General features: G+C 63.9%; 54 protein-coding genes and 1 riboswitch (1 of these 55 only partly in view). Of the genes, 29 read left to right on the forward strand and 25 right to left on the reverse strand.

Translation table 11 applies throughout. From position 1 onward, the window contains the following. Positions 1–362: 362 nt before the first annotated feature. Positions 363–1,205, reverse strand: coding sequence for an inositol oxygenase family protein (locus BLQ85_RS22320; RefSeq protein ID WP_074580167.1), 843 nt, complete (start codon positions 1,203–1,205; stop codon positions 363–365). A 99-nt stretch (positions 1,206–1,304) separates the two neighbouring features. Here BLQ85_RS22320 and BLQ85_RS22325 point away from each other — a divergent pair, with 99 nt between their 5' ends. Next, positions 1,305–2,132, forward strand: coding sequence for an alpha/beta hydrolase (locus tag BLQ85_RS22325; RefSeq protein ID WP_074580168.1), 828 nt, complete (start codon positions 1,305–1,307; stop codon positions 2,130–2,132). Between the two features lie 10 nt (positions 2,133–2,142). Here BLQ85_RS22325 and BLQ85_RS22330 read toward each other — a convergent pair whose 3' ends face one another. The 3 genes from BLQ85_RS22330 to BLQ85_RS22340 form a co-directional block, all read right to left on the reverse strand. Continuing rightward, on the reverse strand, positions 2,143–3,351 hold the full coding sequence (locus tag BLQ85_RS22330) for a Fic family protein (protein ID WP_074580169.1): 1,209 nt from the start codon (positions 3,349–3,351) through the stop codon (positions 2,143–2,145). 108 nt (positions 3,352–3,459) lie between these two features. Continuing rightward, positions 3,460–3,678, reverse strand: a complete 219-nt coding sequence (locus tag BLQ85_RS22335) for a hypothetical protein (protein WP_074580234.1) — start codon at positions 3,676–3,678, stop codon at positions 3,460–3,462. 184 nt (positions 3,679–3,862) lie between these two features. Next, positions 3,863–4,132 carry a hypothetical protein gene (locus BLQ85_RS22340; protein WP_371327334.1) on the reverse strand — a complete coding sequence of 90 codons (270 nt, stop codon included), beginning with the start codon at positions 4,130–4,132 and terminating at the stop codon, positions 3,863–3,865. A gap of 246 nt (positions 4,133–4,378) precedes the next feature. Here BLQ85_RS22340 and BLQ85_RS22345 point away from each other — a divergent pair, with 246 nt between their 5' ends. Then, entirely contained in the window at positions 4,379–4,735 is a 357-nt protein-coding gene (locus tag BLQ85_RS22345; RefSeq protein ID WP_074580170.1) for a hypothetical protein, read from the forward strand. 48 nt (positions 4,736–4,783) lie between these two features. Here the strand turns inward: BLQ85_RS22345 and BLQ85_RS22350 are convergent, their stop codons facing one another. The 6 genes from BLQ85_RS22350 to dnaA form a co-directional block, all read right to left on the reverse strand. Then, positions 4,784–5,767 (reverse strand): HNH endonuclease, encoded by a 984-nt coding sequence (locus tag BLQ85_RS22350; protein WP_074580171.1) that lies wholly within the window; start codon positions 5,765–5,767, stop codon positions 4,784–4,786. Positions 5,768–5,906: 139 nt separating this feature from the next. Next, the gene (locus BLQ85_RS22355) at positions 5,907–6,536 is read right to left on the reverse strand and encodes a 3'-5' exonuclease (protein ID WP_074580172.1); all 630 of its coding nucleotides are present in this window, start codon (positions 6,534–6,536) and stop codon (positions 5,907–5,909) included. A gap of 129 nt (positions 6,537–6,665) precedes the next feature. Continuing rightward, the gene (locus tag BLQ85_RS22360; protein WP_074580173.1) at positions 6,666–6,947 is read right to left on the reverse strand and encodes a DUF3297 family protein; all 282 of its coding nucleotides are present in this window, start codon (positions 6,945–6,947) and stop codon (positions 6,666–6,668) included. Positions 6,948–6,975: 28 nt separating this feature from the next. Next, a complete protein-coding gene (gene gyrB, locus BLQ85_RS22365; protein WP_074580174.1) occupies positions 6,976–9,603 on the reverse strand; it encodes a DNA topoisomerase (ATP-hydrolyzing) subunit B in 2,628 nt (875 codons plus the stop codon). Positions 9,604–9,751: 148 nt separating this feature from the next. Continuing rightward, on the reverse strand, positions 9,752–10,858 hold the full coding sequence (gene dnaN, locus BLQ85_RS22370; protein WP_074580175.1) for a DNA polymerase III subunit beta: 1,107 nt from the start codon (positions 10,856–10,858) through the stop codon (positions 9,752–9,754). Positions 10,859–11,166: 308 nt separating this feature from the next. Further along, on the reverse strand, positions 11,167–12,561 hold the full coding sequence (gene dnaA, locus BLQ85_RS22375; RefSeq protein WP_074580176.1) for a chromosomal replication initiator protein DnaA: 1,395 nt from the start codon (positions 12,559–12,561) through the stop codon (positions 11,167–11,169). 414 nt (positions 12,562–12,975) lie between these two features. Between dnaA and rpmH the strand changes: the two genes are divergently transcribed. The 7 genes from rpmH to BLQ85_RS22410 all read left to right on the forward strand — a co-directional run bounded on the left by rpmH (position 12,976) and on the right by BLQ85_RS22410 (position 18,897). Further along, positions 12,976–13,110, forward strand: coding sequence for a 50S ribosomal protein L34 (gene rpmH / locus BLQ85_RS22380; protein WP_007862708.1), 135 nt, complete (start codon positions 12,976–12,978; stop codon positions 13,108–13,110). 53 nt (positions 13,111–13,163) lie between these two features. Beyond that, positions 13,164–13,583: a ribonuclease P protein component gene (locus tag BLQ85_RS22385; RefSeq protein WP_074580177.1), complete on the forward strand. Its 420-nt coding sequence runs from the start codon at positions 13,164–13,166 to the stop codon at positions 13,581–13,583. After that, positions 13,580–13,900, forward strand: a complete 321-nt coding sequence (gene yidD, locus BLQ85_RS22390; protein WP_074580178.1) for a membrane protein insertion efficiency factor YidD — start codon at positions 13,580–13,582, stop codon at positions 13,898–13,900. Before BLQ85_RS22385 ends, yidD begins: the two co-directional genes overlap by 4 nt. Beyond that, positions 13,897–15,615, forward strand: a complete 1,719-nt coding sequence (gene yidC, locus BLQ85_RS22395; protein WP_074580179.1) for a membrane protein insertase YidC — start codon at positions 13,897–13,899, stop codon at positions 15,613–15,615. Before yidD ends, yidC begins: the two co-directional genes overlap by 4 nt. Before the next feature lie 120 nt (positions 15,616–15,735). Then, positions 15,736–17,148 (forward strand): tRNA uridine-5-carboxymethylaminomethyl(34) synthesis GTPase MnmE, encoded by a 1,413-nt coding sequence (gene mnmE, locus BLQ85_RS22400; RefSeq protein WP_074580180.1) that lies wholly within the window; start codon positions 15,736–15,738, stop codon positions 17,146–17,148. A gap of 187 nt (positions 17,149–17,335) precedes the next feature. Then, complete coding sequence (locus BLQ85_RS22405; protein ID WP_007862691.1) at positions 17,336–17,827, forward strand: Crp/Fnr family transcriptional regulator; 492 nt, start codon at positions 17,336–17,338, stop codon at positions 17,825–17,827. Positions 17,828–18,081: 254 nt separating this feature from the next. Beyond that, positions 18,082–18,897 (forward strand): hypothetical protein, encoded by an 816-nt coding sequence (locus BLQ85_RS22410; protein WP_074580181.1) that lies wholly within the window; start codon positions 18,082–18,084, stop codon positions 18,895–18,897. A gap of 24 nt (positions 18,898–18,921) precedes the next feature. On the opposite strand, the gene BLQ85_RS22415 is transcribed toward BLQ85_RS22410, so the two are convergent. Both BLQ85_RS22415 and BLQ85_RS22420 read right to left on the reverse strand, forming a co-directional pair. Continuing rightward, positions 18,922–19,494 carry an adenine phosphoribosyltransferase gene (locus BLQ85_RS22415; RefSeq protein WP_074580182.1) on the reverse strand — a complete coding sequence of 191 codons (573 nt, stop codon included), beginning with the start codon at positions 19,492–19,494 and terminating at the stop codon, positions 18,922–18,924. 67 nt (positions 19,495–19,561) lie between these two features. Beyond that, positions 19,562–21,592: a monovalent cation:proton antiporter family protein gene (locus BLQ85_RS22420; protein ID WP_074580183.1), complete on the reverse strand. Its 2,031-nt coding sequence runs from the start codon at positions 21,590–21,592 to the stop codon at positions 19,562–19,564. A gap of 65 nt (positions 21,593–21,657) precedes the next feature. Between BLQ85_RS22420 and BLQ85_RS22425 the strand changes: the two genes are divergently transcribed. The 4 genes from BLQ85_RS22425 to BLQ85_RS22440 are packed head-to-tail and all read left to right on the forward strand — an operon-like array spanning position 21,658 to position 24,838. Beyond that, on the forward strand, positions 21,658–22,650 hold the full coding sequence (locus BLQ85_RS22425) for a KpsF/GutQ family sugar-phosphate isomerase (protein ID WP_074580184.1): 993 nt from the start codon (positions 21,658–21,660) through the stop codon (positions 22,648–22,650). Positions 22,651–22,681: 31 nt separating this feature from the next. Next, positions 22,682–23,284 carry a KdsC family phosphatase gene (locus BLQ85_RS22430; RefSeq protein WP_083336961.1) on the forward strand — a complete coding sequence of 201 codons (603 nt, stop codon included), beginning with the start codon at positions 22,682–22,684 and terminating at the stop codon, positions 23,282–23,284. Further along, positions 23,281–24,036 (forward strand): LPS export ABC transporter periplasmic protein LptC, encoded by a 756-nt coding sequence (gene lptC, locus BLQ85_RS22435; RefSeq protein ID WP_074580186.1) that lies wholly within the window; start codon positions 23,281–23,283, stop codon positions 24,034–24,036. The genes BLQ85_RS22430 and lptC overlap by 4 nt, the downstream gene beginning before the upstream one ends. Before the next feature lie 25 nt (positions 24,037–24,061). Beyond that, positions 24,062–24,838 carry an SDR family oxidoreductase gene (locus tag BLQ85_RS22440; RefSeq protein ID WP_074580187.1) on the forward strand — a complete coding sequence of 259 codons (777 nt, stop codon included), beginning with the start codon at positions 24,062–24,064 and terminating at the stop codon, positions 24,836–24,838. Between the two features lie 119 nt (positions 24,839–24,957). Here BLQ85_RS22440 and BLQ85_RS22445 read toward each other — a convergent pair whose 3' ends face one another. From BLQ85_RS22445 to BLQ85_RS22455, 3 genes are all read right to left on the reverse strand, one after another. Further along, on the reverse strand, positions 24,958–25,410 hold the full coding sequence (locus tag BLQ85_RS22445; protein ID WP_074580188.1) for an RNA recognition motif domain-containing protein: 453 nt from the start codon (positions 25,408–25,410) through the stop codon (positions 24,958–24,960). A 589-nt stretch (positions 25,411–25,999) separates the two neighbouring features. Continuing rightward, a complete protein-coding gene (locus tag BLQ85_RS22450) occupies positions 26,000–26,248 on the reverse strand; it encodes a zf-HC2 domain-containing protein (protein ID WP_074580189.1) in 249 nt (82 codons plus the stop codon). A gap of 18 nt (positions 26,249–26,266) precedes the next feature. After that, positions 26,267–26,833, reverse strand: a complete 567-nt coding sequence (locus BLQ85_RS22455; RefSeq protein ID WP_074580190.1) for a sigma-70 family RNA polymerase sigma factor — start codon at positions 26,831–26,833, stop codon at positions 26,267–26,269. 193 nt (positions 26,834–27,026) lie between these two features. Here BLQ85_RS22455 and BLQ85_RS22460 point away from each other — a divergent pair, with 193 nt between their 5' ends. After that, positions 27,027–27,485 (forward strand): GNAT family N-acetyltransferase, encoded by a 459-nt coding sequence (locus BLQ85_RS22460; protein ID WP_254806504.1) that lies wholly within the window; start codon positions 27,027–27,029, stop codon positions 27,483–27,485. 63 nt (positions 27,486–27,548) lie between these two features. Beyond that, positions 27,549–28,841, forward strand: a complete 1,293-nt coding sequence (locus BLQ85_RS22465; protein ID WP_074580191.1) for an acyl-CoA thioester hydrolase/BAAT C-terminal domain-containing protein — start codon at positions 27,549–27,551, stop codon at positions 28,839–28,841. A gap of 94 nt (positions 28,842–28,935) precedes the next feature. Here the strand turns inward: BLQ85_RS22465 and BLQ85_RS22470 are convergent, their stop codons facing one another. After that, the gene (locus tag BLQ85_RS22470) at positions 28,936–30,138 is read right to left on the reverse strand and encodes an ammonium transporter (protein WP_074580192.1); all 1,203 of its coding nucleotides are present in this window, start codon (positions 30,136–30,138) and stop codon (positions 28,936–28,938) included. Between the two features lie 161 nt (positions 30,139–30,299). After that, positions 30,300–30,477, forward strand: a riboswitch (yybP-ykoY riboswitch). 5 nt (positions 30,478–30,482) lie between these two features. Between BLQ85_RS22470 and BLQ85_RS22475 the strand changes: the two genes are divergently transcribed. The 9 genes from BLQ85_RS22475 (at position 30,483) to otnI (ending at position 40,380) form a co-directional block, all read left to right on the forward strand. Then, entirely contained in the window at positions 30,483–31,040 is a 558-nt protein-coding gene (locus tag BLQ85_RS22475; RefSeq protein WP_074580193.1) for a TMEM165/GDT1 family protein, read from the forward strand. Positions 31,041–31,177: 137 nt separating this feature from the next. After that, complete coding sequence (locus BLQ85_RS22480) at positions 31,178–32,338, forward strand: homoserine O-succinyltransferase MetX (RefSeq protein ID WP_074580237.1); 1,161 nt, start codon at positions 31,178–31,180, stop codon at positions 32,336–32,338. Next, positions 32,335–32,943 carry a methionine biosynthesis protein MetW gene (metW, locus tag BLQ85_RS22485; protein ID WP_074580194.1) on the forward strand — a complete coding sequence of 203 codons (609 nt, stop codon included), beginning with the start codon at positions 32,335–32,337 and terminating at the stop codon, positions 32,941–32,943. The genes BLQ85_RS22480 and metW overlap by 4 nt, the downstream gene beginning before the upstream one ends. Before the next feature lie 308 nt (positions 32,944–33,251). Continuing rightward, the gene (locus BLQ85_RS22490; RefSeq protein ID WP_074580195.1) at positions 33,252–34,196 is read left to right on the forward strand and encodes a chromate resistance protein ChrB domain-containing protein; all 945 of its coding nucleotides are present in this window, start codon (positions 33,252–33,254) and stop codon (positions 34,194–34,196) included. Continuing rightward, positions 34,193–35,542: a chromate efflux transporter gene (gene chrA, locus BLQ85_RS22495; protein ID WP_074580196.1), complete on the forward strand. Its 1,350-nt coding sequence runs from the start codon at positions 34,193–34,195 to the stop codon at positions 35,540–35,542. Before BLQ85_RS22490 ends, chrA begins: the two co-directional genes overlap by 4 nt. A gap of 9 nt (positions 35,543–35,551) precedes the next feature. Then, the gene (locus tag BLQ85_RS22500; RefSeq protein WP_074580197.1) at positions 35,552–36,460 is read left to right on the forward strand and encodes a Fe-Mn family superoxide dismutase; all 909 of its coding nucleotides are present in this window, start codon (positions 35,552–35,554) and stop codon (positions 36,458–36,460) included. Between the two features lie 63 nt (positions 36,461–36,523). After that, a complete protein-coding gene (locus tag BLQ85_RS22505) occupies positions 36,524–37,561 on the forward strand; it encodes a Cj0069 family protein (protein ID WP_074580238.1) in 1,038 nt (345 codons plus the stop codon). Positions 37,562–37,654: 93 nt separating this feature from the next. Then, on the forward strand, positions 37,655–39,541 hold the full coding sequence (locus tag BLQ85_RS22510) for a SulP family inorganic anion transporter (RefSeq protein ID WP_074580198.1): 1,887 nt from the start codon (positions 37,655–37,657) through the stop codon (positions 39,539–39,541). 5 nt (positions 39,542–39,546) lie between these two features. Beyond that, positions 39,547–40,380 carry a 2-oxo-tetronate isomerase gene (gene otnI / locus BLQ85_RS22515; protein ID WP_074580199.1) on the forward strand — a complete coding sequence of 278 codons (834 nt, stop codon included), beginning with the start codon at positions 39,547–39,549 and terminating at the stop codon, positions 40,378–40,380. A gap of 27 nt (positions 40,381–40,407) precedes the next feature. On the opposite strand, the gene alkB is transcribed toward otnI, so the two are convergent. The 4 genes from alkB to BLQ85_RS22535 form a co-directional block, all read right to left on the reverse strand. Beyond that, complete coding sequence (gene alkB, locus BLQ85_RS22520; RefSeq protein ID WP_074580200.1) at positions 40,408–41,061, reverse strand: DNA oxidative demethylase AlkB; 654 nt, start codon at positions 41,059–41,061, stop codon at positions 40,408–40,410. A gap of 36 nt (positions 41,062–41,097) precedes the next feature. Then, complete coding sequence (locus BLQ85_RS22525) at positions 41,098–41,823, reverse strand: 2OG-Fe(II) oxygenase (RefSeq protein ID WP_074580201.1); 726 nt, start codon at positions 41,821–41,823, stop codon at positions 41,098–41,100. 100 nt (positions 41,824–41,923) lie between these two features. Continuing rightward, positions 41,924–42,340, reverse strand: a complete 417-nt coding sequence (cueR, locus tag BLQ85_RS22530; protein WP_074580202.1) for a Cu(I)-responsive transcriptional regulator — start codon at positions 42,338–42,340, stop codon at positions 41,924–41,926. Then, positions 42,333–44,774, reverse strand: a complete 2,442-nt coding sequence (locus tag BLQ85_RS22535) for a heavy metal translocating P-type ATPase (RefSeq protein ID WP_074580203.1) — start codon at positions 44,772–44,774, stop codon at positions 42,333–42,335. Before BLQ85_RS22535 ends, cueR begins: the two co-directional genes overlap by 8 nt. A 153-nt stretch (positions 44,775–44,927) precedes the next feature. On the opposite strand from BLQ85_RS22535, the gene BLQ85_RS22540 reads away from it, so the two are divergent. Then, a complete protein-coding gene (locus BLQ85_RS22540; protein ID WP_074580204.1) occupies positions 44,928–45,116 on the forward strand; it encodes a heavy-metal-associated domain-containing protein in 189 nt (62 codons plus the stop codon). Between the two features lie 72 nt (positions 45,117–45,188). Then, complete coding sequence (gene asd / locus BLQ85_RS22545; protein WP_074580205.1) at positions 45,189–46,037, forward strand: archaetidylserine decarboxylase; 849 nt, start codon at positions 45,189–45,191, stop codon at positions 46,035–46,037. On the opposite strand, the gene BLQ85_RS22550 is transcribed toward asd, so the two are convergent. Next, entirely contained in the window at positions 46,034–46,900 is an 867-nt protein-coding gene (locus tag BLQ85_RS22550; RefSeq protein WP_074580206.1) for a DUF72 domain-containing protein, read from the reverse strand. The genes asd and BLQ85_RS22550 overlap by 4 nt on opposite strands. Positions 46,901–47,374: 474 nt before the next feature. Between BLQ85_RS22550 and BLQ85_RS22555 the strand changes: the two genes are divergently transcribed. Further along, a complete protein-coding gene (locus tag BLQ85_RS22555; RefSeq protein WP_074580207.1) occupies positions 47,375–48,850 on the forward strand; it encodes a M20 family metallopeptidase in 1,476 nt (491 codons plus the stop codon). A 76-nt stretch (positions 48,851–48,926) separates the two neighbouring features. Next, positions 48,927–49,853, forward strand: a complete 927-nt coding sequence (locus tag BLQ85_RS22560) for an alpha/beta hydrolase (protein ID WP_074580208.1) — start codon at positions 48,927–48,929, stop codon at positions 49,851–49,853. 21 nt (positions 49,854–49,874) lie between these two features. Here the strand turns inward: BLQ85_RS22560 and BLQ85_RS22565 are convergent, their stop codons facing one another. The 4 genes from BLQ85_RS22565 to BLQ85_RS22580 all read right to left on the reverse strand — a co-directional run bounded on the left by BLQ85_RS22565 (position 49,875) and on the right by BLQ85_RS22580 (position 53,445). Next, positions 49,875–50,342: a YidB family protein gene (locus BLQ85_RS22565; RefSeq protein ID WP_074580209.1), complete on the reverse strand. Its 468-nt coding sequence runs from the start codon at positions 50,340–50,342 to the stop codon at positions 49,875–49,877. Between the two features lie 65 nt (positions 50,343–50,407). Then, positions 50,408–51,577 (reverse strand): MFS transporter, encoded by a 1,170-nt coding sequence (locus tag BLQ85_RS22570; RefSeq protein WP_074580210.1) that lies wholly within the window; start codon positions 51,575–51,577, stop codon positions 50,408–50,410. Further along, positions 51,574–52,329 carry a 16S rRNA (uracil(1498)-N(3))-methyltransferase gene (locus BLQ85_RS22575; RefSeq protein ID WP_074580211.1) on the reverse strand — a complete coding sequence of 252 codons (756 nt, stop codon included), beginning with the start codon at positions 52,327–52,329 and terminating at the stop codon, positions 51,574–51,576. The genes BLQ85_RS22570 and BLQ85_RS22575 overlap by 4 nt, the downstream gene beginning before the upstream one ends. Before the next feature lie 9 nt (positions 52,330–52,338). After that, on the reverse strand, positions 52,339–53,445 hold the full coding sequence (locus BLQ85_RS22580) for an aminoglycoside phosphotransferase family protein (RefSeq protein WP_074580212.1): 1,107 nt from the start codon (positions 53,443–53,445) through the stop codon (positions 52,339–52,341). A gap of 117 nt (positions 53,446–53,562) precedes the next feature. On the opposite strand from BLQ85_RS22580, the gene BLQ85_RS22585 reads away from it, so the two are divergent. Next, a protein-coding gene (locus BLQ85_RS22585) for an LPS-assembly protein LptD (protein WP_074580213.1) crosses the window boundary here: on the forward strand, positions 53,563–55,710 show its 5' portion. The gene runs 309 nt beyond the window's last position; the window shows 2,148 of its 2,457 coding nt (coding positions 1–2,148); the start codon lies at positions 53,563–53,565; the stop codon falls past the right edge of the window.

Here is a 55,710-nt window from a genome sequence, read left to right on the forward strand (position 1 = left end):
GGGGAAGTCCGAAATACCAAACAACCGAACTCCAAATACAAACAAGGACACGCCATGGCGTGTCCTTGTGGTTTTAGGTATTGGTATTTTTTTCCCACCCCCTTGTGTATGCGCCGAGGAGCGGAGGTTCAGGCGGATAAGGGATCGCGTTGTTTGAGCGAAGTGAAACGTAGCGAGTTTAGCGAGACCCCGCCTGAACCGAGCACCGCAGGTTGCCCCGGAGCGAAGCGCAGGGGACGCAGACACCAGGGTCGCCTTTTCTTTTGCTTACTTTTCTTTTGGCGAAGCAAAAGAAAAGTGAGTAGCTGCCGGGCTACCCCCGGCCAGCAAACCTCAGCAGAGTCCACCCTGCTGGAAGCAAACTACAACCTCAACTGCGCCGGCAAATATTTAGCCATGAGCTCGTCGTAATAAGGCTTCAACTCCGCAAGAACCGGCGGCCGCTCATTCTTGGAATACAGGTCGTAGGGATTAAACCTCTGCACCCACGCCAGGTGCGCCCTGTCCTGCGCATCGGTGAGGTGCCCATACTCCCCTTCCCTATGCCACGCATAAAACGAGTGGTAGCGGATCATGTACAGCGCCGGCAGCGGCAAATACGGCTTCATGAGCTGGTACAAATATTCGTCATGGCCCCATGACATGTGCACCGCGTCCAGCCCGCAGCCGGGCGTGTAGATGCCGTTCTCGCTGTTGTAGCGGGCATCGCTGCTGTCGGGGTTCAGCGCGAAGTATTCGGGGTACACAATGCGCTCCGAGAAACGGCAGCCCACCGGGAAGGTGTCGCCCACCACCGCCCATTGCGGTTCACCGAACAGGCACAACACCTTGCCCAGGTCGTGGATAAAACCCGTCAGCACAAACCAGTCGGGGTGGCCGTCGGCGCGTATGGCTTCAGCGGTCTGCAGCAGGTGGCTGATCTGCGGCAGTTCGATGTCGGGGTCGGATTCGTCGACCAGGGTGTTGAGGAATTCCAGCGCCGCCCAGGGTGTCATCTCGCGCTGCCCAAAACCCAGCCACTGGGCCTTCTTGGCCCGCACAAAATCCAGCGTCTGATGCTGGTGGTTGTTGCGGTAGAAGTTGCGCACCCTGTCCATGCCGGGCTGGTCGTAGTCGCGGTAGGCGGCACGCTCGGGCTCGCTGGCCAGCAGGGCGGTTTGTTGTAAAGCGGGGCTGGCGGCGTGGGGTGTGGCGGCGTTCATCATCAGCCGATTGTAGAAAGCGCCGCCACTGCGTGCAAACCCGCTGGCGCGCCGGGCCGCAGCGGCTATATTGGGCCGCACCCCCGTGCACCGAAAGCGCCTATGCCACGCACAACCCTCTTGCGCACACTTGCTGCCGGCCTGTTGCTGGGCCTGTGCACCGTCCTGGCCGGCCAGCCGGCTTTTGCGCAAAGCGCCGCACCGCGTGTGGTCGACATCCCCACCCGACCCGGCGTCACCCAGCGCTTTGTCTACATCGCGCCCTCGGGCGCACCCAAGGCCTCCGTCATCCTGATGGCCGGCGGCCACGGCGGCTTGCAGATCAATGAGGCGGGAAGCTTTGGCAGGGGCGAGGGCAACTTCCTCGTGCGCACGCGCCAGCTGTTTGCCGACGCCGGCCTGGCCGTCGCCGTCATTGACGCGCCCTCCGACAAACAGTCGCCACCCTATCTCTCGGGCAACCGGCAAATGCCCGAGCACCGCGCCGATGTGCTGGCCGCCATTGCCTGGCTCAAACAGCAATCACCGGCCCCCGTGTGGCTGGTCGGTACCAGCCGCGGCACCCAGTCGGCCGCCTACATCGCCACCGAGGCCACGCCCGCCCAGGGCGGCCCCGACGGCCTGGTGCTGACATCCAGCATCCTGCTGGACCCCAAGGGCCGCGCCGTGCCCAAAATGCCGCTAGAAAAACTCGCCGTCCCCGTGCTCGTGGTGCACCACGAAAACGACGGCTGCAAGGTCTGCCCCTACAGCGAGATACCAGCCATGATGGAAAAACTGGGCAAGACACCCAAAGCCGAACTCATCAGCATCAGCGGCGGCCAAAACCGCGGCGACCCCTGCGAGGCCATGGCCTACCACGGCTTTAACGGGCTGGAGGCCGATGTGGTCGGCCGGATCACTCGCTGGGTGATTGCGGCCAAGCCCTAAGCGGCGCTCTCTAAGTGGTGGCCTCAGCCTCCGGCCACAGGTTGGGGAAATAAAACCGCAAGGCATGCTGCGGCACCCCAAAACGCAGCTTGCCATGCGGTGAGTCGGTGGCCAGCAGGCCGCGCTTGAGCAAGGCCGTGACCTGGGCCGTGGCAAGGCGTTCACCAAGCCCCAGCAAAGCCTTGAACTCGCTTCGCTCCAGTTCGGCTTGCGTGAGCAGCAAATAGTGCAAAGCCCGCAGGGCCTCACTGCGCACCCCCTGCCTCACCACGCTTTCCTCGAAGGCCAGACAGGCCGCAATGCGGTCCTTCATCCCTGCCATGTCCAGCAGGCCCGCCATAAAGCGCACCTGGTCCAGGCACAGGGCCAGCACATAGCCAATCCAGGCCATCAGCGCCCGCTCCGACAGGTTGCCGCGCCCATCGAGCGCGCCTGCGCGCGGCTCATCGGCCGCGGCCAGGTGGGCGTAATAGGCCTCGTGGCTGCGCGCAAAACCGCGCAAGGGCGACCACAAGCCGTTGGTCAGCCCCTGCGCACCCAGGGCAAGGTGCGTGTGCAGCCGCGCCACGCGGCCGTTGCCGTCCCGAAACGGGTGGACCCAGGCCAAACGGTGATGCGAGGCGGCGATCGCGACAATCTGCAGCTCGCCGCGCCGCACACCGCCATAAAAACCGCCCCATCGCGCCAGCATGGCGCCAATGGCCGCATGGGCCGGCGCCGCATGCACGCCCACACTGACCTCCCGGTCGCGTAGCGCGCCCGGCATCAATACATCGCCTTCGGGCAGCACCCGGTCGGCGTCGGGTAGGCGGGCGAACAAATCCTGGTGAATGTCCTTCACCATTTGCGCGGACCACACTTGCTGGCCCGACCAGCCGCTCCAGCCGGTCTCAATGGCGCGCTCGGTTTCCATGTGCGCCAGCGCCAGGCGTTGCCGCCGCGCCTTGTCCGCGTCACGCGAATAGTCATTGCGCAAGGCGCTCTCGATTTCAAACGGCAGCGTGTGCTGCCCTTCTATCTTGTTGCTGTAGTAGGAGTTCATGGCCCGCAGCAACTGGCGAAGATCGGCCGGCGAACCTTGGCCTGCCAAGCTGCGTGCCTCTTTTTGCAGGTCATGGGCCTGTTCCAGCAGCGGCGCGAGCTGGTGCTCCCCCGGAAGCAGGGGCTCCATCTGCGCGGGATCGTCATAGAGCTGGAATTTTTGCGACTTGGTGGTCATTCCTAAGTCTATGACAATAAAGGATTTTTCGCAATTTCTGCGAGTATTTTTGCGACTTTGTTTGCGACTTCAGCACGCTCGCCATCGCCGGCATCCACCCGCCTGGCTTTAAGCGGGCTTGTCCTGCACCGTGTCATCAGGGCTGCTGCCCACAGCCGCATGGTTAAGCGCCAGGCTCACACCCGCGCGTTTTTCCGCTTTCTGCATGGTGTCCATCACGTCCGGGTCAGGCGCCACACCCCAGGCCATGGCGGTGGTCAGCACCACCAGCGAGGGAATCGCGCGCAAATAACGCGGGCGGAACAAAAAGTCGGCAAGCTTCTTCATGGCAGGCACTCCGGTCATAGCAACATCAGCAACGATAAAAACAACAAGCCTCGATGCTGCGCCGCCAGGCTTAGCGCCGTGCGTCTGCCGTGTTGCGCTATGTATCAATTTGCGCCAAGCCCCGTCCGGCGCGGCCCGGCGGCCTGCGTCTTTACTTGCCTGCCTGCCTGGCTGGCGGGGCCGGTTAGGCCCTGCCGCGGCGCGACTGCAGCTGGTTGCTGCCGCCCACATGCGACTCACGGTCGCTGCGGCTGTTGGCCGTGCGCTGGCCTTCGTTGCGCTGGGTGGGCTTTTGTTCGCCTACCTGGTTGAAGTCATTCTCGACCTTGCCGCCGTGGCCTGACGGGGCGGCCTTGGGGCTGGGGTTGTTGTCCTGCGCTACGGTCGGGTCGGCATCCGTGCCGGTGATGCCCACACTGCGCTGGACATTGGGTTTGCCTGGTTTCATGGCCATGATGCACGTCTCCTTGTGAAGGGTGGTTGATCAACCCATTCTGGAAACCCCCACAGCCCGCCCCTGTCAGACGAAGCCCTGTGCCCCCGCACGACAAGGCGAGGAGAAGGCGAAGCAGGCAGCTCAGCCCCCGGCCGCCTCATCCCAGAACATGGCCTCAATCTTGTGCCCATCATCTCCCTAGACCACATGAGAGACTTAAAGGATGATCGGAAAATCTAAAACAAGCTAACGGAGATCGTTGCCATGGAAATTTCTATAAGCATTGCTGGTGTACTCACACTATGGGTTGTACGTGAAATTGCCGGCTTTATTCTTAAGACAAAACTAGAGCCACATAAGCAGACCGTAAACCGACTGATGAATAAGAAACTCCTTTTCGTCGTCGTAGATGTACTTATTCTTTGCTACTCTTTCTGGTACGCATTCTTTCTTCTTAATAGCATTGAAGTTGCTACGAAAAGAGACGTGCTCATTGGCTTTGGACTTTCCCTATTTGTCACGGTTCAGGTAATGAACCTATTCGACGATTTGGTGCAGTGGGCACGACGCTACAAAGAATTGAGTCAAGAGCACGCTGAAAAGCTCCCAATTCTCGGGTGAGCAAAAATGGAGCTTTTTCTTCCCAACTCTTAGAACAGATGACGCGTCTTACTTATGAGGGAAGAATTTCGAGCGAAGTAAGACTTCATCACGGTGATATTCCAAGTAACTTCGCTGGCCAGAAGAAAAAGTCCCCACGTTCCTCTTTTCACTCGGCGATAGACCCATGCGTGTCAGTGACTCTAGATGAGCTACAGGAGAAATTATCAAATCTCCGTTCCCCTCGAACCCAATAAACCCCTGATCAAAGAGATGGTCCATTGTTGGCGTAAGTAACAGCCCATTCTCGCCGTCCAACCGCTCTTCATTAGAGGAATCGCGCCAAGGTTTGCAATGGCTGGCTCGCAAATGAGCTTCTTTTGTGACTCCAGTTATCCGGCACGCTCTCTCCAACTGCATCACACGTTGTTTAAAAAGACCTTGACCACGGCGCGCCATCACAACAGTTTCTTTCTCTGTCTCGGTTATCTTGCTGTTGCTTTGAACCTGGGCAATTAAATACTCTTCCCACTGGATCTGAATAACAGATGGCTGGACTGGAGCAGGTTCGGTCGCCCGGAACCCCATAACCAAAGTTCGCGCTTCAGCCCCAAGAAGGTTAACAAGCGCGGCAGCAAAGGCATCCGGCAAATAGGTTAGGTAAACACCTTGCATGCCTATGCCGTCTGGGCGCAGTGGTGCGTAAACCTTTTGAAGCAAGGGAGCCAGCACACTCATGTGATCGGAAGGCCGAACCCGCGAACGCAGCTCGACGAACGATACGTTGACTCGCCAACCAACCTTTTCCCAATATGTACCGGTGGTTCCGAACTCGGCCGGCTTAGGCGACTCCTGCGCATTGGATGTCGCAATACCAATGGCGGCAATCACGGTCCCAGCAAAAGAGAAGATCACATCGCCAGGAGATACCTCGCGCATGAAATCGTAGAAAGGATTTCGAGCTTGGTTTGCTTTGCGTTTAGGCGACCAGAGATAGCCGCCCTCTACTTCTTGGCGGTAGGTCTGATTTTGATTTACCCACCAGTAACGCAATTTATTCCCGCCATCCCGATTTGGACGCCAGCTACGCTGACCCTCCTGCTCTTGAAGCGACTCAATAAGAGCAGATTAGTCCATGGTATCCACAGCTATACAAACCCACAAGCGATCAGAAGCCCCAAGAGCACCACTTTCACGCTTCTGCGAACTTAGCCATCAACGCCACCACCCCCGGCTTGGCACAACGCTGCAGCGCCAGCAACAAACCATGGTCAGGCTTGGCCACCCGATGCCGGCTGCGCAAGTCATCCTGGATCTGCCCCAACAAGGAAGCCGCCATCTCGGCATCGGCCATGGCCCGGTGGGCGCGGCCGGCTTTGGGGAGGCGGTGGTAGTCGATCAGCACGCCTAATTTGTGGCTGGGGGCCTGGGGGTACAGCCTTCTGGCGACCAGCATGGTGCAGGCAAAGGGCTGGCTTGTCATTGTTGTTGTCTTCTCCCCTGCCAGGCTGAGTTCGGCTTCCCAGAAGCGGCGGTCAAAAGACGCGTTGTGGGCCACCATGGGGGCGCTGCCGACAAAACGGCTGGCCTCCCTCATCACGGTATCGGCCGCGGGCGCGGCGGCGACCATGGCGTTGCTGATGCCTGTCAGGCTTTCGATAAAGGACGGGATGTAGCGGCCGGCATTCATGAGGCTCTGGAAGCGGTCCACGACTTTGCCGCTGGCTTGATCGACCAGCACGATGGCGATTTCGGTCGCGCGGTCGCCCATGGCCGGTGACAGGCCTGTGGTTTCGAAGTCGATGACGGCAATGCAGCTCATGGTTTGTTGTTGCTGTCGTTGTTCACGCAAAGAAAAACACCATGAAGATCACCTGCGGGAGGTTCACTTTCATGGTGTTGATCGTGGCCAGGTTTGTCATGCTTGCACCGGCCCGGGCCAAGCAGTGGCCTATTTGTAAAACGACTCCACCTTGCCCTTGAGCTTGATCATCAGCGGGTTGCCCTTGCGGTCCACCTTATTGCCGACGGGAACCTTGATCCAGCCTTCGCTGATGCAGTACTCGGCGACGTCAAAACGTTCCTTGTCGTTAAAGCGTATGCCTACGTCGTGCTCAAAGATGGCCCTGACGAAATGCGGGCTGCGCTCGTCGGTGGAGAGGTGGTCGGGCAGCGCCGGGCGTTCTGTTGTTGCTGCTGCAGTAGCCGTGGTGGTCGTGGTTTCTTCGGTCATGGAATCAGAAAGCTGGGTTGGTCGTGTATCAAACGTCGATATTCGCGGCGCGCAAGGCATTCTGCTCGATGAACTCGCGGCGCGGCTCGACTTCGTCGCCCATCAGCATGGTGAAGACGCGGTCGGCTTCGATGGCGTCGTCGATCTGCACTTTGAGCAGGCGGCGCACGGTCGGGTCCATGGTGGTTTCCCACAACTGGGCGGGGTTCATCTCGCCCAGGCCTTTGTAGCGCTGGCGGGCGGTGGCGTTTTCGGCCTGGCCGATCAACCAGGCCATGGCCTGGCGGAAGTCGCTGATTCTTTCTTCCTTCTGGCGTTCGCCTTCGCCGCGCATGACCTTGGCGCCTTCGCTGCTGATCAGGCCCCTGAAGGTGGCGGCCGCTTCAGCCAGGGTGGCGTAGTCGGCGCCGTGCACAAAGTCTTGTGTGATGACGCTGCTCTTGACGTTGCCGTGGTGGCGGCGGCTGATGCGCAGGATCGGTTTGTCGTTGCGGGTGTCGAACTCGCCGGCCACTTCGGCGGGGGTGCCGGTGGTGTTGAGTTCGCGCAGCTTGGCCTGCAGGGCCACGGCTGACACTTCCGCATCGGCCACGGTGTCCAGGTTCAGGCTCACGCCGTCGGCAATCGCACGCAGGGCCTCGGCATCCATAAAGCCGCGCAGGCGGGCAATGACGGACTCGGCCAGCTGGTGCTTACGCGCGAGCTCGGCCAGGGTGTCGCCGGTGAGTATGGATTTTTCGTCGGGGCCGACCTGCACGCTGGCATCCTTGAGCGCAATGCGCAGCAAAAAGCCGTCCAGGGCCGCGGTGTCCTTGAGGTACTGCTCTTCCTTGCCGGCCTTGACTTTGTAGAGCGGCGGCTGGGCGATGTAGATGTGGCCGCGCTCGACGAGCTCGGGCATCTGGCGGTAGAAGAAGGTCAGCAGCAGGGTGCGAATGTGGGCGCCGTCAACGTCGGCGTCGGTCATGATGATGATGCGGTGGTAGCGCAGCTTGGCGACGTTGAAGTCGTCGGTGCCGGCCGTGCCACCCACGCCGCCGGCCTTGCCTATGCCGGTGCCCAGGGCGGTGATCAGCGTCAAAATTTCGTTGCTGGTCAGCAGCTTTTCATAGCGGGCTTTTTCGACGTTGAGGATCTTGCCGCGCAGCGGCAGGATGGCCTGGAATTTACGGTCGCGGCCCTGCTTGGCGGAGCCGCCGGCGGAGTCACCCTCGACCAGGTAGATCTCGCACATGGCGGGGTCTTTTTCCTGGCAGTCGGCCAGCTTGCCGGGCAGGCCCATGCCGTCGAGCACACCTTTGCGGCGTGTCATGTCGCGGGCCTTGCGCGCGGCTTCGCGGGCACGGGCGGCTTCAATGATCTTGCCGACGATGATTTTGGCGTCGTTGGGGCGCTCCTGCAGGTAGTCGTGCAGCAAACGGCTCACGATGTCTTCGACCGGGCCGCGCACTTCGCTGGAAACCAGTTTGTCCTTGGTCTGGCTGCTGAACTTGGGCTCAGGCACCTTGACGCTGAGCACGCAGCACAGGCCTTCGCGCATGTCGTCGCCGGTGACTTCAACTTTGGCTTTTTTGGCGAGCTCGCTGTCGTCGATGTATTTGTTGATGACGCGGGTCATGGCGGCGCGCAGGCCTGTCAGGTGGGTTCCGCCGTCACGCTGGGGAATGTTGTTGGTGAAGCACAGCACCTGCTCGCTGTAGCCGCTGTTCCACTGCATGGCGACTTCAACGCCGATGTTAGTGCCCTGGTCGCTCTGGCGGTCGCCCATGGCGGCGAAGACGTTGGGGTGCAGGACGGTCTTGCCCTTGTTGATGAACTCGACAAAACCCTTGACGCCGCCGGCGCCGGCGAAGTCGTCTTCCTTGCCGGTGCGCTCGTCTTTGAGGCGAATGCGCACGCCGTTGTTGAGGAAGCTCAGTTCGCGCAGACGCTTGCTGAGGATTTCATAGTGGAAGTCATTGTTCTCTTTGAAGATCTCGGTGTCGGGCAAGAAGTGGACTTCGGTGCCGCGTTTGTCGGTGTCGTCCATCACCTTCATCGGCGAGACTTCGACGCCGTCGACGGTCTCGACGATGCGGTTCTGCACAAAGCCGCGCGAGAACTCCATGACATGGACCTTGCCGTCGCGGCGGATGGTCAGGCGCAGCATCTTGCTGAGTGCGTTGACGCAGCTCACGCCCACGCCGTGCAAGCCGCCGGAGACCTTGTAGCTGTTCTGGTTGAACTTGCCGCCGGCGTGCAGCTCGGTCAGGGCGATTTCAGCGGCCGAGCGTTTGGGCTCGTGCTTGTCGTCCATCTTGATGCCGGTGGGGATGCCGCGGCCGTTGTCGGTGACGCTGACGGAGTTGTCGGTGTGGATGGTGACGACGATGTCGTCGCAGTGGCCGGCCAGGGCTTCGTCGATGGAGTTGTCGACCACCTCGAAGACCAGGTGGTGCAGGCCGGTGCCGTCGGAGGTGTCGCCGATGTACATGCCGGGGCGCTTGCGCACGGCTTCCAGGCCTTCGAGGATCTGGATGGAGCCTTCACCATAGGCTTCGGACGCGCCGGCCTGGTTGGTGTCGATTTTGGGCTGGAAATTGGAGCTTTCCTCGGTGGCCGCGCCTTCGGACACATGCACCTGTTCGGCTTCGTTCACTTTGTTTTCTTCAGTCATATCCGGCTTCTTTTCCGATCTTTTCACGAGCTATTTCGTGAGCTGTTTCGCGATCTCTTTTCGAATTGCTTCGATTTCTTCAATCTCTTGAATGACCAAACCCGCGTAGGGTCGCGGGTCTGATGGGTGTTGGCGTATGTTCAGCGCGCTAGATGCGCATGGGCATCACCACGTATTTGAAGGCCGAATCGTCGGGGATGGTCAGCAGCGCGGAGCTGTTGGAATCGGCCAGTTCGATCTTGACCATGTCCTGGTCCATATTGGCCAGCGCGTCTATCAGGTAGGTCACGTTGAAGCCGATCTCGATGGCGTCGCCGCCGTAGTCGATGTCGAGCTCGTCGACGGCTTCTTCCTGCTCGGCATTGTTGGAGGCCACGCGCAGGGTGCCGGGCTCGATGTTCAGGCGCACGCCCTTGAACTTCTCGCTGGTCAGGATGGCGGTGCGCTGCAGGCTGGCCAGCAGGGGCACGCGGCCCAGGGTGATGATGTTTTTGTGGTTCTTGGGGATCACGCGGTTGTAGTCGGGGAACTTGCCTTCGACCAGCTTGGTGACGAACTCCATGCCTTCAAAGCTGAACTTGGCCTGGTTGCCAGCGAACTGCATCTCGATGGCGCCTTCCTTGTCGCTGAGCAGGCGCTGCATTTCGAGCACGGTCTTGCGCGGCAGGATCACTTCCTGCTTGGGCACTTCAACATCGAGCATGGCCGAGGAGAAGGCTAGGCGGTGGCCGTCGGTGGCGACCAGGCTCAGCTGCTTGCCTTCAGCGACAAACAGGATGCCGTTGAGGTAGTAACGGATGTCGTGCACGGCCATGGCGAAGGAGACCTGGTTGAGCAGCTCCTTGAGCACTTTTTGCGGCACCGAGAAGCCGGGGCCGAAGTTGGCGGCTTCCTGGACCAGGGGGAAGTCTTCGGCGGGCAGGGTTTGCAGCGTGAAGCGGCTTTTGCCGCCCTTGAGGATCAGCTTGTTCTGCGAGGACTCGAGCGAGACGGTCTGGTCGCTGGGCATGGAACGCAGGATGTCGATGAGCTTGCGGGCACCCACGGTGGTGGTGAAGTTGCCGCTGTCGCCGTCGAGCTCGGCCGTGGTGCGGATCTGGATCTCAAGATCGCTGGTGGTCAGCTGCACCTGTGCGCCGGTTTTGCGGATCAGCACGTTGGCCAGAATCGGCAAGGTGTGCCTGCGCTCCACGATGCCGGCGACCGATTGCAGTACCGACAAAACTTTATCCTGGGTTGCTTTCAGAACGATCATGACTTCCTCTGTATATATCTTTAATTCTTTAATTCAAATTAGTAGTAGTAGATAAGGGGGGAGCCCATCTGTGGATAGTGCCATTTTCCCCTTTTTGATCAACCACTTGGCGTTTGTTTAACCATGTGCCCAGATGCCGTGGAAGCTCACTGCCGGATATGAACAACTTTCGATTGTCATCTGCTTCTGTGGATAAACCATGGGTTGTTCAAAAGTTGTCCCCAAACTTGTTGTGAAGGCCTTTGAGCCGGGGATTGGGCCCCAAAAACTGAGCGCTAAAGGATTCATTTCCCATATAGAGAGTGCTTTCAGCCTTTCAGGGTCTGTTCCAGCACATGCAGCTGCTGGTTGAGTTCGGTCATCTGCTGGCGCTCCGCGGACATCTTGCGCACCGCGTGCAGCACCGTGGTGTGGTCGCGCCCGCCGAAGAGCTCGCCGATCTCGGGCAGGCTCTTCTGGGTCAGTTCCTTGGCCAAATACATGGCGATCTGGCGCGGCCGGGCAATGCTGGCGGGCCGCTTCTTGGAATACATGTCGGCGACCTTGATCTTGTAATAGTCGGCGACGGTCTTCTGGATGTTCTCGACGCTGATCTGCCGGTTCTGGATGGAAAGCAGGTCGCGCAAGGCCTCCCGGGCCAGCTGGATGGAGATTTCCTTGAGGTTGAAGCGCGAATAGGCCAGGATCTTGCGCAGCGCGCCTTCGAGCTCGCGCACGTTGGAGCGCACGTTCTTGGCGACAAAGAAGGCGACCTCCTCGGGCATGGAGGCGCCTTCGGCCTCGGCCTTACGGATCAGGATGGCCACGCGCATTTCGAGTTCTGGCGGCTCGATGGCGACCGTGAGGCCGGAATCAAAGCGCGAGACCAGGCGTTCGTGGATGTCCGTCAAACCCTTGGGGTAAGTGTCGCTGGTCATCACGATGTGCGACTTTTTGGTCAGCAAGGCCTCAAAAGCGTTGAAAAACTCTTCCTGGGTGCGGTCCTTGTTGGCGAAGAACTGGACGTCGTCGATCAGCAGCAAATCCAGGGAGTGGTACCGCTCCTTGAATTCATCAAAAGTCTTGCGCTGGTAAGCTTTAACCACATCTGAAACAAATTGTTCAGCATGGATGTAGAGAACTTTGGCCGCGGGGTTGTCCACCAGCAGTTTGTTGCCGATGGCGTGCATCAAATGGGTCTTGCCCAGACCGACGCCGCCGTAGATAAAAAGCGGGTTGTAAAGCTGGCCCAGGCTGCTGGATACATGTAGGGCGGCAGCCCGGCCCATGCGGTTGGCCGTGCCTTCAATCAGGGTGTCGAAGGTCAGCGCGCTGTTGAGCCGGTTTTTGAAAGGCGCGCCGGCGGCTTCTTCGGGAACGCCCAGGCCGACGGGCTCGGGGATATTCGAGCCTTCAAAGCTGCGGATCAAGGAATTCGATTTGACGGGCGCTTCGCGAGGAGCAAGCGCTAACTCAAGGGCTATGGCCTGGCCGGAAATTTTCTCGAGCAGGGCCGAAATACGGCCGGCATACTGGGCACGCACCCAGTCCAGTTTGAAGCGGTTGCCCACCAGAACGGTGACTTTGGAGAGGTCGGCCGCAACGTCAACCACCAGCGGACGGATCCAGGTGTTGAACTGCTGCTCGGGCAATTCCTGCGCCAAATGGTCGACGCAGCTTTGCCACAAGCCCTGGCTCAGGTTTTGGACGGATGCCTCACTCATGCTGGTTTTTGCCGGGTTGCCGGCCTGGCAGAAGGGGCCGGGCGGCGTGTCGCTGCTTGTGGATATTGTTAATTTTGAGCACCGGCAATTGTAGTCCGGGCGGGGAGTTATCCACAAAATAAATGCTCAGTGTTTCAACCTATTTTCGGGCCGTCCGGATGGGTTCTGGCGGCCTCGCGGCGGCGCCCGGGAAGTGGTTGGGCAGGTGGCCGGGCGCTTCTCAGCCTTTACCGCCAATGAGTGGGCTAACTTGTTGCCAGCGTTGGGAAATCTGCGATAATCATGGGTTTCCCTGATTCGCAGCGGGTTTTCGCCTGTTTGCAGACTTGCAGAGTTGGTTGTGTTGTACGGCCACCAAGATCATTCGAATCGCCCAGGGGAAGCTTTGTAGCTGACCGGCTAGTAGGACTTATCATGAAACGCACATACCAACCTTCCAAAGTCAAACGCGCCCGCACGCACGGCTTTCTGACGCGCATGAAAACGCGCGGCGGCCGCGCAGTGATCGCCGCGCGCCGCGCCAAGGGCCGCAAACGCCTGGCTGTCTAAGCCTGTCGTTTTTGCTGGCCATCCGCAGTTTTCCGAACTGAGGCCTGGCGCTCGTGCAGCGGCTTCAAACCCGTTCCCAGTTCCAGGCAGTCCTTGCCGGCGCCATCGTTGCAAAAACAACGCACTTCGCATTGCACCGCAATGCGCTGGACGCCAGGCCGGTGCAAACCGAGTCCGGCGGCCCTGTTGATGCCCTTGCGGCAAGGTCGCTGTTCCCCGTCCAGGACACCTGGCTCGGGGCCATGGTTCCAAAACGCTGGGCCAAACGGGCTGTCACGCGCAACGCCATCAAACGCCAGATCTACACCGTGAGCGCTGATTTTTCGCATCAGTATCCCGAGGCCGCTTATGTGGTCCGCTTGCGGCGTGATTTTTCGCGCACCGAATTCGTCAGCGCCAGCTCCGAGCCGCTCAAACAGGCCGTGCGCGCCGAAGTCCAGGCCCTGATGCAGGCCGGAGCCAAAGCGCCATGAGCCTGCCGGCCGCCCTCGCCCGCTTGCCGCAAACGCTGTTGATAGGCCTGGTCAAAGGCTATCGCCTGCTGCTCAGCCCCTGGCTGGGCTCGGCCTGCCGTTTCGAGCCGACTTGTTCCGCATACTCTCTGGAGGCGCTGCAGCAGCACGGCGCCGCCGTGGGCAGCTACCTCACGCTGCGCCGCCTGGCCCGTTGCCATCCTTGGTGTGAAGGCGGGCTCGACCCCGTACCGCCTGCCGCAGCGCGCCCCTTCTCTCTCTTTTCCCGCCTGGCCACGCCCGTGGCCCCTACCCCTTCTAAAAAGACGCCGTCATGAACGACATCCGCCGCACCATCTTGTGGGTGATATTTGGTTTCTCCATGGTCCTCCTGTGGGACCAGTGGCAGGTTTTTAACGGCCACAAGGCGACCTTCTTCCCCTCCAGCACGCAGTCCGCCAAGGCGCCCGCCGCCGGTGCTGCCGCTTCCGCGCCGGCCGCCGGCGCCGCGGCTTCTTCGGTGCCAACACCCCAGGCCGCCAACGCGGCGCCCGCCGCGCCGGGCACCGTGCCCACAGGCGCGCCGACGATCGCGCCCGCGGCCACGAAGGAACGTGTGGTGGTGAACACCGACGTGCTCACGCTGACCTTTGACAGCGAAGGCGGCACGCTGGTGCATTCGGCTTTTGCCAAGTACAAGGACCAGACGCACAAGGACCAGGGTTTTGTGCTGCTCGATGAAAGCGCCAACCGCGTCTATGTAGCGCAGACCGGCCTGATCGGCAGCGGCAGCTTCCCCACGCACAAGACCTTGATGAAGCTTGTCCCCGGCGAGCGTTCGCTGAAAGACGGCCTCAATGAACTCGAAGTCAAGTTCGAATCGGCCGACGTCGGCGGTGTCAAGCTGGTCAAGACCTACACCTTGAAGCGCGGCGCCTATGACATCGCGGTGCGCCACGACGTCGTCAACACCGGCACGGCCGCGGTCTCGCCGCAGCTCTACCTGCAGCTGGTGCGCGACGGCAACAAGCCGCCCGGAGAGTCATCTTTCTATTCCACCTTCACCGGCCCGGCGATTTACACCGATGCCAAGAAGTACCAGAAGGTCGAGTTCAAGGACATCGAGAACAACAAGGTCGACGTGGAGAAACAGGCCAGCAACGGCTATGCCGCCATGGTGCAGCACTACTTCGCCTCGGCCTGGATCCTGGGCGACGGCATCAAGCGCGACCTGTTCTTCCGCAAGGTGGACACCAATCTCTACGCTGTCGGCATGATCGCCTCGCTGGACGCCATTGCACCCGGCGCGACCAAGACCATAGACTCGAAATTCTTCGTCGGCCCGCAGGAAGAAAAAACCCTGGAAGCCATTTCCCCCGGCCTGGAGCTGGTGAAGGACTATGGCTGGCTCACCATCCTGGCCAAGCCGCTGTACTGGCTGCTCGACAAGCTGCATGGCTTCATCCACAACTGGGGCTGGTCCATCGTGGCGCTGGTGCTGCTGCTCAAGGTGGCGTTCTACTGGCTCAATGCCAAGGCTTACGCCAGCATGGCCAAGATGAAGGCCATCAACCCCAAGATCATGGAAATGCGCGAGCGCCTGAAGGACAAGCCGCAAGAAATGCAGCAGGCCATGATGAAAATCTACCGCGAGGAAAAGGTCAACCCCATGGGCGGCTGCTTCCCCATCATGATCCAGATCCCGGTGTTTATCGCGCTGTACTGGGTGCTGCTGTCCAGCGTCGAGATGCGCAACGCGCCCTGGATAGGTTGGATCCACGACCTCTCGGCGCCGGACCCCTTCTTTATCCTGCCCATCGTGATGACGCTGACGACCATGCTGCAGACGGCGCTCAACCCCGCACCGCCGGACCCGATGCAGGCCAAGCTGATGTGGTTCATGCCGCTGATCTTCAGCGTGATGTTCTTCTTCTTCCCGGCCGGCTTGGTGCTGTACTGGATCACCAACAACATCCTGTCCATCGCCCAGCAGTGGGTGATCAACACCCGCATGGGCGTGCCGCCTCAGTTCAACCTGCCTAAATTCAATTAAGGCGGGCAGAAAATAAAAATTGGGCCGCTTCGCGGCCCTTTTTCTTTGGAAACTGATGGAAGCCTGGCCGCCGCGCCCAGGCCAGGCCCGCCCACTGATTGCCGCTTAATATCTAGCACCATGCTGGCCCGACACCACGACCCCATTGTTGCCATTGCCACCGCGCCCGGCCGCGGCGCCGTGGGCATTGTGCGCGTCTCCGGCAAACACATCGCGCCCGTGATTGAAGCGCTGTGCGGCCGCGCGCTGCTGCCGCGCCAGGCGACCTACCTGCCCTTTCTCGACGCGCAAGGCGCGGCCATAGACCAGGGCCTGGCCCTGCATTTCCCCGCACCCCATTCCTATACCGGCGAAGACGTGCTGGAGTTGCAGGCCCATGGCGGGCCGGTGGTGCTGCAGCTGTTGCTGGCGCGCTGCCTGGAAGCCGGCGCCGCGCTTGATCCCACCACCGGCCACGCGGCCCTGCCCCGGCTGCGTGTGGCGCAACCCGGCGAATTCACCGAGCGCGCCTTCCTCAACGACAAGATAGACCTGGCGCAGGCCGAGGCCATCGCCGACCTGATTGACGCCAGCACCGAAACCGCGGCGCGCTCTGCCGCGCGTTCGATGTCGGGTGAGTTTTCGCTGGCGGTCAACACGCTGCTCGAGCAGCTGATCCACCTGCGCATGCTGGTGGAAGCCACGCTGGACTTCCCGGAAGAAGACATCGACTTCCTGCAAAAGGCCGATGCGCAAGGCCAGCTGGCGCGGTTGCAAACGACGCTGGCCGCCGTGATGCAGCGCGCCGTGCAGGGTGCGCTGCTGCGCGAAGGCATCAAGGTGGTGATCGCAGGCCAACCCAATGCTGGCAAGAGTTCATTGCTCAACGCCCTCGCCGGCGCCGAGCTCGCCATCGTCACGCCGATTGCCGGCACCACGCGCGACAAGGTGTCGCAGCTGATCCAGATCGAGGGCGTGCCCCTGCATGTGGTGGACACCGCCGGCCTGCGCGACGCGCTCGACGAAGTCGAAAAAATCGGCGTGGAACGCGCCTGGGCCGAAATCGCCAGCGCCGACGCCGTGCTCTTCCTGCACGACCTGACGCGCCACACCGCCGACTACCTGGCCGCCGACGCGCACATCACGCAGGTGCTGGCTTGCGAGTTGCCGCGCAACACGCCCGTCATCGATGTCTGGAACAAAAGCGACGCGGCCAGTGCGCAGGTGCTGGGCTCCATCGAGGGCGGCGTGTTGATCTCCGCCAAAACTGGCACCGGTTTGCAGGACTTGCGCAACCGGCTGCTGGAGGTCGCGGGCTGGCAGGCTGTGCCTGAGGGGGTGTTCATGGCGCGTGAGCGCCATGTGCGCGCGCTGCGCCAGGTGCAAGAGCAATTCAGCAAAGCCGGCGCGCAGCTTCATGCGGCGCAGCCGGCCCTGGACCTGTTGGCCGAGGACCTGCGGCAGGCCCAGTTGCACCTGGGCGAGATCACCGGCGCGTTCACGCCGGACGACCTGCTGGGCGAAATTTTCTCGAGATTCTGTATTGGAAAGTAGTAAGCGGCTGGCCGGCGAACGATGGGCGGGCGCTGTGCGCGGACCAGCGGTCGCAAACCCGCTGAAAGGGTTAAAAATGGCCTGTTTTCGAGGGGAAATTACAAATCGGACCACCCCTGTATCAGGTGTAAGTGGGCGTTAAGAGCCCTTGCTGCTGTTGTAGTGCGAAGGTATCTTCCGTTGCACTATGAACGCTCCACTTCCCGCCGCCATCCGTTTTGACATCCAGGGCCTGGCCCAGGCCATCCTGCATTGCCACGCCAGTGATGCCTTGCGTTGCCAATTCAACCAGCCGCATTGGGACATCCTGGCCAGCTACCTGCAGCCGTTTGCGCTGAACAGCGGCCAGGTGCTGATGGAGCAAGGCGCGCTGGACCGCACGCTGTACTTTGTGGAAAGCGGCACGCTCAGCGTTCACTACGAAGATGAAAAAGCGCGTGTGCGCATGGCACTGGTCGGCGCCGGCACCGTGCTCGGCGAAGGCGCATTTTTCTCGCACATGCCGCGCAGCGCCACGGTGCATGCCTCCACCCCTTGCAAGCTCTGGTGCCTCACCCCCATGCGCTTCCTTGAACTGGCCAATCGCCACAGCCCCATCGCACTGGAGCTGACCATGGCCATGGGTTCGGTGATGGCCAAGCGCCTGTACAACCGGCCCAAGCGCGTCGCGGTGACCTGAGGCGACATGCGAGTGCGCCACCGCGCGCACAGCAGTCATCGGACAAAGGCTTCTTGTGAACTAAAGGTTTGCATGTGCTGGCGACAAACCGGCAATGCCCGTGATTTTTTACCGTGCGGTAAGGCGGGCGATTCGATAAAGTGACCGTTAAAGCAGCCGCCAAACAACAGCAGTCGTGGTTTGTGGGGATTGCTTACAGACTTCACACATCGCATTGACGGAAAATTGCCTCATCCATTACAAGAACGCCGAATATGTCTTTTCTCAACTGGTTTTCCAGCAAACCAAGCCCGGTCAAACCTTCTCCCGCCGAGGAGCAGAGGCGCGCCTCCGCCGCGCGTGACAAATCACCCCTGTCCGTTCCGGGCCGGCTGCCTGTTGAAGCCGCGGCGCCCGGTGACGGCGCCAAGCTCAAGCGCCACGCCCGGCGCGAGCAGCTGTATGTCGCGATCCGCGAGTCCATGACGCGTTCCGGCGTGCTGTCCGCCAGCTATAAATTCAAGGTGCTTTCGCTGGACCAGCGCGGCAATGAGTTCCTCGTCATGATGGACCTCGCCAAAGCCTTTGGCCGCCCTTCAGAACAACTCGGCGAAATCGAGACGCTGATCATCCAGAATGCCAAGGCGCGTTTCGAAATCACGGTGCCCGCGGTCTACTGGCGCATCGACGAAACGGCGGTTGTGGTCAAGCCCAAGCCCAGCACCCAGGACGCGCCACAAAGCGCGGCGGTCCCCGTTGCCGCCGCTGCTGCCGTTGTCCCCGCTGTTCCCGACGCGGCGGCCAAGCCCGCCAAGCCACCGACTCCCCGCTACGAACCCATACAGGCCGACGAAGTGGCCGCGTTCAAGCAGGCCCTGCTGGCCGCGTCCGCCCAGGGGCCGGCCGCCGCGCCCGAGAAGGGCGTCAAAGACGCCAAGGAGGCCAGGGAGGTCAAGGAGGCTAAGGAGGCCGCCAGGAGCAAAGGCGGCCCGCGCTCCTACGCATTGCTGACCGGCTTCGAAGACACCGAGATGCCGGATTCGCCGTCCTCGCCGGCGCTCAGCAGCACGCAGTACGGCGACCTGGTCTAGGCGCCAGGCTGTGCCGGGCGGCGCTCAGTGCCCGGCGAAATCAATCAGCGTGAACAAGGGCAGGCCCGCGGCCTGCAGCTTCACCGACCCGCCCAGTTCGGGCAAATCCACAATCGCCGCACCCTCGGTCACGCTGGCGCCCAGCTTTTCCAGCAGTTTCTTGCCGGCCATCATGGTGCCGCCGGTGGCGATCAGGTCGTCGATCAGCAGGACCCTGTCGCCGCGCTTGACGGCGTCGGTGTGCAACTCCACCGTGGCGCTGCCATATTCGAGCTCATAGGTCTCCTGCACTGTGGAGAACGGCAGCTTGCCCTTCTTGCGGATGGGTACAAAACCGACGTTGAGCTCATAAGCCACCACCGCGCCGAGGATGAAGCCGCGCGCGTCCAGGCCGGCCACCACGTCGGGGCGCAAGGCCGGGTCCATGTAGCGGTGCACAAACGCGTCAATCAGGACGCGAAAAACCTTGGGGTTTTGCAGCAGCGGCGTGATGTCGCGAAACTGCACGCCGGGCGCGGGCCAGTCCGGCACGGTGCGGATATGGTTGCGCAAATACTGGCTGATGGACTGGTGCTGGAGGCTATGAAGGTCTGGCATGGTGCGTCGTGCGGATAGGGTGCGCGGTGGGGTGCGCGTATTGTGCGCCCGGCGGGCGCAAAACGCGTCAGCCCGGCGCGCCGGCGGGGCTGGTGGGATTGGCTTTGGGCGGCCGGCCGCGCAGCAGCTTTTCTTCGGCCATGGCCAGCGCTTCGGGCTTGCCTGACAGCACCAGCGTGTCGCCGCCTTCCAGCAGGGTTTCCGCCTGCGCGGCCACGGCCTTGCCGTTACTGCGGCGCAGGCTCACCACGCGCACGCCGCCGGCCTCCAGGGCCATCGCGCCCAGGGGCTTGCCGAGGGACTTGATGCCCAGCGGCAGCGTGACATTGGACAGCCGCTCCTGCTCCAGCTCGTTGACCGTGTCGTCGTCGGCGCCGCGAAAGTAACCGCGCAGCAGGTTGTAGCGCGCATCGCGCTGGTCCTGCACCACGCGGATCACGCGGCGCATGGGCACGCCCACCAGCGCGAGGGCGTGGCTGGCGAGCATCAGGCTGCCTTCTATGGCTTCGGGCACGACCTCGGTGGCGCCGGCCGCCTGCAGCTTTTCCAGGTCGTGGTCGTCCACGGTGCGCACGATGACCGGCACCGTGGGCGCGTGGGCGCGCGTGTTGGCCAGCACCTTGAGGGCACTGGCGGTGTCCAGGTAGGTGATGACGACCGCGCTGGCGCGCGCCAGGCCCGCGGCCATCAGGGCCTGCAGGCGCACCGCATCACCGAACACCACGGAGTCGCCCGCGGCGGCGGCCTGCCGCACGCGGTCGGGGTCCAGGTCCAGCGCCATGTACTGGATGCCTTCGCGCTCCAGCATGTGGCCCAGGTTCTGGCCGCAGCGGCCGTAGCCGCAGATGATGACGTGTTTGTTGGCGTTGATGGACTTGCGCGCGATGGTGGTCATCTGCAGCGACTGCTGCAGCCATTCGCTGGAGACCAGCTTCATCACGATGCGGTTGCTGTACATGATGATGAAGGGCGTGGCGAGCATGGACAGCACCATGCTGGCCAGGATGGGGTTCAGCAGGGCCGGCGGCACCAGGCGGTTTTGCTGGGCCAGCGTGAGCAGCACAAAACCGAATTCGCCGGCCTGCGCCAGATAGAGGCCGGTGCGCAGCGACACGCCGGCGGTCGCGCCCAGCGAGCGGGCCAGCGCCGTGACCAGCACCAGCTTGAAAAAGACGGGCAGCGTCATCAGCAGCAGCACCAGTGGCCAGCGTTCCAGCACCAGGCGCCAGTCCAGCAGCATGCCTATGCTGATGAAGAACAGGCCCAGCAGCACGTCGTGGAAAGGCCGGATGTCGGTCTCGACCTGGTGCTTGTACTCGGTTTCCGAGATCAGCATGCCGGCGATGAAGGCGCCCAGCGCCAGGCTCAGCCCGGCGCGCTCGGTCAGCCAGGCCAGCGCCAGCGTGACCAGCAGCAGGTTCAGCACGAACAATTCTTCGCTCTTGCGCCGCGCCACGATGGTGAGCCACCAGCGCATGACACGTTGCCCACCGGTCAGCAGCAGGCCCACGAGGACGGTCGCCTTCACGCCGGCGACGGCCAGCGCCATGAGCAGCGCGTCGGCGGGTGCGCCCAGCGCCGGGATCAGCACCAGCAGCGGCACCACGGCCAGATCCTGGAACAGCAGCACGCCCATGATGCGCTTGCCGTGCTCGGACTCCAGTTCGAGCCGCTCCGACAGCAGCTTGACGACGATGGCGGTGCTGCTCATGGCGATCGCGCCGGACAGCGCCAGCGCGGTCTGCCAGCCCATGGTCCACAGGCTGGGCGCCATGCTGGCCAGGAACAGCGAGCCCACGGTGGCCAGCACGATGGTGAGCGCCACCTGCAGCAGCCCCAGGCCGAACACGTGGCGCCGCATGGAGCGCAGCTTGGGCAGGTTGAATTCGAGCCCGATGACGAACATCAGGAAGACCACGCCGAACTCGCCCAGGTGGCGGATGCCGTCCGAATTTTGCGCCAGCGCCAGCGCGTTGGGGCCTATGATCACGCCCACCGCCAGGTAGCCCAGCATGGGCGGCAGCTTGAGCGAGCGGCACGCAACCACACCCAACACCGCGGCCAGCAGGTACAGCAGGGTCAGTTCAAGCGCGCTCATGCGCCGATGGTAGCCGAGGAAACCGCGCCGGCATGGGCCTTTGTGCGCCTCTATAGAATGCAGCCATGAGCGCAGACCCCGTGAAACTGGATGCCGAGCAGGTGCTGAACCTGGCCCGCAAGACCTTTGAGATAGAAGCCGCCGCCGTGCTGGGTCTGGCGCAGCGCCTGGGTGGCGAGTTTGCCCAGGCGGTGGAGCTGGTGCTGGCCTGCCGGGGCCGCGTGGTGGTCATGGGCATGGGCAAAAGCGGCCACATAGGCCGCAAGATCGCGGCCACGCTGGCCTCCACAGGCACCCCCGCCATGTTTGTGCACCCGGCAGAAGCCAGCCATGGCGACCTGGGCATGATCACCGGCCAGGACGTGGTGCTGGCGATTTCCAACAGCGGCGAAAGCGAGGAGCTCACGGTCATCCTGCCGGTGCTGAGCCGCCAGGGCGTGCCCATGATCGCCATCACCGGCGGCGCCCAGTCCGCGCTGGCGCGTCATGCGCGTGTCACGCTCGACAGCAGTGTCGCGCTGGAGGCCTGCCCGCTCAACCTGGCACCCACGGCCAGCACCACCGCGCAGCTCGCCATGGGGGATGCGCTGGCCGTCGCGCTACTTGACGTGCGTGGCTTTCGGGAAGAAGACTTTGCCCGCTCGCACCCTGGCGGCGCGCTGGGCCGCAAGCTGCTCACGCATGTCAGCGATGTGATGCGCAGCGGCGACGCCGTGCCGCAGGTGCAGGCCGACACCGGTTTTAGCGACCTGATGCGCGAGATGAGCGCCAAGGGGCTGGGCGCCTCCGCGGTGGTCGACGGCGCGCGGCGCGTGCTCGGGATTTTTACCGACGGCGACTTGCGCCGCCTGGTCGAAAAAGGCGTGGACCTGCGCAGCAGCAAGGCCGGCGACGTGATGCATGCCAACCCGCGCACCGTGCGGGCGGATTCGCTGGCCGTGGAGGCGGCCGCGCTGATGGAGCAATACCGCATCACCAGCGTGCTGGTGGTCGACGAAGCCGGCGTGCTGTGCGGCGCGCTCAATTCCAACGACCTGATGCGGGCCAAGGTCATCTGATGGTGTTTTCATGCCCTCTTTGACGCCACCCATGTTGCAGCCCGTCCCCGCCCTGAACTTTGCTCCCGAGCTGCTGCTCCGCGCCCAAGGCGTCAAGGTGGCGTTTTTCGACGTGGACGGCGTGCTGACCGACGGCGGCCTGTATTTTTCCGAATACCCCGACGGCCATGCCCTGGCCCGGGCCGGCGGCGGCTACCGCGCCTCAGGTGAAATCATCAAGCGCTTCAACACCCTGGACGGCCACGGCCTGAAGCTGCTGCAGCGCGCCGGCATCACCCCCGTGGTGATCACCGGTCGGGACAGCGATGTGCTGCGCGCGCGCCTGCAGGCGCTCGGCATTACGCATGCGCATTTCGGCACGGAAGACAAGCGCCCCGCAGCCGAGACCACCCTGCAGGCGCTGGGCCTGGACTGGGCCGCGGCCGCCGCCATGGGCGACGACTGGCCGGACCTGCCTGTGATGTCCCGGGCGGCGCTCAGTTGCGCGCCTTCCAATGCGCACCTCGAAGTCCGGGTACAAGCCCACCATGTCACGCAGGCGCCTGGCGGCCATGGTGCGGCGCGCGAGTTCTGCGATTTGCTGCTTGTCGCCTGCGGGCGCTATGCGGAGTTGCTGCAGGAATACCGCCTATGACGACCGCGACGCAGGGCCAGGATGCTGGCCGCGCTGGCACGCCCTCCCCGCTCAAGAGGGCATGGCGCGGCGTTTTGCGCGTGTGGGACAGCATGTCCATCTACATGCCCTTGCTGATGATGGGCGCGCTGGCGCTAGGCACCTACTGGCTGGTGCGCAATACGCCCATCTTCAGCACAACCGAGGTGGCCCGGGAAGCAAGCCACGACATCGACTATTTCATGCGCAAGTTCACCGTCAAGACCTTTGACGAAAACGGGCAGCTCAAGAGCGAGATCTACGGCATAGAGGCCCGGCATTTCCCCGACACCGACATCCTCGAGATCGACCAGGCGCGCATCCGCAGCATCCGCCCCGACGGCCGTGTGACCACCGCCACGGCGAATCGGGCTTATTCCAACGGCGACGGCTCGGAAGTGCAACTGACCGGCAACGCGCGGGTGATCAGGGATGCCAGCAAGGACGCCAGCGGCAAGGAAACACCGCGCATGGAGTTTCGCGGGGAGTTCCTGCATGCCTTCCTGAACGACGAGCGCGTGAAGTCCCACAAGCCCGTGCTGCTGATTCGCGGCACCGACCAGTTTGTCGGCGACACCTTCGCTTATGACAACCTGGACCAGGTGGCGAACCTCAATGGCCGGGTCCACGGTATTCTGGTGCCCCGCTCCGCCGCCAGCGCCGCCGGTCTTCCCACATTGACCTTGCCGGCGGCACCGGCGCCGACAAGCCCCGCCAAACCGGTTACGCCCTAGCGACCGACTTTTTCAACGGCCACCCATGTCCAGACTCGTATTCATCACCGGCGCGTCCAGCGGCATAGGCCAGGCGCTGGCCATGCGTTTTTATTCGGCGGGCTACCGGCTGGCGCTGGCCGCGCGCCGCACGGCCGAGGTCCAGGCCTGGGCCTCGGCCAACAGCCTCAGCGCGGGCCGCTACCAGGTCTACAGCGCCGATGTGGCCGATACCGACAGCATCGTCGCGGCCGGCCTGGCCTGTGTCGCGGCGCAGGGCGTGCCCGACGTCGTGATCGCCAACGCCGGCATCAGCATAGGCATGGACACCGCGGTGCGGTCGGACCTGGACGTGATGGCGCAGACCTTTGCGACCAACAACATCGGCGTGGCCGCGACCTTCCACCCCTTCATCGCCGGCATGGTGACGCGCGGCACCGGCACTCTGGTGGGCATAGGCAGCGTGGCCGGCATACGCGGCCTGCCTGGCCACGGCGCCTACTGCGCCAGCAAGGCGGCGGTCATCGCGTACTGCGAAAGCCTGCGCGGCGAGCTGCGTACCAGCGGCGTGAAAGTGGTGACCATCTGCCCCGGGTACATCGATACGCCGCTGACCCGCGAGAACCGCTACCCCATGCCTTTTTTGATGAAGGTGGAGGCGTTTGCCGACAAGGCGTTCGGAGCCATTCATGCCGGGCATAGCTATCGCGTGATTCCCTGGCAGATGGGCGTGGTGGCCAAGCTGCTGCGCCTGTTGCCCAACGCGCTGTTTGACAAGGCCTTGTCCGGGCGTGCGCGCAAGCATCGCCAGGGTGAGCGCTGACCCTTCGCTTTTTAGCTTTTTATTGATGGGGCTGAAAAGCAAAAAGGCTTCAAAACCGAAGTCTTGAAGCCTTTTTAGCGCTCTTCAGCCGGGGCTGAAGAAGAGGGGGTTAGCAGGGCTTAGTAGCCGCCGCGTCCGCCACCACCACCACCGCCGCCGGAACGGCCACCGCCGCTACCGCCGCCGCCGTAGGGGCTGCGGAAACCGCCGTCGCTGCCGCCGCCGCCAGAGCGGCCACCGCCGCCGTAACCGCCGCCGCCGCCGCCACCACCGTAGCCGCCACCACCGCCGCCGCCGAAGCCGCCGCTACGTGGGGGACGCGCTTCCATCGGACGTGCTTCGTTCACGACGACGCTGCGGCCGCCCAGAGGCTGGCCGTTCATGCCGTTGATGGCTGCCTGGGCTTCTGCATCGCTGCCCATTTCGACAAAGCCAAAGCCCTTGGAGCGACCGGTGTCGCGTTCCATCATGACTTTAGCGCTGGTGACAGCGCCGAATTGGCCAAAAGATTGTTGCAGGTCTTCGTCACGCACCGAGTAAGGGAGGTTGCCGACGTATAGTTTGTTGCCCATGAAGGGACTCCTCTAAAACACAAAAACAAAAGCGATGGGGTCCCGAAAGCACAACAAATCTTGATACGTACCGCTGTAGCGCGCGAAACTGACCGATCACCTAACGTGTGCGAATGCTGACACTCGCACCGGCATATTATGCTTCACTTACCCAAAACACAATCCACTAGCGTTACTACCTAGGCGGCCCCAGCCCGCATGAACAGGGGCTTTGCGGCCTGATGGGCAGGCGGCCAACGGCAGCTTGTGGTGGCAAGCCAGGCGCGGATCAAATGAGGCATAAAGACTTCCATGCCTTGCTCGCCTGATAAAAGCCTGATTTCCATGCCTTTGTTCTAAAAATCAAACCGTCATTGATCCGTAAGCTAAGTTAGTGCCTACATTAAAAATCAGGCGCTCTAAAAACCTGTAAAAGCAAGGTTTTTGAGGCCAGCCCGGCTTACAACCGGGCGCACCCCGTGTGGACCTTGCCGAAGCGCAAGGCCTGTGCCGCGCTGGCCACGCATTTTGTTCCAACTATTGGGAAATAGTTACACAAAATTGCATCCACGAAGAATGCTTTTTCGGCATTTCGCGCGGCGGAAAGGCCTTATTTCGATGGATTGCCTTCAGCCTGCCCCACTGCGTCCGCGGCGTCGCCGGAATAGTGGCGCCAGCGCTTCATCGCGGCGCGCAGGGTCAGGACCTGGTTCTCGAACTTGGGGCAGGCGCCGCAGGCCATCAGGTGCAGTTTGAGCGCGACGTGGTCCGGCAGGCTGAGCGCGCGGTCCTCTCGCGCGATCAGCAGCGCCGCGGCCTCCCGGCAGGTGCGTCGTAACAGGGTGATTTTGGGTTTCACGTCAGGGGCGCCGGGCGATCAGGTGCTGGGTTTGCCGAACCAGTGGATATTCAGGCACTCCTGCAGGCGCAGGCGGGCCCGGTGCAACTGGACATACAGGTTGGTCGGCGTCAGCGAGAGTTCCTTACAGACTTCCTGCGAAGAAAGCTCCAGCCATTCTCGCATCAGGAACAGCCGGCCCAGCGCCGGCGGCAGGCGCTCCATGCAGGCGTCCAGCACCTGGAAGAACTGCGTTTGCTGCAAGGTCTGGTCGGGGTTGCCCCAGTCGTTGGGCGTCTCCGTAAAGTGGCCGTCGGCCTTGAAGGACAGGCGGTCCAGCTCGTCTCCTTCCTCGTCGGCCTGCGCATCGGGCACGGCCACCAGCCGGGCATTGCTGCGGATCAGGTCTATGACCTTGTGCTTGAGGATGCCGACCAGCCAGGTCTTGAGCTGTGATCGGTTGCCGAAGGACTGGGGCTTGGACAGGGCCGCAAGCAGGGTTTCCGACACCGCGTCTTCCGCCCATTCGTCATTGCGCAGCTGCAGGCGCGCAAAACGAAGGAGGTAGAGCCGGTGCTCAACCAGCTGCTCTTCAAAAGTAGGCATGGCCGGAAGTCTAGCGGCAGGCGGGCGCGGCCGCTACCGATAGAAAATAATACAGCCTGCCGAAGCTGAGCAATTCTTGCCGGGCCTGCCATAGGCGTCTGGTGGGCGCCACTTTTTACCCACGATCGGCCATACCAAAAAGTGGCATGGGGGTGCCGCCACTGGATTGACGGCAGGCGGTATGCTGCGGCACATGAACCCACCCGAGCCGGCCTTGCCATCTATGAGCAGCTTCGAGATTTACACTCCGACAGCGGAGGAGGTGCGCTCAAGCGAACTGGGCGGTCGTATTCGACAGTTCAACTATCGATATGTTGGCGAATACGGAGAAGTACAGCCTGTTTGGCTCAGCGCAAAGGACAGCGATAGCCGCCTGGTTGGCGGGGTCCGTGGATTTGTGTTTCCGAATTGGTTCCGAATCGATATTCTCTTTGTGGACGAGGCGGTGAGGCGGGCGGGCCTGGGCAGCAAACTTCTTGCGGCTGCGGAGAAGAATGCGCAAGCGCTGGGCGCGAGAAATGCGGCTCTCGAAACCTTTGAATGGCAGGCGCGTGATTTTTACATCAAGCAGGGCTACGAAGAGTTTGCGCGCATCGACGGCTACGTCAAAGGCTTCTACCTGGCCCACATGAAGAAGTCGTTGCAACCCTAGGGATGTGACCGCAGTTCACAATAGTATGCGCGCGTAGACCGTCAGGCCAACAACAATCGCTCAATGACCGGACAGTCCCGAATCAAATTCGACCCACTTCCTGGCGAGTGCCTGGTAGACCAAACTCTGGTCATTCGCATTCGCGGACTTTCGGCGCAGGAGCGTGTGACTGTTCGCCTCTCCAGTGCTGTCCATGGAAACGCCATGCTGATGTCTCAAGCCGCCTTCGTTGCTGATGCGAACGGAGTCGTGGACCTCAGTTGCCATGCGCCTACCGCCGGCTCCTACCAGGGCATTGATGCCATGGGGTTGTTTTGGTCGCGCGCACCAGTGGCTGGCTCCCCCGAGCCGCATTCCAGCGGTTTGAGCAGAGACCCGTCCACGGTAACGCTGGCGGCAATTACTGAAGACGGCAAGACCTCTGTAACTCAGTGCATCAAGATGACGTTTACGAGCGCAGACGTCTTGTCTCGAGAGGTGCGCGAGCGTGGCTTGGTCGGCAGGATGTTTGAACCTGCGAAACCCGGCCCTCATCCGACTGTACTCGTCGTCGGAGGCTCCAATGGCGGCTTGGCATGGTCGCAGGAAATGGCCGGGTTGTTTGCATCGCATGGGTTCTCGGCTCTTGCGCTGGCGTATTTTGCTGCTGAAGGTCTGCCGCCCACACTCGACCGAATTCCACTTGAGTACTTCGAGACGGCTCTTGAATGGTTGGCCGCTCAGCCGGCAGTCGCGGCGAACCATATAGCGGTGACAGGACTCTCGCGAGGCGGAGAGTTGGCGCTTTTGCTCGGAGCGACCTTTCCTCAGATTCGTGCCGTCGTTGCTTACGTTCCTAGCGGCATCGTCGGGCCAGCCTATCCAGCGAGCGGCAACGGTGCCTGGACGCTGGGCGGACAAGAGATTTCGTTCGCATCAACCTTGAGCTACGAAGAGTGGGACAAGGAACTTGCGGCCGGGCGTGCGCGCGAAGGTAGCTTCGACTGGTATTTGATTCCGCTGCAGGACGCTGACTACGCTGCGAAGACCTCCATTCCGGTGGAAAGAATCCAAGGGCCCGTACTCATGATTTCGGGGGTGGACGACGGAGTGTGGCCGTCGACCGCACTGACGGAGTTCGCTATCCAGCGCTTCAGACAGAAGGACTTTCCTCACCGATTCGAGCATCTCAGCTACCCAGGCGCGGGACACAGCATCGCTTGGCCCAACGCACCGACGACCATGCTGAAGTCAAAGCACCCCGTCTCCGGGGAGGATGTGGACAGAGGTGGCACGCCCGAAGGAGCCGCACGGGCGAGACAGGACTCGTGGCCGCGCGTCCTCGCATTCTTGCAAAACGCCTTGGCCGACGGCTAACGACAAGCGACCACCAGCCACGAGCGGACCTACGATTGCGTCTTCCAATCAAATGTCTCAGGGGTGATTGGGAGTTCCTCTCCAACGACCACCGCTACCAGTTGACTTCGCGGTCCGGCGTCGAGCCTATGCGGTGGATGGACAGGTCCGCGCCCTCAAACTCTTCTTCCTGGCTCAGGCGCAGCCCCATGGTGGCCTTGAGGACGCCGTAGACGGCAAAACCCGCCAGCAAGGCCCAGCCCACGCCCATGGCGCTGCCTAAAAGCTGCGCACCCAGGCTCACGCCGCCTAGCCCGCCCAGCGCCTGGCTGCCGAAAATGCCGGCCGCGATGCCGCCCCACAGGCCGCACAAGCCGTGCAGCGGCCACACGCCTAGCACGTCGTCGACCTTCCATTTATTCTGCGTCAGCGTGAACATCACGACGAAGACGCCGCCGGCCACGCCGCCCGTCACCAGCGCGCCCAGCGGATGCATCAGGTCCGAGCCCGCGCACACCGCCACCAAGCCGGCCAGCGGGCCGTTGTGCACGAAGCCCGGGTCGTTCTTGCCAAAGGCCAGCGCCGCCAGCGTGCCGCCCACCATGGCCATCAGCGAATTGACGGCGACCAGGCCGGAAATCTTGTCGATGGTCTGCGCGCTCATCACATTGAAGCCGAACCAGCCCACGGTCAAAATCCAGGCGCCCAGCGCCAGGAAGGGAATATTGGATGGCGGGTGGGCCGACACGGCGCCGTCCTTGCGGTAGCGGTTGCTGCGCGCGCCCAGCAGGATCACCGCGGGCAATGCCAGCCAGCCACCCACCGCATGGACCACGATGGAGCCCGCGAAGTCATGGAACTCCGCGCCGGCCAGGGACTTGATCCAGGCCTGCACGCCGAAATGCTGGTTCCAGACGATGCCCTCGAAAAAGGGATAGACAAAGCCCACGATGACGGCCGTGGCGATCAGCTGCGGGTAAAAGCGCGCGCGCTCGGCAATGCCGCCCGAAATAATCGCCGGGATCGCCGCGGCAAAGGTCAGCAGGAAAAAGAACTTGACCAGCTCATAGCCGTTTTTGGCGGCCAGCTGCTCAGCGCCGACGAAAAAATGCGTGCCGTAGGCCACGCCATAGCCCACCACAAAATACACCACGGTGGACACCGAGAAGTCCACCAGGATCTTGACCAGCGCATTGACCTGGTTCTTCTTGCGAACCGTGCCCAGTTCCAGAAAGGCAAAACCGGCATGCATGGCGAGCACCATGATGCCGCCCAGCAGAATGAACAAGGCGTCCGAGCCCTGTTTTAGTGCTTCCATAGGTCCCTCTTCAGATGAAATGTGATTTATTGGTGCGTAATTCCGTGAATTTCAGGAATCGCACCAAATACAAGCAAGAAATGCGCCGCAACCGTGCGGAGGGCGCTGACGTGCACCAACTTCTGCTTTCAAAAAGGGCGGGGGGAGCGGCGGCTACAATGCAGACTGTCATTGGGGAGTAGCCAGCCTTTCAATCCTGAAAGGGGCTTGCGTCAACAGACTTGTTCCTGCGGAACATGGCGCAAGCGGTCTTCGGACTACGCGAGACCTTTGACTGCACAGCCTCCGCTTCAGGCCGGGGATGGCGTGCAGTCATGGGTTTTCGTCCGGCCGGAGTCTTTTACATGGAAGCTTTCCTCGTCTCCACGGGCATCGTCGCCCTCGCCGAAATGGGCGACAAGACGCAACTCCTCGCCCTCATCCTCGCCGCCCGCTTCAAAAAGCCTTGGCCCATCGTCGCCGGCATCCTGGTCGCGACCCTGGCCAACCACGCCCTGGCCGGCGCGGCCGGCGCCTGGGTGACCACGCTGGTCGGTCCGCAAACGCTGCGCTGGATCCTGGGCGCATCTTTCCTGGCCATGGCGGTGTGGATGCTGGTGCCCGACAAGATCGAGGCGGACGAGGACGGGAAACCGCCGCGCTTCGGCGTTTTCTTCACCACTGTGCTGGTGTTCTTCCTGGCCGAAATGGGCGACAAGACGCAAATCGCCACCGTGATGCTGGCCGCGCGCTACGACGCCATCGCCGGCGTGGTCGCGGGCACCACGCTGGGCATGATGCTGGCCAACGCACCGGTGGTCTGGCTCGGCGAGCGCGTCACGCGCCTGCTGCCGCTGCGCGCCGTGCACATCGTGTCGGCGCTGATCTTCGCCGGGCTGGGGCTGGCCGCGTTCTTGATGTGACCCCGGCTTGGTATACTTCCTCTCAGCGCCGATTTGCTCAGCTTGCGGGCGCTTAAAAAGTACAGCTAAAGACGAACTCCAAAGGACCCGGACTCGCTTTAGCGACGCCGGGTTTTTTGTTTTCTGCAGGTGATTTTTTGACACTGATTGCCACCCCGCTCAGCATGCATTTTGTCGAGGCACTGCCGCTGCAGAGCGGCGCCTCGATACGCGCCTACGACCTGAGCTATGAAACCTATGGCGAGCTCAACGCCGACAAATCCAACGCCGTGCTGATCTGCCACGCGCTCAACGCCTCGCACCATGTAGCGGGCGTCTACCTCGATGCGCAGGGGCAGCCCATAGAGAAATCCGAAGGCTGGTGGGACACCATGATTGGTCCCGGCAAGCCGGTGGACACCGACCGCTTCTTCGTGATCGGCGTCAACAACCTGGGCTCGTGCTTCGGCTCCACCGGCCCCATGCAGCCCAATCCCGACACGCAGGAACTCTACGGCGCTGATTTCCCCGTCGTCACGGTGCAGGACTGGGTCAGCGCGCAGGCCCGCCTGCTGGACCGCCTGGGCATACAGACCCTGGCCGCCGTCATGGGTGGCAGCCTGGGCGGCATGCAGGCCCTGGCCTGGACGCTGCAATACCCCGAGCGTGTGCGCCACGCCGTGGTGGTGGCCAGCGCGCCCAACCTTACGGCCGAAAACATCGCCTTCAACGAAGTGGCCAGGCGCGCCATCGTGACCGACCCGGACTTCCACGGCGGCCATTTTTACCGCCACGGCGTGCTGCCCAAGCGCGGGCTGCGCATCGCCCGCATGATCGGCCACATCACCTATTTGAGCGACGATGTGATGAACGAAAAATTCGGCCGCCAGCTGCGCCAGGCGGTCGCGGAAACCGCGAGCGCCGACGCGCCCTACAAATACACCACGCAGGACATCGAATTTGAAATCGAAAGCTATCTGCGCTACCAGGGCGACAAGTTCAGCGAGTACTTCGACGCCAACACCTATTTGCTGATCACGCGCGCGCTCGACTACTTCGACCCGGCGCGCGCCTACGGCGGCAGCCTCACCCAGGCGTTGGCCCAGGTCAAGGCCAAATTCCTGCTGGTGAGCTTTACCACCGACTGGCGTTTTTCGCCCGCGCGCAGCCGCGAGATCGTCAAGGCCTTGCTCGACAACCAGCGCGACGTGAGCTACGCCGAAATCGACGCGCCGCACGGCCACGATGCCTTTTTGCTGGAGGACGAGCGCTACCTCGGTGTGGTGCGTTCCTATTTCCAGAGCAAGGTGGCCGCATGAACCCGATAGTCAACCTCACTGTGCAGCCCTCGGCCGACATGCTGTCCATCGCCCGCCTGGTGCCGCCCGGCTCCCGCGTGCTCGACCTGGGCTGCGGCACCGGCGAATTGCTGGACTACCTGATCCGCGAGCGCGGCTGTTCGGGCTACGGCGTCGAAATCAACGACGCCAACGTGCAGGCCTGCGTGGCGCGCGGCGTCAACGTGATCCAGCTCAACCTCGAGGAAGGCCTGGCGCTGTTCGGTGACAGTTCCTTCGACGTGGTGCTGCAGATAGACACCCTGCAACACCTGCGCAACGCCGAAACCATGTTGCGCGAAACCGCGCGCGTGGGCCGCGCCGGCATCGTCGTGTTTCCCAACTTCGGCCATTGGCCGAATCGCCTGGCCGTCGCGCGCGGCCGCATGCCGGTGACCAAGGTGCTGCCCTACCAGTGGTACGACACGCCCAATATTCGTGTCGGCACGCTGCAGGACTTTGAGGCGCTGGCGCTGCAGAACCGGCTGGAAATTCTCGACGCCTTCGGCCTGCAGGACGGCCGCGAAGTCCGCTTCTGGCCGAATGCCCGCGCCAGCCGGGCGGTGTTCAAGTTCCGGCACGCCTAGGACGGGCGCCGGAGTGCCTGGATGAAGTCGTCCTCTCTGCACCCTGGCCACGCGCCCACCCATTGGGCGAATTCGATGGGTTCTTAGTTCACTGAGGGCTCGGTAACCAAACGGCCGATGGCTTCGGCCGGAAGCGGCCATAAGCCGCAATTCCGAATGGGTCGGCGAATTCCGGGATCGCACCCCGGCGCCTCCAAGCAGTGCTTGGGCATGTTGCAACGCGTCCGAAAAACTGCCAACAGTGCATTTTCAGCACAAATTCGGGCAACCCTCTTGTAACGTTCATCACTTTATGAGATATTTGCTTCATGAATGACTGGCTAATCCTTACGGCGACACTGCCGACCACGCCGAGTGGTCTGCGGGTTCGGGTGTGGCGCGCGCTCAAGGCGACAGGTGCGGGAACGCTTCGGGAGGGGGTCTATGTTCTTCCGGCCATCGCACCCTCCGCCCTTGCCCTGCGGGAGCTCGCCAAGACAATTGCCGACGCTGGCGCTGATGCCCACTTGCTCGAGTTGCGGGCGCGCGATGCGGCCCAGGAACAGGCGTTCCGGGCCCTGTTCGACCGCTCCGAGCACTATGCGGAGCTGTTGCAGGCCGTGAAGGACGCGCGCAAGAGCATTGGGAAGGCCACTGAAGCGGAGCTCCACAAGACATTGCGCAACCTTGAGCAGCAACTGCAGCAAATCCAGGCGAGCGATTTCTTCCCGAGCGAGGACGGCACCCGGTGTGTTGACGCGGTCACGACGCTGCGTCGTGAGATTGAACTTCATCTCTCACCGGACGAGCCCTCGCCTACGAAGGCTGTTGTTCCCTCGCTCGCCATCGCGGACTATCAGGGACGTACCTGGGCCACCCGAAAGCGCCCGTGGGTAGACCGTCTGGCCACCGCCTGGCTGGTCAGTCGCTTCATCGATAAGTCCCCGAGCTTCATCTGGCTGTCGGATCCCAAGAAGTGCCCCAAATCGGCTCTCGGCTACGACTTCGACGGCGCGACCTTCACGCACGTGGGTGAACTGGTGACGTTTGAAGTCGTCGCCAAGAGCTTCGGTCTCGACGAGAAGCCCGCCCTGGCGCGGCTCGGGCAGCTCGTGCACTACATCGACGTCGGTGGTATTCCGCTCGACGAAGCGCCGGGTATCGAAATGATCGTTCGTGGCTTGCAAGCGCAATACGCAGACGACGATGAGCTGCATGAAGCGGCTTTCGCCTTTTTTGACACCCTGCATGCTGCTTTGAAGGCCGCCAAATGACAACGCATACCCTGGACCAAACGGCCCCCGAACCCATCACCCGGGGACAAGCGTTCTCCTTCTGGCTGAAGCTTGGCTTCATCAGCTTCGGCGGGCCTGCCGGGCAGATTGCCATCATGCACGAGGAGCTCGTGGAGCGTCGGCGCTGGATTTCCGAGAACAGGTTCCTGCATGCCCTGAACTACTGCATGCTGCTGCCCGGCCCGGAGGCGCAACAGCTTGCGACCTACATTGGATGGTTGATGCACAGGACCTGGGGCGGCGTGGTCGCAGGCGGGCTGTTCGTTCTGCCGTCGCTGTTCATCCTGATGGCGCTGTCCTGGGTCTACATGGCCTTCGGCCACGTCCCTGCCATCGCGGGCATGTTCTACGGCATCAAGCCTGCCGTCACCGCACTGGTGGTGCATGCCGCCTACCGCGTCGGCTCCCGTGCCCTGAAAAACGGCTGGCTATGGGGCGTTGCGGCCGCGGCCTTCATCTCCATCTTCGCCTTCAACCTCCCATTCCCGCTGATCGTGCTGGCGGCTGGCACCATCGGCTACTTCGGCGGGAAGTACGCACCCGACAAGTTCAAGACCGGTGGCCACGGCAGTTCCGCCAAGCAGTTCGGCCCGGCCCTCATCGATGACCACACGCCCACACCCTCCCATGCGCTCTTCACCTGGAAGCGTTTCAGGCAAGTGCTGGTCGTCTGTCTCAGTCTATGGGTAGCCGTCATCGGTGCTCTTACGGCTGCCTACGGGTGGGACGCGGTGCTCACGCAGATGGCGTGGTTCTTCACCAAGGCCGCGCTGCTGACCTTTGGCGGCGCTTACGCGGTATTGCCGTACGTCTATCAGGGCGCGGTGGACCACTACCAGTGGCTCACCGGCCCCCAGATGATTGACGGTCTGGCGCTAGGCGAGACCACACCGGGTCCCCTCATCATGGTCGTTGCGTTCGTCGGCTTCGTTGGTGGCTGGACAAAGGCTATTTTCGGTCCGGAATCGCTGTTCCTGGCCGGTGCCGTCGCGGCGACGGTGGTCACCTTCTTCACCTTTCTTCCCTCGTTCTTCTTCATCCTCCTTGGCGGGCCGTTCATTGAGTCCACGCACGGCAACCTGAAGTTCACGGCCCCGCTGGTTGGCATCACCGCCGCCGTGGTGGGCGTGATCCTGAATCTCGCTGTGTTCTTTGCGTATCACGTGCTCTGGCCGCAAGGCCTCTCGGGCCGGTTCGAGTGGGCTTCAGCCGTCATCGGAACAGCGGCCGCGGTGGCGCTATTCCGCTTCAAAGCTGGCGTCATTCCCGTGGTGCTGGTCTCCGGCATCGTCGGCTTGGCGCTGCGACTCACCAACATTATTTAAGGTGCACCCATGGACGCTCTTATTCACGATCTCCCCTTCGACCCTGCAGGCATCAAGGGTCTTTCGGAAAAGTTGCTGCGCAGCCACCACCAGAACAACTACAGCGGTGCGGTCAAGCGACTCAATGCCATCCGCGGCCGGCTGCGGGAGATGCCTTTCGCGACGGCCACCGGTTTCGAGCTGAATGGACTCAAGCGCGAGGAACTTATCGCCACGAACTCGATGCTGCTGCACGAGCTGTACTTCGACTGCCTCGGTGCCACCAGTGAGCCGTTGGCACCTGCTGCGGTGCTCGCGCTGCAATCGAATTTTGGGAGCGTTGAACGATGGCGTGAGGAGTTCACCGCCATGGGCAAGGCCATGGCCGGCGGCTCCGGCTGGGTGCTGCTGATATTCCAGCCGCGAGAAGGAACCCTGGTGAACCAGTGGGCCGCCGACCACACGCACGCGGTGGCTGGTGGCATCCCCATCCTGGCGCTCGACATGTACGAGCACGCCTATCACCTGGATTTCGGCGCGGCCGCCGGGCAGTATGTGGACGCCTTTATGGAGAACATCAACTGGACGCGAGTGTACGAGCGCTACCAGGCCGCCGTGGAGACCTCAAGCGAACCGTTCGCCGCCACCGCGGACGACCTCGCCGGCGCTCACGTTCTGGACGTCCGCCGGGCCGGTGTCTTCGACCAGGCGGACACCCTCATCCCTGGCGCGGAGTGGCGAGACCCGGCCGAAGTAAACGCCTGGTCCGCGCAGTTGCCCAAGGACAAGCCTGTGATGGTCTATTGCGTGTATGGGCACGAGGTCGGGCGATCCACAGCCATGCGCCTGCGCGCGGCTGGCGTCGATGCCAGATTCCTGAGCGGCGGCATCGACGGCTGGAAAGCCGCCGGCCGGCCGCTCGCGGCAAAGCAAGCCTGAGGAGTGATTGCCAGCAGAAATGCGCGTTGCCGGTTGCACGCGTGAGCGTTCAAGGAGTTGATCATGCCCAGGCCTTCCGTCGCATTGCTATATCCCGGCGATCGCGCCATGCGGAACCGTGCAGATCCAGCTGAAAGCCGCTTTGCCGCTTTGTTCGAGGCGTTTGCAAGCGCTGGAGTAACCGCCGTCCCGGCCGTGTACAACGACGCCTTCGCCGAGGAGGTGGAGGCGCAGTTGCGCGACTGCCGCCTTGTGCTGACCTGGTGCAACCCCATCGAAGGTGGACGAAGGCGGGATGTTCTGGATGCCATGCTGCGACGGGTTGCCGACTTGGGGGTTGTGGTCAGCGCGCACCCCGAGACCATCCTGAAGCTGGGAACCAAGGACGTCTTGTTCCACACGCGCGATCTCCCGTTCGGCAGCGACGTTTGCCGAATCGAAAGCCCCAAACAGCTTGAGGAGGAATTGCCGGAACGACTCCGCCAGGGTCCACGGGTGCTCAAGCAATACCGGGGGCATAGCGGGATCGGTGTCTGGCGTGTGGAGCTGGTTGGCCCCATTGGCACACCCGCGTGCCTGCGTGTGCGTCACGCCCAGCGTGGCAGCGACGAGGAGCTGATGGAACTTCCGGCGCTCCTGGCAAGACTGGCTCCGTACTTCGAGCCGGCGAATGGTGGACACATGGTCGACCAGGCGTGGCAACCGCGGTTGGCCGAAGGCATGGTTCGGGCCTATCTGGTGGAAGGTCGCGTCGAAGGATTCGGGCTCCAGTCCGTGAATGCGCTCTACCCTGCCGCGCCGGGCGAGCCTGCCCCGCAACCAGGCCCGAGGCTGTACCACGCGGCGAACCTGCAGCAATTCCAGGCGCTGAAGGAACGGCTCGAGACCGGGTGGATCGAATTGTTATGTGCGCGCGTCGGCCTCGCGCGCGAGCAGCTTCCCTTTTTATGGGACTGCGACTTCATGTTCGGCGAACGCCCGGCCGACGCATCGGAGCGCTACGTGCTCTGTGAGATTAACGTCAGCAGCGTAGCCCCGTTCCCGGACTCCGCAATCCAGCCACTGGTTTTGGCTGTGCAACGTCGTCTGGAGCAGATTTGATCCAGGTGATCGCGGCTTCGGCCCTGGCCGGGCTGGCCTGAACGCCACCACGGGCGCCCCGCGCGCCGGGCGCGGTATGCTCAAGCCTTCGTGATGGAACCCTCAGCCGCCCCAGCACCCCGGTCATCAATTCCGCTCCTGGAACGCCTGTTCGGCGACTGGGTGCGCGAAGTGTCGCCCGCCAGCGTGCGTGCCGACGCGATGGCCGGCCTGCTGGGCGCGGTGCTGGTGCTGCCGCAAGGCATTGCCTTCGCGACACTGGCCGGCCTGCCGCCGGCCTACGGCCTGTACACCGCCGTCATTCCCTGCATCATCGCCGCGCTGTTCGGCTCCAGCCGGCATGTCATGTCGGGCCCGACCAACGCCAACTCGCTGGCCTTGTTCGCCATGCTCTCGCCGCTGGCCATGGCCTTCAGCCCGCTGTACATCCAGCTCGCGCTGGCCGTCACCGTGATGGTGGGCGTCATGCAGTGGCTGATAGGCGCGCTGCGCCTGGGTGTGCTGGCCAACTTCATCTCGCCGGCCGTGCTGTTTGGTTTTACCTCGGGCGCCGCGCTGCTGATCGCCGTGCACGCCCTGCCCGATTTGCTGGGCCTGGCCGCCGCGCCGGAGCACAGCGCGGCCGCCGTGCTGGGGCATGTGCTCACCAACCTCACGTCCGCCCAGCCGCTGGCGCTGGGCGTCGCGGCCATCACGCTGGGTGTGGCCCTGCTGCTGCGCCGCCTGCGCCGCAACTGGCCTTATATGCTGGTCGGGTTGGCGGTGGCCACCGCGCTGGCCTGGGTCTGGAGCAGCTGGTTGTACCCTGGTGCCCAGCCCTCGGCCTCGCTGCGCACCGTGGGCCAGATTCCCGTGCCCTGGCCGCGCTTTGAGCTGCCGCGCATCAGCTGGGCCCAGGCCGCCGACCTGGTCGGCCTGGCTTTTGCGCTGACCATCGTCGCCCTGGGCCAGGCGATCTCGATCGCCAAGACGGTGGCGCTGCGCTCCGGCCAGCGCATAGACGCGAATCGCGAGTTCCGCGGCCAGGGCCTGTCCAACATCGTGGGCGGGTTTTTCTCGAGTTATGTGTCCTGCGGTTCCATGAACCGCTCCATGCCCAACCTGGAAGCCGGCGCGTGCACGCCGCTGGCCTCGGTGTTTTCCGCCGTGCTGCTGCTGGCGCTGGTGGCCGTCAGTGCGCCGCTGCTTGCGCAGATCCCCATGGCGGCGCTGGCGGCGCTGCTGGTGCTGGTGGCTTTCGCGCTGCTCGACGCCGCGCGCTGGCGCCAGCTGTTCACCCTGAGCCGCAGCGACTTCGGCGTAGCACTGGCCACCATGGCGGCGACCGTGACCCTAAGGCTGGAAATCGCCATCCTGCTGGGCATGATCTTGTCGCTCATGTCCTTCCTCTATCGCACCTCAAAGCCCGCGATGCGCACCATGGGCTTTGACAGCCGAGGCCTGGACCGCCAGTTCGTGGTGATCGACAACTCGCCCGATGCGGGCCTGGAAACCAAAAAATCGCCGGGCCCTGACGGGCCCGACGAAGCGCCGCGCCAGGTGCTGCCCGAGTGCCCGCAATTGAAGCTGCTGCGCATGGAGGGCGAGGTTTATTTCGGTGCGACCCAGCATGTGGCCGACATCCTGCACGCTCTGCGCACCCAGCCCCAGCCGCAAAAACATCTGCTGGTCATGGGCAAGAGCATGAACTTCATCGACCTGGCCGGCGCCGAGCTCTGGGAGGCCGAACTCGCCGCGCGCCGCGCCATGGGCGGCGACCTGTACTTCCACCGGCCGCGGCCCGAAGTGATACGCATGTGGCGCAAGACCGGCTTTACCAGTGTGCTCGGGTCCGAACACCAGTTCCCCGACAAATTCACCGCGATCGCCACCATCTTCAACAAGCTGGACCCGGACATTTGCCGGCGCTGCACGGCGCGGATATTCTGGGAATGCAAAACCGCGCCCGGTCCCGACACAGCCGCCGCACCCGTAGCCTGAAGCCCATGCCCCAATTCGCCGCCAATCTCAGCTGGATGTACACCGAGCTTCCCATGGCTGAACGTTTCGCCGCCGCCGCGCGCGACGGCTTCACGGGCGTGGAAATCCTCTCGCCCTACGTCTGGGCGCCGGACGAACTCAAGGCCATGCTGCAGCGCCACGGCCAGCAACTGGTGCTGTTCAATGGGCCGCCGGGCGGCGTAGACCCGGCCGGCATCGAAAAAGCCTGGGCCTCTTCGCAAAAAGGCACGGCCTGCCTGCCCGGCCGTGAGGCCGAGTTCCGTGCCGGCATCGCGATCGCGCTGGAGTACGCCCAGGCCCTGGCCTGCCCGCGCATCCATGTGATGGCCGGCGTGTTGCCCGTGGGCGTGGAGCGCGAGGCGGTGCAGCCCACCTATGTGAACAACCTGAGCGAGGCGGCCGCGCTGGCCGCCAGGGTCGGCGTGGAGCTGCTGATAGAGCCCATCAACACCCGCGACATCCCGCGTTTCTTTCTGAACCGGCAGGACCATGCGCACGAAATCATCCGTGAAGTGGGCGCGGCCAACCTCAAGGTGCAGATGGACCTCTACCACTGCCAGGTCGTTGAGGGCGACCTGGCCATGAAGCTGCGCAAATACCTGCCCACCGGCCATGTCGGCCACCTGCAGATCGCCGGCGCGCCGGGCCGCCATGAGCCCGATGTCGGCGAAATCAATTACCCCTATCTGCTGGCGCTGCTCGATGAGCTGGGCTACGGCGGCTGGGTGGGCTGCGAATACAAGCCGCTGCGCGGCGCCCAGGCCAATGCCACAAGCGACGGGCTGGGCTGGCTGAAAAAATTTCGCGAACGCGCCTGAGCGCGTTCGCGCCTACTCAGCACCTGCTCAGCGAGCGCGGCGAAACGTCAAATTGATGCGCTGCCGGCCCAGGCGCGCATGCTCGCCCTCAGTTAGTGGTGCCACGCCGTGGTAGGCCAGCCGCGACGGACCGCCCCACACCGCCACGTCGCCATGCAGCAGGCGGTAGCGCGCGGGTTTGTCGCTGCGCTTCAAGCCGCCGAACAGGAACACCGCCGGCAGACCCAGCGATACCGACACAATGGGCGCGTCCAGCTGGCCCTCGTCCTTGTCCTGGTGCAGCGATAGGCGCGCGCCGGGTTCATAGCGGTTGATCAGGCAGGCGTCCGGACGGAAGTTGCCGAAACCGGCTTGCGCGGCGGCCTTTAAAGCGAGCTCGGAAAAGCATGTCGGCATGGGCGGCCAGGGCTTGCCCGAGAGCGGGTCCCTGGGGTCATAGCGGTAGCCGCTGCGATCGGACACCCAGCCCAGCTCGCCGCAGTTGCTCATCGCGACCGACATGGTGTAGCCGCCCGGCGTGACCAGGTGGCGCAGCGGCGCGGCCGCGGTGACTGCTTCCACGGCTTGCAGCAGGGCTTCATCGACCTCCAGGGCAAAGCCGCGCAGCAGCGCCGCGCCCGGCGCGATGGCCTCGGGCGCGGCATAAGGCGCCGGCGCATCGTCAAAAAGCCCCAGGGTCACACCATCTCCTTGATCGCTTTGCGGCGCGAGCGGCCATCACTCAGCGTCATGAAAAATAATCCCCAGCGTATGCCGGTGGCCGCTGCGCACCGTGCTCACGCCGTGCCGCATGTTGACGCGGTAAAAACCGCGGCTGCCCTGCACAGGCCGGTGGTGCACGGCAAACACCACGGCATCGCCCTGCTGCAAGGGCACTACCTCGGGCCGTGACTGCATGCGCGGGCGCTGTTCGGTCAGCACAAATTCGCCGCCGGTGAAGTCTTCGCCCGGCCGCGACAGCAGCACCGCGACCTGGAGGGGAAACACGTGCTCGCCATACAGGTCCTGATGCAGGCAGTTGTAGTCGCCGGGCCCGTATTGCAAGAGCAGCGGCGTGGGCCGCTGCTGGCCGGCCTGGTGGCAGCGCGCGAGGAAATCGGCATGGTCGTCCGGATAGCGCACGTTTATGCCCATGGCCTGGTTCCAGGCATTGGCCACGCCGACCAGGCGCGGGTAAAGCGTGGCGCGCAGCCGCGCCACGATGTCCGGCAGCGGGTAGCTGAAGTATTGGTATTCGCCCTGGCCGAAGCCGTGGCGCTGCATCAGCACGCGGCTGCGGAAATGGCGCGCGTCGGCATACAGTCCGGCCACGGTTTTGCATTCGCGTGCGCTCAGCAGCTGCGGGAGCACGGCGTTGCCGTGGAGGTCCAGCGCGGCGGTGGTAGTGGCCCAGTCATCCGTGTCAGCGGGCAACAGGGAAAGTGTGCTGGAAAGAGGTGGCATACGGCGGTTCGTGAGGCGATGGAAGAGCCATCGATACCCCCAGGATAAATCCGCCGGCTCGCTTGCGCTCGCCGGATCCGGACATTTCATTGAGCCTTTGTCAGGCCGCCAGCTCAGTCAGGATAGGGCAATCAGGCCGGCTATTGCCCTGGCAGCAGTGCGCCAGGTGGCCCAGGGTCTGCTTCATGGCCTCCATCTCGGCAATGCGGCGCTCCAGGTCGGCCACATGGGCCATTGCGATGCGCTTGACGTCGGCGCTGGCGCGGCGCTTGTTCTGCCAGAGCTTGAGCAGTTCGGCGATCTCGGCCATGCTGAAACCCAGCGCGCGGGCGCGGCGTATGAAGCGCAAGGTGTGCACCTCTTTTTCGCCGTACTGGCGGTAGCCCGCGTCGCTGCGGTGCACCGTGGGCAGCAGGCCCAGCGATTCATAGTGGCGAACCATCTTGGCCGATACGCCGGAACGCGCGGCGGCCTGGCCGATGTTGAGGGGGCCTGTGTTATCAAGGGTTTCAGTCATGGGTGTTTCCTTTCCAGCGGCGCAGCAGCAAGGCATTCATCACCACGCTGGCGCTGCTCAGCGCCATGGCGGCGCCGGCGATCACGGGGCTCAGCAGGCCCAGCGCGGCCAGCGGTATGCCGACCACGTTGTAAACAAAAGCCCAGAACAGGTTCTGGCGTATCTTGGCGTAGGTGCGGCGCGAAATGTCGATCGCGCCGGCCACCAGCGCCGGGTCGCCGCGCATCAGCGTGATGCCGGCCGCGTGCATGGCCACGTCGGTGCCGGTGGACATGGCAATGCCCACGTCGGCCGCAGCCAGGGCCGGCGCGTCGTTGATGCCGTCGCCCACCATGGCCACGCGCCCGCCCTGGGCCTGCACGCCGGCCTTGAGCTGGCCCATGATGGCTGCCTTGTCTTCCGGCAGCACCTGGCTGTGCACCAGGTCTATGCCCAGCTGCCGCGCTACGGTTTCGGCACTGCCGCGGTTGTCGCCGGTCACCAGGGCGGTTTGTATGCCCAGCGCGTGCAGGCGGGCCATGGCCGGCGCGGCGCTGCTTTTGAGCGTGTCGCCAAAGGCCAGCAGCCCCAGCAGCTGGGGCGTGCCCATGACGTCGGCGAGCCAGGACACCGTGCGGCCCTGGGCTTCGAGTTCCCTGGCGCGCGCATCCAGGGCCGCGAAGCTGCCGAGGTCCAGGCCCAGCTCCTGCATAAAGCGCGGGCTGCCTAGCCGCAGTTCGCGACCGGCCACCACGGCGGCCATGCCGCGACCGGCGACGGCGCGCAGCTGTGTTGCAGCGGGGATTTCAAGCTGCTGCTCCATCGCGCGCCGCATGACCGCGCGGGCCAGCGGGTGTTCGCTGCCCGACTGGATGGCGGCGGCCCAGGCCAGCAGTTCCTGCTCCGCGATGCCCTGGGGTTGCAGCGCCACCAGCTCGGGCTTGCCCTCGGTCAATGTGCCGGTTTTGTCAAAGGCCACGACCTTGAGGCTGTGCGCGACTTCCAGCGCCTCGGCGTCCTTGATCAGGATGCCCTGGCGGGCGGCGGCCCCGGTGCCCACCATGATGGCGGTGGGCGTGGCCAGGCCCAGCGCGCAGGGGCAGGCAATCACCAGCACGGCGACGGCGTTCAGGATGGCGGCTTCCCAGTTCTGCGTGGCCAGGCCCCAGCCCAGCAGCGTGACCAGCGCAATGCCTATGACCACCGGCACAAAGACGGCACTGATCTGGTCCACCAGGCGTTGAATCGGCGCTTTTTTGGCCTGGGCCGACTCCACCATGCGCACGATGCGCGCCAGCGTGGACTCCGCGCCTATGGCGGTGGTGCGCACGACGATCAGGCCTTCGGCATTGACCGCGCCGCCGGTCACACGTTCGCCCGCGTGTTTGGCCACGGGCAGGCTTTCGCCGGTGATCAGGGATTCGTCGACCTGGGTGGCGCCTTCGACGATTTCGCCGTCCACCGCGATGCGTTCGCCGGGCCGCACCACCACCAGGTCGCCGAGCTGGATGTCTTGCAGGGCCACATCCTCGTCTTTGCCATCACGCCGCCGGCGCGCGGTGTCGGGGCGCAGTGCCTGCAGTGCGCGGATCGCGGCGGTGGTCTGGTGCTTGGCACGCGCCTCCATCCATTTGCCCAGCAGTACCAGCGTGATGACGACGGCCGAGGCTTCAAAGTACAGATGGGCCATACCGTGGCCGCCGTGGCGCAGCAGCTGGTAGACGCTCAGGCCGTAGGCGGCCGAGGTGCCCAGGGCCACCAGCAGGTCCATATTGCCGGTGCCGGCGCGCAAGGCCTTCCAGCCCGCGCGGTAAAAACGTGCGCCCAGCCAGAATTGCACCGGGGTGGCGATCAGCCATTGCAGCCAGCCATCGAGCATCCACTCCCGGCCGAACAGCGCACCCACCATGGGCAGGGCCAGCGGCGCCGACAAAGCGGCGGCCAGCGCGACAGGCCACCAGGCGGCGGCGGGTTTGTTGGCGCGGCTTTCGCCGGCCGCCGGGATGTCACGCGCCTGATAGCCGGCCTTGGCCACCGCCTCGATCAGCGCGGGCAGCATGGCGGCGCTGCCGGCCACGCTGACTTCCGCGGTTTCGGTCGCGAGGTTGACGCTGGCCGAGAGCACGCCTGGCACCTGCTGGAGCGCTTTTTCCACGCGCGAGACGCAGGAGGCGCAAGTCATGCCCTCTATCCTGAGCCTCAAGGTTTGTTCGGCCACGCTGTAGCCGGCTTTCGCGACGGCGGCCTTCAAGGTATCCATGCCGACATCGCCGCGTGCCTTGACGCTGGCCTGCTCGGTTGCGAAATTGACGCTGACGTCCTGCACGCCGGGGACATCGGCCAGCGAGCGTTCCACGCGCGCCACACAGGACGCGCAGCTCATGCCCTGGACGGGAAACCGCCATTCGGCCAGCGCGGCGGCGGGCGGGATTTTCAGGGAGGAAGTGGTGTTCATGGGAGGCAGTCTGAACCTTACCATCATGGGAGGGTCAAGCCCCGGGGACAATAGCCACAGCCGCGGGGAGGGCTTGGCCGGCCTGGCTGGACTTTGTCCCCGTGGGAAGGTTCAGACTCCTCCCAACCCTTTTAATAACGCCCAAGAGGTTCTATGGAATTCACGATCCCCGCCATGAGCTGCGGCCACTGCGCCAACGCCATCACCAAGGCTGTCAAGGCACTGGATCCAGCCGCGCAGGTCAATGTGGACCTGGCGTCCAAAAAAGTCGTGGTCCAGACCCCCCGGGACCGGCAGGCCGTGGCCGCGGCGCTCGCGCAGGCGGGTTATCCCGTACAGTGAGGCAGCGCCGCGCGGCGGCAAGGCCTTGGGGCGTCGATAGAATGGCCCTTCCTCCACCCTTCAAGCCGCCTAGTGTCCGACCGATTCGCCGTCCTTCCCCAATACCTGTTTCCCAAGCAGGCGCTGACTTCCTTTGCCGGTTTTGTGGCTTCGCGCGAACGCGGCTGGGTCACGACGGAAATCATCCGCCGCTTTGTCGCCAAGTACCGGGTCAACATGGAGGAGGCGCTGAACCCCGACATCGCCAGCTACCTGACCTTCAACGACTTTTTCACGCGCGCGCTCAAGCCCGGCGCGCGGCCGCTCGCCGCGGCCGAGCTGGTGTCGCCGGTGGACGGCGCGATCAGCCAGTTCGGCGCCATCGAGAAAGACCAGATATTCCAGGCCAAGGGCCACCGCTACTCCACCACCGCGCTGGTGGGCGGCGATGCGACGCTGGCCGCGCGCTACCAGGACGGCTACTTCGCCACGCTCTACCTGAGCCCCAGGGACTACCACCGCATCCACATGCCTTGCGACGGCCGGCTGGTGCGCATGGTTTATGTGCCCGGCGAGCTGTTTTCGGTCAACCCCGTCACCGCGCGCGGCGTGCCGGGCCTGTTCGCGCGCAACGAGCGTGTGGTCTGCGTCTTTGAGTCGGCGCGCGGGCCTTTTGTGCTGGTGCTGGTCGGCGCGACGATTGTCGGCAGCATGGCCACGGTGTGGCACGGCGTGGTCAACCCACCGCGCGGCAAGGAAGTGCGGCAGTGGGACTACCCCGACGAGCCGACCTCCGCGATACGCCTGAAGCAAGGCGAGGAAATGGGCCGCTTCCTGTTGGGCTCCACCGTCGTCATGCTGTTTCCCAAGGGGCCGCTGCAATTTAACCCCGAGTGGGCGCCCGGCCGTGAGATCCGGCTGGGCGAGGCCATGGCCTCCTAGCCCTGAGCGGGGGGCGTAAAGCCCAGGCGCTTTAAAAACGCCATGGCCGCGGCAGGCGCCCTTTCCTTGGCGCCGTTGATGAAATACACAAACACGTCGCGCGGCTTTCCCTGCGCCGGGGCTTCTTCCAGCGTTGGCAGGTCCCCGGGCGCACCGCCTGCGGCCCATTGCCTTGCACGTTCAGCCCAGGCGTACAGCGCACCTTCCTCATAGCCGGTCTCCAGGCCTGCCTCGCTCATCATGAGGCGGGCATAGGCAAAGTCGCCCGTGAGGTCGGCGAAGGACGGGAACTTGTCAGCGTCGGTAAACACCGTCGCGACCCTGTAACGGCGCGCCAGCGCGAGGTAGTCGGGCGACATGAAACTTTCATGGCGCACGTCGACCACATGGCGCAGCGCGAGGCCGTCCACCTGTTTGGGCAGCAGCGCCAGAAAGGCCTCGAAATCCCCGGCCTCGAACACCTTGCCGGGCATGAATTGCCAGACGATGGGGCCCAGTTTGCCGCCCAGCTCGCTGATGCCGCTTTCGGTGAAGCGCCGGATGGACTCGCCCGCCTCGGCCAGAACCCGGCGGTTGGTCGCGTAGCGCGAGGCCTTGAGGGAAAACACGAAGTTGTCCGGGGTTTCGTCATGCCATTTTCTGAAGCTGGCCGGCTTGAGCGTGCCGTAATAGGTGCCGTTGACCTCGATGGCGCTCAGCTGGCGGCTGGCGTATTCGAGTTCCCGGCTGTGCGGCAGGCCGGGGGGAAAAAAGCTGCCGCGCCAGGGCTCAAAAGTCCAGCCGCCCACGCCAGCGCGTATGCGGGCATCGGCGGTGGAAGGCGCGGCGGAAGATGGCGCTTGCGCGCGGCTGGTGGGTGTCATGGCGGCTCCGTGGCGTACTTGTCTGGTCTCTCGTCCAAATAGAGGAGATATCTTTGCCCCCGCCGGCCGCCGGCGCTGTAGGTTGAATTCTCCAATTGCGGGTCTTCCATTAGAGCCTGTCTACGATCTAAAAGGGGCCGCGTTGGGGTGCAATCGGGATGAGTGGGCCGACCGGGAACGCCGCATGGGCTAATGCCCATGCAAGGGCCTGGGTGGCTCAATCGCCCGATTTCACCCCAACCCGGAGGGCAAGTGCCTTTTCGGGCGGTCTGCGGCGTTGCGGCGCTAGCCCATAGGTGAACTATGGGCGTCGCACCGCGCCTTGCATCCCATCCCGAAAAGGCGCTTGCGCGGCCCCTTTTAGATCGTAGACAGGCTCTATGTGGCGTGGTCTGTGCCGGAAGCGTACAGTAGCAGCTGCCGCAGCAAAACGCTGTCCTAAAAAGCCGACATTTTTCTCCCGGAGCCTTTCCCATGAACGCCCCATTGCACCGCGAAATTCCCGCCAGCATCCTCAATGCCGCCCAGGCCCTGTCCCAGGTCACGGCCCAGTGGGACGGCGACATCGTCAAACAGATCACCGACTACATTTCCATCCCCGCCAAGTCCCCCACTTTCGATAGCGACTGGGCGCAGCACGGTTTCATTGACACCGTCATGCGCAATGCGGCAGCCTGGGTCGAGGCGCAGAAGGTCGAAGGCCTCAAGCTGGAGATCGTGCGCATCGAAGGCCGCACGCCGGTGCTGTTCTTTGAGATCCCGGCCACACGCGCCGATTCCACACAAACCGTGCTGATGTACGGCCACCTCGACAAGCAGCCCGAATTCACCGGCTGGCGCAATGACCTGAGCCCCTGGACCGCCAAGTATGAGGACGGCAAGCTCTACGGCCGCGGCGCCGCCGACGACGGCTACGCCGTCTATGCCAGCATTGCCGCGGTGCAGGCTCTCAAGGCGCAGAACGTCCCGCATCCGCGCATCGTCGGCCTGATCGAAACCTGCGAGGAAAGTGGCTCCTACGACCTGCTGCCCTACGTCAACGCGCTGCGCGAGCGGCTGGGCGAAGTCGCGCTGGTGGTGTGCCTGGATTCCGGCGCCGGCAACTACGACCAACTGTGGCTGACCACCAGCCTGCGCGGCAACGCGGCCGGTGTGCTTAAGGTGGAAATCCTCACCGAAGGCGTGCACTCCGGCGACGCCAGCGGCCTGGTGCCCTCGAGCTTTCGCATCATGCGCCAGGTGCTGGACCGCCTCGAGGACAGCAAGACTGGGCGCCTGCTGCCGCAGAGCTTTCACTGCGAAATCCCGGCCGATCGCCTGGCCCAGGCGCAGGCCACCGCCAAAATCCTCGGTGACGAAATCTACAAGCGTTTTCCGTGGGCGCATTACGACTGCGAAGGCTCCAGTACCTTTGCCTTGCCCACCACCACCGACCCGGTCGAAGCCCTGCTCAACCGCACCTGGCGCCCCACACTGAGCGTGACCGGCGCCGAAGGCTTTCCGGCGCTCAAGGACGCTGGCAATGTGCTGCGCCCCTACACCGCCTTCAAGCTCTCGCTGCGGTTTCCGCCGCTGATCGATGCCGGCGCGGCGGTGCAGGAACTCAAGGCCCTGCTCGAAGACAACGCGCCCTACCAGGCCAAAGTCACCTTTGAAAGCAATGGCGGGGCCACTGGCTGGAACGCGCCCAGCACGGTGTCCTGGTTCGAGAACGCGCTCAACGACGCATCGCAAAGCTTTTTTGGCGCGCCCTGCGGCACCATAGGCCAGGGCGGCACCATTCCGCTGATGAACATGCTGAGCAAGGGCTTTCCCAAGGCGCAGATGATGGTCTGCGGCGTGCTGGGCCCCAAGAGCAACGCCCACGGCCCCAACGAGTTTCTGAACGTGCCCTACGCCAAGAAGCTGACCGCCGCGGTCGCGCACGTCATGGCCCGCGTCCCCGGTTGATTCGGGTGCGGCGCCCTTTTCCTTCGCATCGCGGCCTGCCGCGCGCGCTTGCCACAGGCCAGGCTTTCGCCGCCGCATGCATTCGACCATCCTAGCCCCCTTCACCGCCCGCGATGGCGAGAACCTGGCCTTGTACGAGTGGCCGCTGGACGCCTGGGCCGACGAAATGGGCCCACACGCGCCGCCGCCGCGCGCCGTCGTGCTGCTGGTGCACGGCCTGGGCGAACACGCCCTGCGCTACGACCATGTCGCGCGCCAATTGATGGAATGGGGTTTTGCCGTGCGCGCTTACGACCAGCGCGGCCACGGCGAGTCCGGCGGCGCGCGCGGCGTGCTGCCCGCTGACAGCACCTTGCTCGAGGACTTGGCCGAGGTGGTCGACGACACGCGGCTGCGCTGCATGCGCCTGCTGAAGGAGTCTCCCTCGCACCATGCGTCGGCCGAGTCCGACCATATCCCGCTGGTACTGCTGGGCCATAGCCTGGGCGGCCTGGTGGTGAGCCGTTTTGTCTCGCTGGGCATACGTCCCGTCGAAGGCCTGGTGATGTCTTCGCCGGCGCTGGATGCGGGCCTCAATCCCCTGCAGAAACTGCTGCTGGCCTTCATGCCCAGGCTGGCCCCCGACTTTTGCGTGGGCAACGGCCTGGACCCGCACTATCTTTCGCACGACCCGGAAGTGGTCAGGAAATACCTGGCCGACAAGCTGGTGCACAACAGGATTTCGCCCCGGCTGGGCAAGTTCATCGCGACGGCCGGCCCCGCCACGATAGCGGCCGCCGCCCAGTGGCGCACGCCCACACTGCTGATGTATGCGGGCGCGGACCGCCTGGTTGACCCGGCGGGTAGCCGCGCTTTCGCGGAAAGCGCCGCGAGTTCACGCGCCGTCAAGCCCGGCACGGTGACCGCGCGCTGCTTTGAGGGCCTCTACCACGAGATCTTCAACGAAATCGACTCGGCGCCGGTGTTCGACACGCTCAAGGCCTGGCTGGACGCGCGTTTCTAGGCTTGCGCCAACTCAAAAAAATCAGCGGGCCTGCTTCAGCAGGCCGCCCAGCATGCCCATCAGGTCCTCGCCGCTGCCCAGGCCTTGCTCGGGCGCCTGGCCTTCGGGCGTCAGGTGGTTGATCAGGCCCGGCAGGATGTGGGAAAGCTGGCTGGCGGCATCGCCGGGATCCAGCCCCAGCTTTGCGGCGATGTCGGATACGGTGCCGGCGCCCAGCGCGCTGGTGACCTGGTCGCCGGAGACGGGTTGGTTGGCCCCGCTGCCTATCCATGACTGGATGGCGTCGCCCAGGCCGGCTTGTTCGAACTTGCTGACCAGCCCACCCAGGCCGCCCTGGCCGCCGTTGTTGGCCAGCATGTCCGTGGCGACCTGGATCAGCTGCGGATTGCTGGCCAGCATGCCGATGAGGCCGCCCAGGCCCGCGCCGGCCTGGCCTTGCTGGCCGTTGTTGTTGAGGACGCTGCCCAGGACTGAATCAAGCAAACCCATGACGAACTCCTCAAGTGAGGTGAAATAAAAACGGGAGAAAACGGGTGACACAACCGTGGAAGGCTTCAGGCATTCTGTTCCCTGCGCCGGCCCAGTGCAAGCCAGGCCAGCAAGGCGCCGGTCAGGCCCAGCGGCAGCAGCGAACCGAGGTTGAGCAAAGCCCAGCCCTGGGTTGTGACCAGCACGCCGGAAGCCAGCGAAGAAACCGCCAGCACGGCAAAAATGCAGAAATTGAGCGCACCCTGCGCCTTGTCTTTTTCTTCGGGGCGGTAGGCCGTGAGCGCCAGCGTGGTGGCGCCGGTGAACAGGAAGTTCCAGCCCAGCCCCAGCAGGAAAAGCGCCCCCAGGAACTGCTTGAGGTCCACGCCCGAGAGTGCGATCAGCACGCACAGCACGTTGAGCAGCAGGCCCGCCGCCATGATGGGCAGGGTGCCGAAGCGGCGTATCAGGTGGCCGGTGAAAAAGCCCGGCGCGAACATGCCGATCACATGCCACTCCAGCACCAGCGCGACGCTGGAAAACGGCAGGCCGCAGACCTGCATGGCGATGGGCGTGGCGGCCATCAGCAAATTCATCACGCCAAAACCCAGGGCGCCGGCGGCCGCGGCCACGATAAAGACCGGTTGGCGCATGATTTCAGAAAGCGGACGCCCTCCCCGGGCCGCATGTGCCTCGGGCGGCGGCGGGAACCGGATGAAGGCCAGCAAGGCCATGGACAGCAGCGCCACGCCGGCCAGCGCCAGGTAGGCGCCGGCGAAGGGCACGGCGGTCAGTTCCCGCGTATGTGCCGCGAGGTTGGGCCCGGCGACGGCGCCCAGCAGGCCGCCGGCCATGACCAGCGAAATCGCTTTTTCGCGAAAGGCCGGCAGGGCCAGCTCGGCCGCGGCGAAGCGGTAGAGCTGCGCGTTGGCGCTGTAGTAGCCGGCCACCACCGTGGCCGTCACCAGCAGCCAGAAGTTGCGGCTGTAGGCCGCATAGCAGCACAGCAGGGCCGAGGCCACGGCCACCAGCAGGCCCAGCTGGAAAGAGGTCTTGCGCCCGAAGCGCGATTGCGTGCGCGCCACCACCGCGGTCGACAGCGCACCGCCCACCACATACCCCATGACGGGCAGGGTGGCCATCCAGCCCAGCGGCGCCAGGTTCAGGCCGACCAGGCCGTTGATGGCGATGAAGGTGACGTTGTTGGTCAGGAACAGGCCCTGGCAGACGGCCAGCAGCCAGAGGTTGCGGTTCATGCGGCGGCACCCAGCGTCAGCAGCGAGAGGCAGGCCAGCGGCGCGGTTTCGGCCCGCAGCACACGCGGGCCCAGCGTGACGGGGCTGAAGCCGCCGGCGATGGCCGCGGCCTCTTCGGCGGGGCTCAGGCCGCCCTCGGGGCCGCTCAAAAACGTCAGCGCGCCGTTGCCCGGCACTGCCTGGGCCAGCGGGCGGCTGCCCTCGCGCAGCGACAGCAGCATGCGGCTGCCATCCGCGGCCGCGTTCCCGGTGCCCTTGAGCCAGTCGGCCAGGCTGGCGACCTCGTGGATCAGCGGGATGCGGCTGCGGCCGCACTGTTCGCAGGCGGCGATGGCCACGCCGCGCCAGTGCGAGATTTTTTTGTCGGCGCGCTCGCCCTTCAGGCGCAGCACGCTGCGCTCGCTCATCAGGGGCTGGATGCTGGCCGCGCCCAGCTCGGCGGCTTTTTCCACCAGCCAGTCCATGCGCTCGTTGGCCGGCATGCCGACCGCCAGGTGGATGGCGCGGCCGGCCTCGCGCGAAGTCGCTGTGTACGCGCCAATGGTGACCTCGACCTCGCTGCGGCCCATGCGCGCGACCGTGGCGCCAAACTCCCCTTCGCTGCCGGGCAGGCCGTCGCCCCGGCCGTTGAACAGCGAGAGGGCATCCCCGGGCTGCAGCCGCAGGACCTGCACGTGGCGGGCGGCGTCCGGCGGCAGCTGGACTGTCGTGCCCGGCACCAGCGCGATGTCGGCGTAGAAACGGGCATTCATGGCATGGCCTTAAAACGTGTAGCCCACGCGGGTCTCATTGCCTTCGATCTCGTCGAGCAGCACCATCAGCGGGCCCAGCTGCCGGTAGCGCGCGGCAGTGTTGCGCGCGTATTTGATGAAGCGCGGGGTGTCGGCCAGGTATTTGGGCTTGCCGTCGCGCAGCGTGAGGCGTGCGAAAATACCCAGAATTTTGAGATGGCGCTGCAGGCCCATCCATTCGACGGCCCGGTAAAACTCGCCGAAATCGTCACCGACCGGCAAGCCCGCCTTGCGGGCCTTTTGCCAGTAGCGCACGGTGATGTCGAGCACAAAATCCTCTTCCCAGCTCAGAAACGCATCGCGCATCAGGCTGGCGATGTCGTAGGTGATGGGGCCGTAGACCGCGTCCTGGAAGTCAAGCACACCCAGTGGCGGCGCATCAGCGGGCGTTGTGGATACGCCATCCGGAATCATCAGATTGCGCGGCATGAAGTCGCGGTGCACGAACACCCGCGCGCCGTCGAGCGAATTCAGGTTGCTGGCCTTGATCTGCGCGAAGAGGACGTCGAGTTTGTCCTGCAGGCCGGTGTCTAGCGCGAGGCCGCGGTGTTTGGCGACGTACCAGTCCGGAAACAGCGAAAGTTCGCGCGACAGCAGTGCGTCGTCATAGGGGGGGAGCACGCCGGGCTGCGACGCGAGTTGCCAGCGAATCAAGGCCTCCACCGCATCCATATACAAGTCATAGTGCGCAGGCGTCGGGCTGGCAACGGCCTCAACTGCGGCGGGTGGGGCGATCACTTCCATCATGGTCCGCGCGCCCAGGTCGCTCAGCAACATAAAGCCCAGGGATTCGTCCCATGCCAGCACGCGCGGCGCGTTCAGGCCTGCGCCGGCCATCAGGCCTGCGACCTTGACAAAGGGCTTGCAGTCCTCCTGCGCGGGCGGCGCATCCATGATGATGCAGCTGCCTTCGCCCGACGCGGCGTCCACCCTGAAATAACGGCGAAAGCTCGCGTCGGCGGAGGCCGGCCTCAATGTGTTGGCTTGCAGGTGGTGCTGGCGGGCCGTGGCGGCCAGCCAGTGCTCGAAGGCGGCGGCGCGTGCGGGATCGGCCCAGGCGATGGATGGTGCGGTCATGCTTGCGAAGCCTTCGCCGGGCGCGCGGCCGGGCTCGGGTTCGGCATTGTGGGGAGGGGATGGAGGGTCATGGATAATCAGGCCTGATTTTACAAACGGGTTTATCTCACATAAACGATGCGCCGCGCATCCCCCTCGCCTTTTATTCTCTCCCCGGTAGCTCTTGCTGTCTCCAGGCTGGCTGTGTTTTGCGCCACGCTGGGGATGACTGTTGCCGGGACGGCGCACGCCCAGGCGGCGCCGGAGGCACCGCGAGGCGCGTCCGCCGCCGCGACGGCGGAGCCGGTGGAATCCGGGGGCGGGCTCAAGCTCAAGCCCTCGCCCAAGCTGGCCGAGGAAGTCTCCAACGACCCGGAGAACCGGGGCCCGACCTTTGTCTTCGGCGACCGTATTTCGGGCCGCCCCGACCTGGAGACGGTGATCGACGGCAATGCGGAGCTGCGCCGCGGGGCCACCTCTATCCGTGCCGACCGCATTGAGTATTACCAGCCTGACGACCAGCTCAAAAGCCGCGGCAATGTCCGTATCAACCGGGCCGGCAACCGCTTTGACGGCCCGGAGCTGGAACTCAAGCTGGACCGGTTCGAGGGCTTTTTCACCACTCCCGGCTACCGTTTCCTGAGTAATGGCGGCAACGGCCGGGCGCAGCGGGTCGACTTCCTCGATGAAAACCACCTGACGGCCCAACGCGCCAGCTACACCACCTGCGAGCGCGGCGATGAAGCGAGCTGGGAGCCGGCCTGGGTGCTGCGCGCCAGCAGCTTCGAGTTCGACCTGGAGACCGAGGTCGGCGTGGCTCGGGGGGCCGTCGTCCGCTTCAAGGACGTGCCCATCCTGGCTTTTCCCAAGTTCAGTTTTCCACTCAGCGACAAGCGCAAGTCGGGGCTGCTGCCGCCCAGCATCAGCATGGGCTCGACCGACGGCTTTGAGTTGCGCCAGCCTTATTACTTCGACATCGCGCCGAATCGGGACGCGACCTTTTCCCCGGCGATCATGACCAAGCGCGGCGTAGACCTGGCCGGCGAGTTCCGTTACCTGGAGCCCAGCTACCGGGGCGAGCTGCGCGCCAACTATCTGCCGAATGACAAACTGCGGGACCGGGATCGCTGGTCCTACGGCTACCAGCACACCGGGGTCATTAACACCGGGCTGTCCTCCGTCGGTGCCCTCGGCCTCAACCTCAACCTGAACCGTGTCAGCGACAACGATTACTGGCGCGATTTCCCGGCACGCTCCGGTTACACCACCCAGCGGCTGTTGTCCCAGGATGCCACCCTGTCCTGGAGTCGGGGCTTCTTCTATACCAGCCTGCGTACCCTGAAATGGCAGACGCTGCAGGACGTGACCTCGCCCATCGTCCCTCCCTACGACCGGCTTCCGCAATTGACCGCCAGCTACACCCGGGTGGATGCCCCGCTGGGCGGCCTGGGCAAGGGCTTTGACTGGTCCATCGAGGGCGATTACACGCGGTTTTCCGCGGACCGGACCCTGACGAACCAGCCCAACAGCAACCGGGCCTACACCAAGCTGCAGGTCAGCCGCCCCTGGCTGTCGTCGTCCGGCTTCATCACGCCCAAGGTGCAGCTGCACGCTACCAGCTACCAGTTCGACGCGCCGCTGATCACCGACGGCGCGCGATCGGCCTCGCGTGTCGTCCCGACCTTCAGCCTGGACAGCGGCCTGCAGTTTGAGCGCGAGGCGAGTTTCCTGGGCCGAAATTTCACCCAAACGCTGGAGCCGCGGGCCTTTTATGTGCGCACGCCCTTTCGCGACCAGAGCCGGCTGCCGAACTACGATTCCGGCCTCAACGACTTCAATTTCGCGACGGTGTTCACCGAAAACGCCTTTGTCGGCAATGACCGCATTTCCGACGCGAACCTGCTGACACTGGGCGTGACTTCGCGCCTGCTGGACCCGGCGACCGGCGCCGAGGCCGTGCGCGTGGGCATCGCGCAGCGCCTGCGCTTCGAGGACCAGCGCGTGACCTTGCCCGGCGCGCTGCCCGTCACCGACCGCATCAGCGACATTCTGGTCGGCGCGTCCGTCAACTGGGTGCCGCAGTGGTCTTTCGACAGCACGGTGCAGTACAACCCCAAGACCCGGCAGTCCGAGCGCGCCTCTTTCGGCGTGCGCTACAACCCGAGCAACTACCGCGTCATCAGCGCCGCGTTCCGGCGCCAGCGCAATGTCAGCGAGCAGATCGACGTGGGCTGGCAATGGCCCATCAACGACCTGTGGGGCGACAGGGGCAAGGACCTGGGTGCC

The organism is Polaromonas sp. JS666 (assembly GCF_900103405.1).
GTDB lineage: Bacteria > Pseudomonadota > Gammaproteobacteria > Burkholderiales > Burkholderiaceae_C > Polaromonas.

Coding starts and splice junctions, on each gene's coding strand:
- BLQ85_RS22320 (WP_074580167.1), bottom strand. CDS start 1,205: ATGATGAACGCCGCCACACCCCACGCCGCCAGCCCCGCTTTACAACAA.
- BLQ85_RS22325 (WP_074580168.1), top strand. CDS start 1,305: ATGCCACGCACAACCCTCTTGCGCACACTTGCTGCCGGCCTGTTGCTG.
- BLQ85_RS22330 (WP_074580169.1), bottom strand. CDS start 3,351: ATGACCACCAAGTCGCAAAAATTCCAGCTCTATGACGATCCCGCGCAG.
- BLQ85_RS22335 (WP_074580234.1), bottom strand. CDS start 3,678: ATGAAGAAGCTTGCCGACTTTTTGTTCCGCCCGCGTTATTTGCGCGCG.
- BLQ85_RS22340 (WP_371327334.1), bottom strand. CDS start 4,132: ATGGCCATGAAACCAGGCAAACCCAATGTCCAGCGCAGTGTGGGCATC.
- BLQ85_RS22345 (WP_074580170.1), top strand. CDS start 4,379: ATGGAAATTTCTATAAGCATTGCTGGTGTACTCACACTATGGGTTGTA.
- BLQ85_RS22355 (WP_074580172.1), bottom strand. CDS start 6,536: ATGAGCTGCATTGCCGTCATCGACTTCGAAACCACAGGCCTGTCACCG.
- BLQ85_RS22360 (WP_074580173.1), bottom strand. CDS start 6,947: ATGACCGAAGAAACCACGACCACCACGGCTACTGCAGCAGCAACAACA.
- gyrB (WP_074580174.1), bottom strand. CDS start 9,603: ATGACTGAAGAAAACAAAGTGAACGAAGCCGAACAGGTGCATGTGTCC.
- dnaN (WP_074580175.1), bottom strand. CDS start 10,858: ATGATCGTTCTGAAAGCAACCCAGGATAAAGTTTTGTCGGTACTGCAA.
- dnaA (WP_074580176.1), bottom strand. CDS start 12,561: ATGAGTGAGGCATCCGTCCAAAACCTGAGCCAGGGCTTGTGGCAAAGC.
- rpmH (WP_007862708.1), top strand. CDS start 12,976: ATGAAACGCACATACCAACCTTCCAAAGTCAAACGCGCCCGCACGCAC.
- yidD (WP_074580178.1), top strand. CDS start 13,580: ATGAGCCTGCCGGCCGCCCTCGCCCGCTTGCCGCAAACGCTGTTGATA.
- yidC (WP_074580179.1), top strand. CDS start 13,897: ATGAACGACATCCGCCGCACCATCTTGTGGGTGATATTTGGTTTCTCC.
- mnmE (WP_074580180.1), top strand. CDS start 15,736: ATGCTGGCCCGACACCACGACCCCATTGTTGCCATTGCCACCGCGCCC.
- BLQ85_RS22405 (WP_007862691.1), top strand. CDS start 17,336: ATGAACGCTCCACTTCCCGCCGCCATCCGTTTTGACATCCAGGGCCTG.
- BLQ85_RS22410 (WP_074580181.1), top strand. CDS start 18,082: ATGTCTTTTCTCAACTGGTTTTCCAGCAAACCAAGCCCGGTCAAACCT.
- BLQ85_RS22415 (WP_074580182.1), bottom strand. CDS start 19,494: ATGCCAGACCTTCATAGCCTCCAGCACCAGTCCATCAGCCAGTATTTG.
- BLQ85_RS22420 (WP_074580183.1), bottom strand. CDS start 21,592: ATGAGCGCGCTTGAACTGACCCTGCTGTACCTGCTGGCCGCGGTGTTG.
- BLQ85_RS22425 (WP_074580184.1), top strand. CDS start 21,658: ATGAGCGCAGACCCCGTGAAACTGGATGCCGAGCAGGTGCTGAACCTG.
- BLQ85_RS22430 (WP_083336961.1), top strand. CDS start 22,682: ATGTTGCAGCCCGTCCCCGCCCTGAACTTTGCTCCCGAGCTGCTGCTC.
- lptC (WP_074580186.1), top strand. CDS start 23,281: ATGACGACCGCGACGCAGGGCCAGGATGCTGGCCGCGCTGGCACGCCC.
- BLQ85_RS22440 (WP_074580187.1), top strand. CDS start 24,062: ATGTCCAGACTCGTATTCATCACCGGCGCGTCCAGCGGCATAGGCCAG.
- BLQ85_RS22445 (WP_074580188.1), bottom strand. CDS start 25,410: ATGGGCAACAAACTATACGTCGGCAACCTCCCTTACTCGGTGCGTGAC.
- BLQ85_RS22455 (WP_074580190.1), bottom strand. CDS start 26,833: ATGCCTACTTTTGAAGAGCAGCTGGTTGAGCACCGGCTCTACCTCCTT.
- BLQ85_RS22460 (WP_254806504.1), top strand. CDS start 27,027: ATGAACCCACCCGAGCCGGCCTTGCCATCTATGAGCAGCTTCGAGATT.
- BLQ85_RS22465 (WP_074580191.1), top strand. CDS start 27,549: ATGACCGGACAGTCCCGAATCAAATTCGACCCACTTCCTGGCGAGTGC.
- BLQ85_RS22470 (WP_074580192.1), bottom strand. CDS start 30,138: ATGGAAGCACTAAAACAGGGCTCGGACGCCTTGTTCATTCTGCTGGGC.
- BLQ85_RS22475 (WP_074580193.1), top strand. CDS start 30,483: ATGGAAGCTTTCCTCGTCTCCACGGGCATCGTCGCCCTCGCCGAAATG.
- metW (WP_074580194.1), top strand. CDS start 32,335: ATGAACCCGATAGTCAACCTCACTGTGCAGCCCTCGGCCGACATGCTG.
- BLQ85_RS22490 (WP_074580195.1), top strand. CDS start 33,252: ATGAATGACTGGCTAATCCTTACGGCGACACTGCCGACCACGCCGAGT.
- chrA (WP_074580196.1), top strand. CDS start 34,193: ATGACAACGCATACCCTGGACCAAACGGCCCCCGAACCCATCACCCGG.
- BLQ85_RS22500 (WP_074580197.1), top strand. CDS start 35,552: ATGGACGCTCTTATTCACGATCTCCCCTTCGACCCTGCAGGCATCAAG.
- BLQ85_RS22505 (WP_074580238.1), top strand. CDS start 36,524: ATGCCCAGGCCTTCCGTCGCATTGCTATATCCCGGCGATCGCGCCATG.
- BLQ85_RS22510 (WP_074580198.1), top strand. CDS start 37,655: ATGGAACCCTCAGCCGCCCCAGCACCCCGGTCATCAATTCCGCTCCTG.
- otnI (WP_074580199.1), top strand. CDS start 39,547: ATGCCCCAATTCGCCGCCAATCTCAGCTGGATGTACACCGAGCTTCCC.
- BLQ85_RS22525 (WP_074580201.1), bottom strand. CDS start 41,823: ATGCCACCTCTTTCCAGCACACTTTCCCTGTTGCCCGCTGACACGGAT.
- cueR (WP_074580202.1), bottom strand. CDS start 42,340: ATGACTGAAACCCTTGATAACACAGGCCCCCTCAACATCGGCCAGGCC.
- BLQ85_RS22535 (WP_074580203.1), bottom strand. CDS start 44,774: ATGAACACCACTTCCTCCCTGAAAATCCCGCCCGCCGCCGCGCTGGCC.
- BLQ85_RS22540 (WP_074580204.1), top strand. CDS start 44,928: ATGGAATTCACGATCCCCGCCATGAGCTGCGGCCACTGCGCCAACGCC.
- BLQ85_RS22550 (WP_074580206.1), bottom strand. CDS start 46,900: ATGACACCCACCAGCCGCGCGCAAGCGCCATCTTCCGCCGCGCCTTCC.
- BLQ85_RS22555 (WP_074580207.1), top strand. CDS start 47,375: ATGAACGCCCCATTGCACCGCGAAATTCCCGCCAGCATCCTCAATGCC.
- BLQ85_RS22560 (WP_074580208.1), top strand. CDS start 48,927: ATGCATTCGACCATCCTAGCCCCCTTCACCGCCCGCGATGGCGAGAAC.
- BLQ85_RS22565 (WP_074580209.1), bottom strand. CDS start 50,342: ATGGGTTTGCTTGATTCAGTCCTGGGCAGCGTCCTCAACAACAACGGC.
- BLQ85_RS22570 (WP_074580210.1), bottom strand. CDS start 51,577: ATGAACCGCAACCTCTGGCTGCTGGCCGTCTGCCAGGGCCTGTTCCTG.
- BLQ85_RS22575 (WP_074580211.1), bottom strand. CDS start 52,329: ATGAATGCCCGTTTCTACGCCGACATCGCGCTGGTGCCGGGCACGACA.
- BLQ85_RS22580 (WP_074580212.1), bottom strand. CDS start 53,445: ATGACCGCACCATCCATCGCCTGGGCCGATCCCGCACGCGCCGCCGCC.